Origin of the sequence: Halomonas sp. 3A7M (assembly GCF_014897875.1) — a bacterium.
Lineage (GTDB): Bacteria > Pseudomonadota > Gammaproteobacteria > Pseudomonadales > Halomonadaceae > Vreelandella.
This window is the reverse complement of record NZ_JABUZD010000078.1, coordinates 1-54,154: the sequence shown is the minus strand read 5'-3', so window position 1 is coordinate 54,154 and position 54,154 is coordinate 1. Positions and strand designations below refer to the sequence as shown.

Here is a 54,154-nt window from a genome sequence, read left to right as displayed (position 1 = left end):
GTGTATTACATTCTTGAGATGTCCATCGTTACTGGGCAAGATCAGAACGGCCAGCTTAAGCTTTGAGGACGTAACGCAGAGTTTCAAACATTTGATCGGTAGTATTGCATCAAACCCGCGCGCCTGCGTCGACTTCTAATATCTTAGCTGTGCAGGAGTAGAGCTTGGTCAGCGCTGCACCGTTTACTGCCACTCAAGCTTGAGGTCTTTATGTGACTGTGCACAGTCGCGTAGATAGAGATTAATTAAGCTCTGATACGGTAGATCTTTTTCTTCCGCCAGACTCTTGAAATACGCGATGGTATCTTCATCCAGGCGGATCGTGACCTGCTTTTTAAGCTTCTTGGCGTATGGGTTTTTGACTGACTCTGAAAAATCGTAATGGTCACGCATGTCTGTACCCTTCGTAAGTTTTTCGCTCTGATTTATCCGCCTTGCGCGCCGAGATAATTCGGATTGTTTCGCCATCTCTCACGCAGTGGCACACCACCAGTAAACGGGAATGAATGCTCGTTCCAAGGAGTATGAACCGATCCTCCTCTTCAGAATGATCGGGATCCGATATGAGTCGGCCGAACTCGTCCGTGAAGGCAGTTTTTGCCTCTTCGAACGAGACGCCATGCTTGTTGCGATTAGCGGCATCCTTACTCGGATCCCAATCAAAAGTAAGATGGTTCATGCATTACATTGTAGTTATGTTGTAGTTATTATCAACACGCTGGGATTGAAGATTTTCAAAGAGGGGGGATCATCGCGCGCTAAAGCGCCCTCCCACAACACCACTAAATACAGTGGCGGGGTTGTGGGAGGCGCTGTGTGCTTAGGCTTTCAGTACGTACTTCAGGGTTTCGACGACTTGATCGGTGGTGGTGCACCAAGCCTGGGCTTGGGCGTCGACTTCTTTCAACGGGTGAACGATGTCTTCGCCGTGCAGGGTGATGTAGGGCTTGGCGAGTGCGGCGCAGTAGCCTGCATCAAAGGCGGCGTTCCACTGTTTGTACTTGTCACCAAAGCGCACAACCACCAGGTCCGCTTGCTCGATCATGGTACGTGTACGGATGGCGTTGACCTTGGAGGACTGGTGGTCGCGCCAGAAGCCATTTTCCGGCTTGCCCAGGTGATCGCCAGCGGCGTCACTGGCGTCGTGGTCGGTGACGGGTGCAGTGAAGACGATATCCAGGCCCGCTGCATCAGCGCCGCGCTGAATCTCTTCGCGCCAATCAGTGTGGATTTCGCCAGAAAGGTAGACGTAAAAGCTCATAATCGCTCCTGATAACTTGGTTATTTAGTAGACAGGATTATTTTATGGAAAAATATTCCATATTGATACATGCGCTCACATTTCCGGCTTTTGAGCGAGCAGGTAAATATCCATAATCCAGCCGTGGGTGTCGCGTAGTTCCGCGCGGCGTTGGATGATTTGGTCGCTGACCTCGCTTAGCCAGCCTTTGATTAAGCACTGTTTATCCATGCCTAGGTAGGCGCCCCACCAGATGTAGGTGTCCTCAAACGGCAGCGTGGTAAACGCCCCGCCGCTATCCAGCATCACCGCTACTGTAGCGGCATCATTTGGCCAGCCGCGCTCGCGTAGGCGGCGGCCGGTGGTGATTTGTACTGGCTCGGCGAGCGCGTTGAGGGGAATTTTATGTTCCGCGGTGAGCACCTGCAGGCTGGTGATGCCTGGCACGACCTCTACATCAACCTGCTTACCCGCAGCGCTTAAGCGCTGGGTAATGCGCAGGCTGCTGTCGTAAAGCGAGGGGTCTCCCCATACCAGCATGCCGACCCGCCCGCCATTGGGAAGATGTTCATCGATCAACTGCGCCCATACGCTGGCAATGGCAGCGTGCCAGTCGTCTACCGCGCCAAGGTAATCATTATGTCCATCGCGGCTAGGAAGATCGAACTCGACGATCTTGGTGGTCACCGGTTCTTCTAACAGACGTTCGCAGAGTAAGCGGCGTAGGTCGATCAAATCCGACTTGGCCTCGCCTTTGCGGGGCAAAAGAATCAAGTCGGCGCTATTGAGGGCGCGCACGGCGGCCAGGGTGACGTGATCAAGGTTGCCGGTACCAATTCCAATGAGCGACAGCGTGATCATGAGTCGCTCTCTTGATCTTGGCTTGCCGTGGCAAAAGGCGAATCCGCCGATTGGGGGCGAAAGCGGCGATCGTAGCCCACTGCGTAGAGGCTGCTCTCCTGGAAGTCATCGCTTTCAAGCACTGGCCCCACCACTATCAATGCGGTGCGCTGCATGGAATCATCGATCAGCCCTTCTATAGTCGCCAACTGCCCACGCACCACCCGCTCATCGGGCCAGCTTGCTCGCCACACAATCGCCACCGGGCACTGCGCGCCGTAGTAAGGCGTCAGGCTTTCGACTACCTGGGAAAGGTTATGGATGGAGAGGTGAATGGCCAGCGTTGCCCCGCTGCGGGCGAAATTGGCAAGCGTCTCGTTACTGGGCATGGCGCTGGCACGCCCCGGCGTGCGAGTAAGCACCACTGACTGGGCCACGCCGGGAAGCGTTAACTCTTGACCTAGAGTTGCCGCCGCTGCAGCAAAGGATGGCACGCCAGGGGTAATGCTGTAGGGGATATTCAGCTCGCGCAGGCGACGCAGTTGCTCGCCCATGGCCGACCATACCGAGAGATCCCCCGAATGCAGGCGGGCCACATCCTGGCCTTCGGCGTGGGCGCGGCTGATCTCCTGCATAATCTCATCCAGCGAGAGCGGCGCGGTGTTGATCACCCTTGCCCCCGCCGGGCAGTGTTCCAGAATCTGCTCCGGCACTAAAGAGCCCGCATACAAGCACACCGGGCAGGCGGCGATTAAATCCCGCCCGCGTAGAGTAAGCAGATCCGGCGCGCCGGGGCCTGCGCCAATGAAGTGTACGGTCATTCGATGGCTCCTTCTGGTACTTCTAACAACGCCAGGGCGACAGTGGCCTGTCGATCTTCAGCAATTATCCTTGGCCCCACTAATCTCGCATTCGGGCCTGCGGCTAGCAGCGCTACGGCCTCAGCCACGCTGCCTGTGCCGCGCGCCTGCAAACTGTGTGTTGAATGGGTAAGCGTTGCCACTGTTGATAGCTCGGCATCCGCTACGGCAATGACTTCGATATTACGCAATCGGCCTAGCTCTTCTACCAACGGCAGCATGGAGTGGGCCGCCGCCAGCTTATCGATAGCACCGTACTGCTCGATCAGTTGATCCAGCGCTTGGCCGAGCGACTCAAGCGTGGCCTCACTGCGAAAACCAAACCCTGCGATTCTCAACGCCGATGGCTTCATCTAACGCCCCGCCACTGAACAATCGGGTAGCTGGCTTTCCAGCCTCGTCGTGTGCCGATGGGGGCGGCGTTGGCAAGCTCCAGGCGTAGCAGTTCGCCGCCTACCTGCTGGTGCCAGTGCGCCAGCAGCGCTTCGGATTCCAGGGTGACGGCATTGGCGACGATGCGCACTCCCTTGGGCAGGCGCTGCCATAAGTCGTCTAGCAGCGCTTGGGATAACCCACCGCCGATAAATACCGCATCGGGTAGCGGCGTATCGTTTAGTACGTCAGGCGCGCGGCCCTGTTTTATTTCTAGCCAGTCAACGCCCAGGTTGTTTGCATTGCTGCGTGCTCGCGCTGCCCGTTCAGCGTTTTGCTCGAAGCCCACCGCCTGATTATCCGTATGGGTGAGCAGCCACTCAATGGCAACGGAGCCTGAGCCGGTACCGATATCCCACAGCCGCTCGCCGGGCATGGGGGCCAGTGCCGCTAGGGTGATGGCGCGAATGGTCTGTTTGGTGATCTGGCCGTCGTGGTCAAAAAAATGATCCGGCAGGCCGGGCGTCAGCGGTAAGGCGGGGCCGTTACCAGCGACTTCCAGCCCTACCGCAACCGGGTGGGCAATGTCATCGGGCAAGCTGGCGTCGCTACGGCAATGGCGAATACGCTCGTTATCGCCGCCCAAAGATTCCAGCAGCGTTAGCTGGGTGTCTCCAAAGCCAAGCCTAGTTACCAGCGCCGCCAGCTCGGTCACCGCCGCGCCGTCTCTTACCAACACCAGCAACCGCCTACCAACATGCAGGTAAGGCCGAACGCGCGTTAGCGGTTTGGCGTGCAAACCCAGGCAAGCGCAACGCTCCAACGGCCAGCCCAAACGTGCAGCCGCCAGGCTAAAGGTGGAAGGGGCTGGCAGTGCCTGCCATTCGCTTGCGCTGATTTGCTGCGCTAATGTTGTACCCGCCCCGAACCAAAACGGGTCGTTTGAGACCAGCATCACCACCCGGCGGCCACGCTGATTGAGCAGCTCAGGAATGCCATCGGCAAAGGGCACTGGCCACTCAATTACCTCGGCGTTTAGCGGCGGTAAAAGGCGCAGGTGACGGCGCGCACCGAACACTACCTCGGCACTTTCCAATGCCTGTTGGCTTGCCGCTGTCAGCCCCTGTGTGCCACCCTCTCCCCAGCCTAAAAGGGTAAGCCAGGGAGCGTTGTTAACCTCAGCCATGATCAAAATCCTAATTCTCGGGGGAACCAGCGAGGCCAGCGCCCTGGCCAGCGCTGTTGCCAAGCGTGGCATTCCAGCCATTTTTAGCTATGCAGGGCGCGTTAACACGCCTAAACCCCAGCCACTGCCGACCCGCATTGGCGGCTTTGGCGGCGTTAATGGGCTGGTCACCTTTTTAGCCCAGGAGCGCATTACCCATATTGTTGATGCCACCCACCCCTTTGCCGCACAGATGAGCAGCAACGTGTTAGCCGCGGCGGCACAGTGCGGTGTAAAGGCCACCGCTTTTACCCGGCCTGCCTGGCAGCCTGTTACCGGCGACCAATGGCAAAGCGTGACAAGTATTGATGAGGCAGTTAACACCTTGGCTGGCCCGCCCCAACGGGTGCTGCTTGCGATTGGGCGAATGCACCTTAGCGCCTTTGCCGCTCAGCCTCAGCACCATTATGTGCTGCGTTTAGTTGATCCGCCGACCAGCCCATTGCCACTGCCGGATGTTAGCACTGTGATTGATAGAGGCCCGTTTACCCTAGAAGGCGATCTCGCCCTACTGGAAAATCAGCGCATCCAGCGCATTGTGTGTAAAAACGCTGGCGGCGAAGGTGCGTCGTCCAAACTTACCGCGGCAAGAAGGCTCGGCCTACCCGTAGTGATGATAGAACGGCCTCACCTGCCATCTCGTCTTGAAGCTCATACTGTTGATGAGGTTATCAACTGGCTAACTTAACCCTACATCAGCGGCACATCTTGGTAGCGAGGGCAGGCTGCTGCGAGGGCGCTGTAAACCCGTCCTTGGGCGCTACTTTTCCCATCTGACCGCCATGGATGGCGGAAATGCCGGAAATGTCGGGAACATTTTCCGGCCATGGGAAAAGACCCTCGCATCAACCTTCCCTCGCCCCTTTCATACTCACAGGGAGGAACGCGGCGTATAAACCAGCGGCACGCCACTGCGTTCAATCAAGCGGGTTTGCTGGGAACCAACGATGACCAGTGTGCGCATATCAGCCATGTCCGGCGTCGCTTGCTCTAGTGTGGTAACGCGAATTGCTTCTTCGGGGGTCGAAACCGCGCGAGCGAAGATTATCAATCGATCCGGCCCGCAGGCTTCTCGCAGTACCTCTAGCGTTCGTTCAAAACCCGCCGGCCGTGCCTTGGAGCGCGGGTTGTAAAACGCCATGGCGAAGTCGGCCTCGGCGGCCAAACGCAGGCGCTTCTCAATCAGCGCCCAGGGTTTGAGGTTGTCGGATAGATTAATGCAGCAGAAGTCGTGCCCCAGCGGTGCGCCGACGCTTGCGCTGGCGGCCAACATGGCAGAAATACCCGGTAGAACCTGAATATCCAGCGTGCGCCACTGGGCATCGCCCGCTTCCAAGGCTTCGAATACCGCGGCGGCCATGGCGAACACACCAGGGTCGCCAGAGGAGACAACCACTACCCGGTGGCCCTCAAGCGCTAGCTGTAGCGCCTGCTCCGCCCGGCGAATCTCTTCGCGATTATCAGAGCCATGGCGGACTAATCCAGCCCTGGGAGCCACGCGATTAACGTAGGGCACATAGCCCACCACATCGGTGGCTTCGAGCAGCGCAGCCGAAACCTCCGGGGTAATCATGGCATCGGCACCCGGCCCTAGGCCGACGATTTTCAGCCAACCGCTCATGGCCGCCTCCCGTTGCCATGAATCAGCACAATCGAGAAGTAAGGCACGCTTTCGCCAACCTCACTCAGTGGCAGCACACGCTGCTGGGTCATGGCGGCGTACTCGATCAGCCACGCCTCACCTTCACGACCAGCATGCGTCAGCGCTCGGCGAAGTTTGGCCAGATTGCGGCCAATTTTCATCACCACCAGTGCATCGGTTTGGGCGATGCGCTCGGCCAGCGTCTCTTCCGGTAGCGTGGCCATCAGCACCGTCATAATGTCATCGCCCCAGGTAATTGGCTGCGCGGTAGCCGTCCAGGCCGCCGACATGCCGGTAATACCCGGCACTACCGAGACCGGCACGCGATTCAGCAGCCGCGTGTAGAGGTGCATAAAGGAGCCGTAGAAAAACGGGTCGCCTTCACAGAGCACCACGACATCGCAGCCGGCTTCCGCCATCTCGATCAGTTGGGCCACGCTGCGTTCGTAAAAGGCCGACAGCAGTTCATTGTAGCGAGGGTCGTCAAAAGGAATTTCCGTGGTAACCGGATACTCCATGGGCAGCTCGGTTGCGCCGGGGGCGATCAATCCTTCCACAATGGTACGCGCATGCCCGCTGCGGCCCTGCTTGCGAAAATAGGCCACATGGCTGGCACCACGAATCAAGCGGTCGGCACGCACGCTCATTAGGTCTTGGCTGCCGGGCCCTAAGCCAACCCCGTAAATGGTTCCTTGGGTCATTCGATACGATCCGCCATGGCGTTGATGGCTGCTACCGTGACGGCGCTACCACCCAAACGGCCACGCACGATACAGCTGGGCAGCGCGGGGTTAGCCAACAGCGCTTCTTTGGATTCCGCCGCGCCGACAAAGCCGACCGGGCAGCCAATAATGGCCGCCGGGCGCGGGCAGTCTGGATCTTCGAGCATATTGAGCAGATGAAACAGCGCGGTGGGCGCGTTGCCAATGGCGACCACGGCACCTTCCAGGTGCGGCCGCCACAGTTCCAGCGCTGCCGCTGAACGGGTATTGGCCATTTCCTGGGCAAGGCCAGGGGTGCGCTCATCGTTAAGAGTACAGATAATCTGGTTATTAGCGGGCAGCCGTTTGCGGGTAATGCCTTCGGAGACCATCCGAGCATCGCAAAGAATCGGTGCGCCCTGCTCTAACGCTGAACGCGCTCGATTGACCACGTCATTCTGAAAATGGATATGCGCCGCCAGCTCCACCAGCCCAGCGGCGTGAATCATGCGTACTGCAACCGTTTCTTCTTCCGCTGAAAAGCGATCAAGCTCAGCTTCATTGCGAATAATCGCAAACGACTGCCGGTAAATCGCCGGTCCGTGTGTTTCATAAACGTGAGGCACCCAAACTCTCCAAATAAACTAATTCGCAGTTACTGGTCTGCAAGGCATCCGTGCTAGGGCAAGTTTCCGCGAGGGCGCTGTGAACCCATCCATGGGCGCTACTTTCGACATCCATGTCGAAAGACCCTCGCTACAACCTGCCCTGGCACTCAGCTATCCAGCATATAAGCTACTATTTTTTTAATCTCGATAAACCTAACGGCTTTCGCTGAGCTTTTTAATAACATCCAACGCCTCACTCTCAGTAAGGCCTGACTTAACCGGTGCGCTATCGGCGCGACCGTTAATAATCACGTCAAAGCGCCTATCGCGGCCGGTTAGGCACAGCGCTGCTGGCTGTTGACGGGCGCAGCCTTTGGCGCACCCAGATATATGTACGCTTGCTGCCACCCAGCCGCTTAGCCGTTCGGCAAGCGGCTGGGTGGCAACACTCGCCTGTTCGCAATAAGGTGCGCCGGGGCATGCGTCCATCGCTAACCGCGGGTCGCTATTATGACGGATTAAGCCATCAACCGCGGGTAGTGTATCGCAATCCTTCAACAATAAGCGCCGCCAGGGCGTGACCTGCACAGTGTGGACATTTGTCTGGGAGACAGCCTCACGCAGCGTATTAGCCGCCACCCGGCCAAAAGGCAGCCCCACCACCATGCCGATGCTATGTTTGCCCAGCGCCAGCTTCTCGCCTGGGGGTGCAGGGGCAGTATCAGCAGCCGCCCAATCGGGCAGCGGCGCTGTGTGCCGCCGCATGCGCCCAGAGTCCCAGCCGCCGCTGTCCACAAACCAATGGGTCAGGCGTATTAACTGCTCAACGGCGGCTTCGGGCTCGTTCACCGCCGTGCCACACTCATAGCCATCGGCGCGTACTATCAAACCGCCTTCGGTCGAGCGCTCAATACGAAAATCAGCGGCGCTATCGCACAGCACCGGGGCTTTTCCCACATCAATCGCAATGCCGATCTTACCGGGCATGGGCGCTAATTCGCTGCCCTGCGTTTGCAACAGGCGGGTAATGGTATGAGTGTCGTCGCCCACTTGCCAAGCGGGTGCCAACATCAGCTGCGGCTGGCGTTCTACCTGCGGGTCGTCGTTCACCAACTGATGCTCAACCAGAAACGCCATCAGCGGTGGCCAGCTGGCCTCGGTCACCCCCCGCAGTTGAACATTGGCTCGGCTGGTTAGCTCGATTAAACCGCTGCCGAAGGTCTCAGCGGCTTCGCACAGTGCCACTACCTGTTGCCGTGAAAGCTGGCCCAGCGGTGGGCGTACACGCACCAACAGGCCATCGCCGGTGGCCATAGGCCGCCACGCGCCGGGGCACCAGCCTTTAATGCGCGGGCTGGTGGTCATAATGCCCCGTCTCTTTGGCTTCATCCATTTCCAGCAGCAGGTCTTGTAGCGCTTGGCCGTGTTCGCCGGGGGCTTGCCACATGCCTCGCTGGGCGGCTTCGAGTAAGCGTTCCGCCATCTCTTCTAAGGCTGCGGGGTTGTGCTCACGCAGGAACTGCTGATTAGCGGCGTCGAGCACTAGGGCGTCACTCACCTGGGCGTACTGGTAGTCGGCGACTAGATCAGTGGTGGCATCGTAAGCAAACAGGTAGTCCACCGTGGCAGCCATTTCAAAGGCGCCTTTATAGCCATGTTCACGCATGGCATTGATCCACTTGGGATTCAACACGCGCGAGCGGATCACCCGCGCCAGTTCCTCTTTCAAGGTACGAATCTTGGGCACCGCGGGATTGGCGTGGTCGGCGTGATAAATGGTCGGTGCTTTTCCACTTAACGAGCGCGTGGCGTTGGCCATGCCACCCTGAAAAGCGTAATAGCTGTTGGAATCAAGAATATCGTGCTCGCGGTTATCCTGGTTCTGCATCACCGCATCCAGCCCTTGGAGTTGCTGCTCGAACGCCGCCCGCGCGGCGGTGCCGGAGGCCTTAAACTGACCGTAGGCGTAGGCACCTGTATCCAGGTAGGCTTCAGCTAAATCGTCGGCGCTGTCCCAAGAGCGGTTTTCAATTAGCCGGTTTAAGCCCGCACCATATTCGCCGGGCTTGCTGCCGAAGATACGGTAGCTTGCCTCTTGGGCGGCCATTTCCGGGCTTAGCCCTTGGTCTTCCAGTTCCTGCTGGCGGGCAAGCACCGCCTCGCGGATGGTGTTGCTGTTACCCGGCTCTTCATAACTGGCCACCGCTTGCACGGCGGCGTCAAACAGGCGGATCACATTGGGGAAAGCATCGCGGAAGAACCCGGAGACCCGCAGCGTGACATCAACCCGTGGGCGATTGAGCAGCATCGAGGGGATCACTTCAAAATCAGTCACCCGCTGGGAGCCCAGCGACCATTTAGGGCGCACGCCCATCAGCGCGAAGGCCTGAGCGATATCATCACCACCAGTACGCATGGTGGCGGTTCCCCAAATCGAAAGCCCCAATCGGCGCGGATAGTCGCCGTTATCCTGCAGGTAGCGCTCGACAAACGCCTGGGCGGATTTTTCACCCAACGTCCAGGCGGCGGGCGATGGAATTGAACGATTATCGACGCTGAAAAAGTTACGCCCAGTGGGCAGCGTATCCAGCCGCCCTCGGCTGGGCGCGCCGCTAGGCCCAGCGGGCACAAAAATGCCTTCTAGGCCGTCGAGCAACGACTGAATCTCCATTTTCACGCCGCGCTGCATAGCGACCCATAGCTGCTCGCGGGCGTAGCGCAGTTGCTCCGCCGTATTGGGGTAATCTTGGGCCAGTTCCTCCAGGCAACCAGGGGCTAATACGTAGTCGGCCACCCAGCGTTCGGCCAGCAGTTCCAGGCGCTCGCGGGTATCCGCGCCGGTGCGCCAAGGGATATCGAGTAGCCCCCTTAGAACAACGGGTTTAGGCTCCTGCCAGGGCTCGTTGCCAGCGGCTAACGGATCAAAATCCAATCCTAAATCACTCGCCAGGTTGTGCAGCAGTCCGCGGCTGGCCACCGCTTCACCACGGGGTAGTCGCAACAGCGCCACCAAGGTGCCCGCCCGCTTCTCTTCAGGCGGCAGCGTGCCGAGTATGTGCAAGCCATGACGAATCTGCGACTCTTTGATATCGCACAGAAAGGTATCCAGCTCGTTGAGAATGTCGGCATCATCAGCACTGTTTTCAAAACCGTCGACGGCGTGCGCTAACTCCTGGTCGATACCAGTATCGCGCAGGTGAGCGAGAATCTGGCTGCGAATCAGCGCTTCCCGGCGCGGGTCCATATCCAGCGCTTGATAATACTCATCACATAGCGCTTCAAGCTCGGCCATAGCGCCGTAGAGTTCGGCCCGCGCTAGCGGCGGCATCAGGTGGTCGATAATCACCGCCTGACTGCGGCGCTTGGCCTGGGCACCCTCGCCTGGGTCATTAACAATAAACGGATAAAAGTGAGGCAGCGGCCCCAGGGCAATATCCGGCCAGCATTCAGCGCTCAAGGCGATGCTTTTACCCGGCAGCCACTCTAAGTTGCCGTGCTTGCCCACGTGGATAACCGCGTCAACTTGATAGTGCTCACGCAGCCAGTAGTAAAACGCCAAATAGCTGTGGGGTGGCGCCAGCTCCATATCGTGATAGGACTGAGTGAGATCGTCGATAAAGTCGCGTTCCGGCTGGATCCCCACAAAGGTTTCACCTAAGCGGATACCGGCGATCATCAAACGCCCCTGGCGGCATTTGGGGTCTTCGTGAGGCGCCCCCCAGCGCGTCCATACGCTTTCTTGCAGCTCGCTGGGCAAGGTTTTAAACCAAGCAAGATAGTCGTCAACACTGATACTCTGCCAGCAGGCGCGCTGGTCAAGGCTGCCGTGATCGTTGGTCACCGCGCCCTGAAGTTGGCGGATCAACGCATCGCCATTTTCCGGTAGCTCGCTGAGCGGATAACCCGCCTCTTTCAGGGCGCTGAGAATCTGCAGCGTCGATGCTGGGGTATCCAGCCCGACCCCGTTACCGATCCGGCCATCGCGGTTGGGGTAGTTAGCCATGATCAGCGCGATACGCTTCTGCCCATTGGGGGTTAGCCGTAGCGAACAAATACGCCGCGCCAGCTCGGCGACAAAGGCAGCCCGTTGCGGGTGAATCACGTGGTGGGTCACTGCCAGCTGGCAGCGCGGGTTATAGTGGGCTTCAGCTTTAAAGCCCACCGCCCGAGTGATAACGCGCCCGTCCATCTCGGGGAGCACCACCTGCATCGCCACATCGCGGCTATGCAGCCCGGCAGCCATGTCCTGCCAGTCTTCACTGGTGCTGCTGGCAAGTATCGCCTGGAGCACCACGGGGCGGCCCACAAAAAGGTTGTCGGGTAATTCTTCCCCCAGGGCATCCAGCCCGTCGGCATTGCGGTTGACCGCAAAGCTGGTGGTATTGATCACCAGCATGGCGCCGGTTTGCTCAATCAGGTGATTGATAAAATCAATACACGGCCCTTCTTTCAAAGAGGCCACGGCCACCGCTAGCGGCTCTAGGCCTTTTTCTCTCAGCGCTGCCAGCAAGCCGTCGGGTACAGCGGTATTCGCCCCCTGTAAGTGGCTGCGATAAAACAGCAGCAGGCACACCGGCCGCCCTGGTATCTGACGATCGCGCCACTCGCTAAGGCTTGACGCCTGCTGCTCCTGCGAGGCATAAATCACCGCGGGCGGAATGACCTTGGGCTCCTGCCAATCGCCCAGTTGGCTATCTATACACTCGCTGTCCATATACTCATTGGCGACAAAGCGCAGCAGGTGCTCGGCGTTATCCACACCGCCCTCTCTTAAATAGCGCCACACCCGGTATGCGCCATCAAAGGCGATGGTGGAATCTTCTAACAGGGCATCATCCGGTGCGTCGCAACCCGGCACCAAAATCAGCTGGCGCTCGGGTCTAGCCGCCGCCCAGGCAAGCAGGCGTTCATGGCCGTACTGCCAGTAGGCTTTACCGCCCAGCAGTGAAACGATGACCAGTTGGGCGTTTTCCAGCACCCGATCTTCGTAGAGATCATAGGCCGCCGGCTTTACCAGGTTCATCCAGTTGGCTAGCCGTACCGAGGGGTACGCTTCACCCAGGCGGTCAACCGCCTGGGCCAGCGCCGACAGGTTGCTATCGGCGGCGGAGAGTATCACGACCTCGGCGGGGCTTTGTTGCAGGTCGATAATGCCTTCATCATCGACAAAGCCCCCGGGCTTGGCGGCAAATAAGTGCATTAGCTGGCCGTCTGAACCTCTACCTCAGTTAGCGCTTCACGTAGCGCGGCGCTATCCAGCGATTTGCCAATAATGACCAGCTGGGTCTGGCGCGTCTCGTCTTGGCTCCAAAGCCGGTCGTAGTAACCTTCCAGGCGCTCGCCCACCGCTTGGATAACGCGGCGCATGGGCTTGCCGGGAATCGCCGCAAAGCCTTTGGTGCGGTAAATCTCGTGGCTTTTCAGCAGTTGCTGCAGCTTGCTGGCCAAAGCGTCGCCATCCACTTCACCTAGGGTAATCACGCAGGAATCAAAGTTATCGTGGGCGTGGTCGTGGTGCGCGCCCTCAGCGTGGTGCTTATCGTGGTGATTGGTGATGCTATCAATATGCGCTTCGCTGGCCGCGCCAATGCCCATTAACGCTTCCAACTGGGCGGTGTTTGCGGTCAGGGTCTGATCGATAAACAGCGTTTTTACCGAATCGCTCACCCGCGACTGAATCACCGTTTCAACCTGCGTGCGCTCTTCTGGGCTGAGCAGGTCCGCCTTGCTGACCAGCACCAAATCTGCCGCGCTGAGCTGGTCATCAAGTAGCTCGCGCAGGCTGGGGTCGTGATCCAGGCTTTCATCTGCGCGACGCTGGGCTTCGACCTTATCCACATCGCTGGCATAACGGCCGGCGGCTACCGCGGGGCCATCAATCACGGTAATAATCGCATCGACGGTGCAGTGCTGGCGCACGTCGGGCCAGTTAAACGCCTGTACCAGCGGCTTAGGCAGTGCCAGGCCGCTGGTTTCGATCAGAATGTGGTCGATATCATCACGGCGGGCGACCAGGTTTTTCATCACCGGCAGGAATTCTTCTTCCACGGTGCAGCAGATACAGCCGTTGGCCAGCTCATAGATGCTGCCGTCTTCCCCGTCTAGCGGCCCGCCTTCGCTACCCTCTTCACAGCCCAGCGCACAGCTGCGCAAGAGGCTGGAATCAATATCCTGCTCGCCGAACTCATTAACAATCACGGCGATCCGCTTGCCGGTGACTTGGCGCAGAATATTGGCCAACAGCGTGGTTTTGCCGCTGCCGAGAAAACCGGTCACAACCGTGGCGGGAATCTTATTCAATTGCATGGGTAAATGCCTCGCTGTGCTGCAGTTCGCAGTGCGCTGGGCTGGCAGAAAAGAGCCTCGCCACAGCGTCAGGATTGTTGGGGAAAAACAGATGTAGATAGGTCGCCGTTAAGCGCTTTTGACGGTAAATCGCTTCCCCCGGTGCGGGGTGGCGCTGACGGCGGCCATGAGCAATCGGCTCGGGGGTACCCTCTGCCATAGAGCGGTGGTGCGCATGGCCGCGAACCGGGCCTTCTGGCAGTTCGGCGGTTTGCATCCCCTGACAGCCGCGCCGACCGCGCATCGCCCCCTGCCCGGGCAGCAGGCCCAGCATGGTATGGGGTATATCGTCGTAGCCGGTCAGGGTTTCCAGGCAGTACAACAGCCCGCCACACTCGGCCAGAATGGGCTTGTCGGCACGGTAGAACGCCTCAATGGCCGAGTGCATGGCGCCGTTATCCGCCAGCGTTTGAGCGTGAAGCTCCGGGTAGCCCCCCGGCAGCCACAGCGCATCGCATTCGGGCAGACAGCTATCCGTCAGCGGCGAGAAGAAGCGCAGCGTTGCGCCCATCTGCTCCAGCAGGTCGAGATTGGCCTGATAGATAAAGCTGAAGGCGGCGTCACGAGCTACGCCAATGGTGCGGCCTTTAAGTACCGGCTTAACGGCCGTAAGCTGCTCTTGCGGAGCGGCAAAGGTCACCGGTGGCAGTGCTGCAAGCGCTTCCAGCAGCCCAGCCGCTTCCAGCGCTCTGGCACCCGCTTCAAAGCGTGCCTCTAAATCCTCGCGAATCTCCGCAGCTTGCACCAGCCCAAGATGGCGTTCGGGGAGCGCTAAATCAGGGTCTCGTGGCACAGCGGCCAGCAGGGGAATCGTCGCTGGCAGCGCTGATTCGATCAGCTCGCGGTGGCGCTGCGAGCCGCAGGCATTGGCGACTAATCCAGCGATATGAATATCATCACGAAAGCTGGCCAAACCTGATACCAGCGCGGCAGCGGTCTGCGCCATACCTTTTACATCCATGACAATTGCCATGGGAATAGCAAACAAGGCCGCCAGATCGGCGCTGGAGGGTTCGCCGTCAAACAGCCCCATGGCACCTTCGACCAGAATCAAATCCGCTTCACAGGCGGCATCATAAAAACGCTGGCGGCAGTAGGCTTCGCCTGCCATCCATAAATCTAACTGATCCACCGGTTGACCTGACGCCTGAGCCAGTATCTGCGGGTCCAGATAATCAGGCCCGGTTTTAAACACCCGCACCACCTTGCCCTGATTACGCAGCAGCCGCGCCAAGCCCGCCGTGACGGTGGTTTTACCCTGGCCAGAAGCCGGGGCAGCGATAAACAGCGCGGGGCAGCGAGCGGTTGGCGTGCTCATTAGTATTCGATCCCCGCCTGGGCTTTGACGCCGCCGCGAAAAGCGTGGCGCTCATCTTGAACAACGCTGATGGTATCGGCGATTTCCTGCAGCGGCGTGGCCATGGTGCGCCCGGTAATGATCACGTTCTGGTGCGCCGGGCGGCGTTGCAAGGCTTCTACCACCGGTTCGGGGTCGAGATAGCCGTACTTGAACATGTAGCTCATCTCATCCAGCACGATCAGATGATAAGCAGGGTTCTCCAGCAGTCCTTTAGCGACGGCCCAGGCGGCTTGGGCGGCTTCGATATCCCGCTCGCGGTTCTGGGTTTCCCAGGTAAAGCCATGGCCCATGATGTGCCAATCAAGCTTGGGATGATTGCGAAAAAATAGATATTCGCCGGTTTCGCGGCGGCCTTTAATAAACTGAATGACCGCGCACTGCTGACCGTGCCCTAATGAACGCGCCATGGTGCCAAAGGCCGAGCTGCTTTTGCCCTTGCCGTTGCCTTTAAGCAGAATCAGCACGCCACGCTCTTCAGTGGCGCGGCTAATGCGCTCATCGACCACGTCTTTTTTGCGCTGCATGCGGTTTAAATGGCTAGCGTCACTCATGGGCTTTCCCCAGGTTGATGTGCAAAAACAGAATGTGCGAAAACAGGATGCGCCAAAGATGGTTTACCAAACGAGGCTGGCCAATAACGGGCGCCTAATTGCTGAGCGATGCGTGCGCCCTGCCCGCGTTTAACTCTCGATTGCTCGGTATCGATCAGCAGGCAGTCACCTAGCGGGGCGAGGTCGTCAACAGATTCCCGTGTGCGGCCATCGGTAATCAAATAAGTACGTACCTGTAAGCCAGGCTCGCGGCGCTGCCACTGTTGAATTAGCCGTTTGGCTTCAACAATCGCTTCCCGCAGCGGGGTGCCACCGCCGCCCTTGGCACTGTCAAGCGTGCCCCGCGCGTTTTTGGGAGCACGGCGACGTGAGAGTAGCGACACCACGCCACCATTACCAAACCCCAGCACCGCGACCTGCTCCCGCGCAGCGTAAGCTTGGGTGACCAGTGACTCAACCAGCCCCTTTGCCTGGCCCAGCAGGCGCTGACCCAGGGTGGAACCCGACGTATCCAGAAGTACCAGGTGTGCCGTCGCCTGCCCAGCGCGGGTCTTGCGCATCTTTAGCTGCTGCCAGGGCCACTGGCCGCGATTGGCGATTAGCGTCGCGAACCCGTCTAGCCGCGAGGTTTCCGCCTGAGAACGCCCTCGACCGGAAACACTTCCCTTGCCTGTGCTAGCCGCTGTATCGGCGCGTTGCGCACGCGGGGAAAAGGTATTGCTCTCGGGCAGGTTAACCGCTGGCTGGTTAATGGACTCCTGTGCTACAGGCGGCATAGCGCCCCACTGGCCCTGCTCACCATTTTGGTGGGATGATTCGCCGGTGGGCGCGTTATTAGCTGACGACGATCCGCCCTCCCCATTTGAAGGCGTTTGATTAGGCGGGGAGGACGGCGGATGTTGCTCTGGCGGCTGGGTTCGACGATGTGCCAGCACCCAGGGCGCTACCGTATCGATATCTTCTTGGCTGACGCTTTCCGCCCCCCGCCAGGCTGCATGAGCCTGAGCTGCTCGATGCCAGGTAACGTCTGCCCGCAGGCCTTCAACGCCTGCGGCTTCGCAGCGTGCAGCAACGGTCTCGTACACCCAGCCTTCGCAAGTCACTGACGCTAGTGCCTGTTGGGCATGGTGAATCTTCTGAGTCAGCGCTGCCTGCTCTAACGCAAACTGTTGTATGTAAGCCTCAGGGTCGCGGTCAAAGGCTTCGCGCTGCTGAACAATAGCAATGCGCTGTTTAACGCTGACGCGGTCAGCCTGTTCAATACAGAGCCCAAAACGGTCGAGCAGTTGCGGACGCAGCTCGCCCTCATCAGGGTTCATGGTGCCAATCAAACTAAAACGCGCCGAGTGTGAGTGGCTGATGCCATCACGCTCAACGATATTGACCCCGCTAGCGGCCACGTCTAGCAGCAGGTCAACCAGTATATCCGGCAGCAGATTAACTTCATCGACATACATCACCCCGCCATGGGCTTTGGCGAGGAGCCCTTCATGAAAAGTGGCTTGCTGCTCGGCTAGCACCTTTTGCAAATCAAGACTTCCCACGAGCCGGTCTTCGCTGGCACCGAGGGGTAAGGTGACAAAGGGTGGCTTTTTGCCATTGGTGTCGTTAGGCAAAACCGCCGCCAGTGCCCGCGCCAGGGTGGATTTCGCACTGCCCCGAGGGCCGCTGATCAGCACACCGCCAATGCGCGGATTAATCGCATTCAGCAGCAAGGCGGTTTTCAGCGCTTCCTGGCCGACAACACCTACAAAGGGAAAGTCACTCAACCGAACCTCCCATGCAGAGCATCCCCGAAGCTTGAACTTGATTCATGATGACTTGGTAAGTAATGATAAAACCATTCATAAGGAAGCGATGAAATAAAACGTTGCAGTATAGAGGAAGGCGCGGCTTTGAAGCCAGCTTAGTGCCAAGCATTCCCTAGAAGACAGTCCCTATTAGTACACGGTAAGACAGGCCTAATTTCGACACTAGGCCAAATTGATATGACATTTAAGAATACCAAGCCACAGAAGATTTGGTTTGTCTTATCGTAATGAAAAAAATGGATTTAATGTCAAATTTAGCCGAAAGATCGGGCTTTTTGTTGTTCTACCTTTACCCGCCACCTAGAATAGCTGCCGTCGGTGTTCCTCACGGAACTTAATAGAGAATCCGCTGCGGCTTAGCCGCGAAACGGAACTGCCCCCGCAACTGTAGGCGGTTAGCGATGCTCAATGAGCCACTGGACGTATTGTCTGGGAAGGCGAGCTAGCCATGACCCGTCAGTCAGGAGACCTGCCGACCATGTTAATTAATCGAGCGAGACAGTTCGGCCAGATATTTTTTCTGGCTGTACGCATCGCTCATCATGCACGGGAGTGTACATGATGTTGAGATTGACCACGGCGGTGGCTGCCAGTGTTGTAAGCCTTGGGCAGACGGCTCACGCCGCTACCGATTACCCCCTCACGCTCACCAGTTGCGGACACGAGATTACTCTAGAACAAACGCCAGAAAGCGTAGTGAGTATTGGCCAAGCCCCCACAGAAATGCTCTACCTACTGGGTCTTGCCGATAACGTCGCTGGCACCGCCCTATGGATAAGCCCGGTACTGGAAGAGTTTAGCGAGATAGATGCCGACGTTAAGCGGCTTTCAGACAACGCCCCCAGCTATGAAAGTGTTATCGCCCAACAGCCTGATTTAGTGGTCTCAGCCTATGAATGGATGATCGGCCCCGCGGGCATGGTAGGCACTACCGACATGTTTGATGACGCGGGTGTCCCTGTCTGGACCCTACCCACCGACTGCGTAGGTAAACAAAATAGCCAAAGCATCGATGGCACCCGCACCGCCCTTTTCGATACCGAAACGCTCTACGAGAGCATTGCCACGCTAGCGTATATCTTTGACGTCACCGAACGCGGTGAAGAGGTCATCGCTGACCTTCGTACACGTGAAGCAGCTTCCGTGGCGAAGGCCGAACAACTCGATTTACCCGATGACCTTAGCGGTGTCTTCTGGTACTCCTCTGCCGATCTCAGCATTGACCCTTATGTAGCAGGCATCAACAGCGTACCGGGCTGGATGATGTCTACGCTGGGTATTCGCAATGTAGTGACCTCTGAGGAAGAATGGCCCACCGTTGGCTGGGAAACCATCGTCCGCAGCAACCCTACCTTTATTGTTGCGGCCAAAATGGAGCGACGCCGGTTTCCAGCCGACGATATTGCGCTTAAACGCGAATTCCTCTTCACCGACCCCGTCACCAGTATCACTGAAGCCGTGGAGAATGATCGCATCATTGAAATTGATGCCCACGCAATGGATCCATCAGTTCGCTCAATCTTTGCGCTGGAAACCCTTGCCGACAAGCTAGCTGACTTCAACCTGTCAGAATGATACGTGCTGCTGCGCACCAGTCACCTCGACGCTCGGATTGTTCCTGGCTCCTTGGGTGATGCGCCGCTAATTACGCCTCAACGGGTCTAATTATAATGAAGTTACTACTAAGAACTGGCTTACTACTTCGCTTTTTAACACTCAGCCTTTTAACGACTGGCTTTTTACCGCTAGCCGCGTTGGCCGAGACACACTCTCCTCAAATCCATACTGTCGAGATGCTTCACCGCAACGATAGTGGCCCACTGCCTTTTTCACCTAGCTATCTGGTTATCCAACCGGGGGATAGCGTGAAGTTTCTGGCCACTAACGCAGGGCATAATGCGGCCACAATTGCAGGAATGGTGCCGGAAGGTGGAGAAGCCTTCGTCGGCAATATTAACGAGGAAATAGAGGTAACGCTGAACGAAGAAGGCATCTGGGGCATCAAGTGTTCACCGCACTACACCATGGGCATGGTGATGCTGATCCAGGTGGGAGGTACCGCCGCCACCGAAAGCGACCTACCCGACAACCTCCCGCCAGCCGCACGACAACGCTTTTTAGATATTTTGTCTAAAAACGGCTGATACAGGAAAGTGCTCTTCGTTTAGATTAATAAAATGATATAACATTGCAAATTATTAAAATTTATCTTTTGTAGGATTCCGAAATGAAGCATGTATGTTACTCACTGATAGCCGCATCGCTGCTGCCCGCCTCATTCGCACTGGCCAGTGACACTACTTACCCAGTGAACTTGACCAACTGCGGCGTAGAGATAAGTGTGGCGTCGCCACCCGAGCAAACGGTAACGGTGGGTCAATCGGCCACAGAGATCCTTTACTCACTAGGGCTCGCTGATAGCGTGGTTGGTACCTCAGTCTGGTTTAATCCGGTCTTGCCGCAATTTACTGAGGTCAATGAACAGATCGAGCGGATCGCCAACGATGACCCCAGCTTCGAAGCCGTGGTCAACAAGCGCCCGGACTTAGTTGCGGTGCAATACGAGTGGCACGTGGGGCCTACCGGGAGCGTGGCCAGCCGAGATCAGTTCCATGAACTAGGTATCGCCACCTACATCATGCCCGCCGATTGCGACACCAAGGATAACTCTACCGGTGGCGATGGTACCCGCACCGCCGCTTTCTCGACGGAATCGATCTATAAAGGAATCACCGAGCTAGCCGAAATCTACGATGTTCAAGACGCTGGTGAAGCCCTGGTGGCAGACCTGAACGCCCGTGAAGAACACGCTATCAACCTAGCAAGCAGCCTTGATTTGCCGGAAGACCTGTCGGCAGTATTTTGGTTTTCATCAACGGATCTGGGGGTTAGCCCTTTCGTTGCCGGCCAACTGGGCGCACCGGGCTATATGATGGACAAACTGGGCATTCGCAATGTCATTGAGTCTGATGAAGAGTGGCCCACCGTTGGCTGGGAAAGCATCGCCAAGGCTGACCCCGATGTGATTGTTATCGCCGCCATGGATCGTCGCCGTTTTCCTGCTGACGACATCGAAGCAAAGCGTGAGTTTCTGCACAATGACCCGGTTACCAGCGAAATGACGGCGGTTAGAAATAACCGCATCGTAGAGATGGACGCCCATGCCATGAGTGCCACTATGCGCAGCATTTACGGCCTTGAGTCACTAGCCGAGGCGCTATCGACGATGTCTTTCAACTGATATGGCTTTTTACGAATGAGCATAGCGCTATCACGGCCCATAACTAAGCGCTTCGGGTTGCGCTGGCTTTGGGTGACGCCTCTTGTGCTGGTGGCCGCACTCATCGCGGGCACCGCCATCGGCGAGACATCTATTCCCGTTGATACGATACTCAAAGTGCTCGCCAATCAACTACTTGGCGCGGACTATCCAGTTGACCGAATCGACGAGGGTATTATCTGGAACTACCGCCTCAGTCGCGCCGTCGTTGCCGCTTGCTGTGGCACCAGCTTGGCGTTGGCGGGAGTGGTATTGCAGGCCCTGCTGCGTAATCCACTAGCCGACCCCTATTTAATGGGCATTTCTGCTGGAGCATCTACGGGTGCCGTTGCGGTGGCGGTTGCTGGGTTAGGCGCTGGCATGCTGTCGTTATCGTTGGGTGCTTTCGCTGGTGCCCTCCTCGCCTTTGGCATCGTAGTAATGCTCGCCCATGCGGCCAACAGCGGTGTTGGCGGTGGGCGTGGTGTTCAGGCAGCAGGAGCAATTATTCTGGCGGGGATTGCTGGCTCACAGCTGTTTAATGCCCTAACCGCATTTATCATTACCAAGTCAGCAAGTGCTGAACAGGCGCGGGGCATTATGTTTTGGCTGATGGGCAATCTCTCTGGGGTGCGCTGGGCTGATGCTACCCTAGCGGTGCCTGCTGCGCTGTTCGGGCTAGTGGTTTGCCTATGGCACCGGCGTTCCCTGGATGCGTTTACCTTCGGGGCCGATAGCGCCGCGTCGATGGGCATTGCTGTGCGCCCGGTGCGCGGCATGCTGATTATCGCGATGGCGCTGGTCACTGCGGTAATGGTTTCCATCGTAGGAGCGATTGGCTTTGTTGGCTTAGTGATTCCCCATGCGATGCGCTTTATTGTCGGCAGCCAACACACGCGTTTGATACCCGCCACCGCGCTTGCTGGCGCGGTATTTTTAATCGGTTCAGATATTCTTTCGCGCACTCTAGTGTCTGGTCAGGTGCTTCCAATCGGGGTGATTACATCACTGATCGGCGCGCCCGCTTTTGCGCTTATTCTTGTCCGTGGCAAGAGGCATTAATGCAATTATCCGCAGAACAACTCACCTGGGCGATACATGGCACGCCACTGGTCATTGACGTCAACCTCACAGTCGAGCCCGGTCAGACCTTTGGTCTGGTGGGGCCCAACGGCTCGGGAAAAACGTCCCTGCTGCGTCTGCTGGCCGGTTTGAACAAACCAAAGACAGGCCAGGTGCGGATTGATAACCAGCCTTTGCACGCCCTCAAACAACGGACTATCGCTCAATCTATTGCCTTGGTTGAGCAACAGGCTGACACCACTGATAGAATTACCGTGCGCCAAGTGGTCGCGCTAGGTCGCACGCCTTTTCTTTCCGCCTTACGCGCCTGGTCAATTGAAGATGATGCCATCGTGGCTAAAGCGCTGATAGATGTTGATATGGCGCATATGGCAGACCGGCTTTGGCATACACTTTCTGGCGGTGAGCGCCAGCGCGTGCATATTGCTCGGGCATTGGCCCAACAGCCTAAGATCCTGCTGCTGGATGAACCCACCAACCATCTGGATATTCGCCACCAGCTGTCGATTCTTGAACTGGTCAGGCAACTGCCGATTACGGTGATTATTTCCCTGCACGACCTTAACCAAGCCATGGAGTGCGACCGCATTGGCGTTATGGATAGCGGCCGCCTGATCGATAGTGGCCCACCCCACGACGTGCTCACCGCCAGTAGGCTACAACAGACCTTTGGTGTGCATGCCCATGTGATCGATGACCCTGTCGATGGCAAGCAGGTCATGCGTTTTCGCAATGCTGTTTAGGCTCTATCTGTATCGCCTAGTCAGCCTGAAGTAAGTATATCCATGCTGGCATCACCCTTTTATCGGCACAAACACCGGTGCGCCTTCGACCTCGACCACTGCCAGCCGTTGATGATTAAGACGTTCTAATGCGCTAGGCTCCGGCATGGTGGGCCGCATCACGACAGGCCGGGCGCAGGTACCTGAGCTGCTGCTTGCCACAGAAGACATCACGGCCGCGGACCAACCTGCCGAGCGAAGGGCATCGGATTTAGCCTTACCGGCTGCTAGGGCTTCCCATTCCCTCCTAGATCAGTACCACCTCAAAGTGGTTCCCCAGCGCGTCTTGACTATCAACCGGGATGGTGTGCACCTGCTCCTGGATCGGTGTGCTGCTGTCATCGGTGTCTCCCCCCACCTTGGTCATCATGCTAGACATTAGTCTAAACACCATTGAGTTGCTCTAGGTGAGAGGCTACGCTCAGCTAAATGTTGACGTCAACATTAACAACAGAGCAACATCACTGATGTCACTTCACACTTAGCTCAAGAACATGCTTCGAGCCGAAGTGATCACTAATGGGTAATTAAAAGGAGAAAGTGTGATGAAAAATAATTTGTCTGGCAAGGTAGCTGCCGTCACCGGCGCGGCGTCGGGGATCGGACTTGCCACAGTAAAGGCGATGATTGCATCAGGTGCCCGCGTGGTACTGGTCGACCGCGATGAAGCCGCTCTGATGGCGATCTGCGATGAGCTCGGCGATGCGGCGATTCCTCTGGTCATCGACCTACTGGACCCCAAGGACTGCGCAACGCTTCTGTCGCAAATCCTGGAAAAGGCTGGTCAGCTCGATATTTTCCACGCCAATGCCGGCAGTTATATCGGGGGTGACTTGATTGATGCCGACCCGGACGCCATCGACCGAATGGTCAGTCTTAACGTCAGTGTCGTGATGAAAAACGTCCATAATGTCCTGCCACATATGATTGAACGCGGAACCGGCGACATCATGGTAACAAGCTCGGTTGCCGGGCATTTTCCTGTTCATTGGGAGCCGGTCTACGCTTCCTCCAAGTGGGCCATGACCAACTTCGTCCAAACAGTACGCCGCCAGGTTCTGAAACATGGTATCCGTGTTGCTTCAGTCTCTCCCGGCCCTGTTAACAGCGCCTTACTGGCCGACTGGCCGGAAGAAAATCTGCGTAAGGCGAAGGAGTCAGGCAGCATTATTGAACCTACGGATGTGTCGGATGCAATTATGTATATTCTGACTCGCCCACGCAATGTGACGATTCGTGACATGGTGGTTCTGCCCAGCAACTTTGATATGTAATTAGCAAAAAATGCCACAAATAAAAGAAGGGTCAGTAGACATTGGTATGAAGTCTATTGATTTATAGCCCAGATCCTTCTAGCTTCTAAAATGTTGACGTTAACATTAAGAGGGACGTCAACGCTTTGCCAAGTAATGCTTACACGACAACAAAATCTGGAATTAACCATGAAAATTAGTGATATCACAGCACCGTTTCGCAAAACCGCTATTGCCGCCGCCAGCGCTACTATCCTCGCAGCAGGCACTGCTTCAGCCGATGAGCATAACCTGACCATTGGCATGTCCTTTCAGGAACTCAACAACGAGTACTTCGTGACCATGCAAAGGGCGCTCGAAAGTGCCGCTAAAAGCATCGGTGCTGAGGTGATTACCACCGACGCCCGCCATGATGTCGCCAAGCAGGTCAGCGATGTTGAGGATATGATTCAACGCGGCATCGACATTCTGCTGTTGAATCCCGCCGACTCTGTAGGTGTTGAAACCGCGGTACTCGCCGCCAAAGAAGCAGGCGTCACGACGGTCGCAATCGATGCGCAGGCCAACGGACCGGTAGACGGGTTCGTCGGTTCAAAAAACTATGATGCCGGCTATAAGGCATGCGACTACCTGGCCGAACAGCTCGGTGGCGAAGGGCAGGTCGCTTTACTGGATGGCATTCCAGTCGTACCGATTCTTCAGCGCATCGAAGGTTGCACCGCTTCGCTGGACGAGCATGACGGCATCGAGATTGTCACCAAGCAGAATGGCCGCCAGGAACGTACCCATGCGATGACTGTGACCGAGAACATTATTCAGGCAAACCCGGACCTGGATGGAATCTTTAGTGTAAACGACATTGGTTCCCTCGGCGCCCTTATCGCCATCGAGGCAAGCGGCAAGGATATCAAGCTGGTCAGTGTTGATGGACACCCCGAGGCCATTGCCGAGATTCAGAAAGACAACTCACCTTTTATCGCCACTTCAGCTCAGTATCCTGCCGACATGGTACGTGTAGGGCTCGGCCTGGCATTAGCCAAGCAATGGGGAGCTAGCACTGCACCCGCTGAAATCCCCATCGACATTGAACTGATCGATCGCGACAAAGCTGCCGACTTCAGCTGGTAACCCCCTACCACAGACGCTGACAACGTGTGCCACCTCAGGTGGCACACGAGGGTAACCTCATGACTCCATTACTATCCCTAAGGCACATTTCGAAGTCTTTCCCCGGGGTTAAGGCTTTGCAGGATGTGTCGCTTGATGTCCACGCTGGCGAGGTGCACGCCCTGCTCGGCGAGAACGGGGCTGGCAAGTCAACGTTAATGAAGATTCTCTGTGGCATATACCGACAAGATGAAGGAGATATCATCATTGATGGAAAGACATGTGATTTTCACGGCTATCAAGATGCTCTCGATGCTGGGATCGGTATCATTTTCCAAGAATTCAGTCTGATTCCCGACCTTGATGCCGTAGACAATATCTTCCTCGGTCGAGAAAAGCGCAATCGATTAGGCCTGCGCGATCGACGTAGAATGATAGTCGAAGCGCAGCATCTGTTCGACCGTCTCAAGGTCACGATTCCACTGGACTGCCCTATCGCTGAACTGAGCGTCGCTGACCAGCAGTTCATCGAGATCGCCAAGGCCTTGTCACTGGATGCACGCATTCTGGTACTCGATGAGCCCACCGCGACGCTGACGCCCAGTGAGGCTGATCACCTGTTTACCATCATGCGCGAGCTACGCAAACAAAAGGTCGGCATGGTGTTCATCTCCCATCATATGGAAGAAATCTTCACCATCTGCGATCACGTCACCGTAATGCGCGATGGAGAGAAGGTTGACGACTGCGATACCGCTTCCACGACCCCCGACGAACTGATCGAAAAGATGGTCGGTCGTCGAGTCGAAAATCTCTTCCCTGAACGCCGCTGCGATGCAGACTACGCCGATGTGGTTCTGGATATTGAGGCCTTGCGTATCGACGCGGATGGCCCTGAGTATTCACTGAAGCTCTACCGTGGAGAGATACTAGGCTTTGCCGGGTTGGTCGGTTCCGGTCGTACTGAGCTGGCCATGGGGCTGATCGGTGCGACACGCCCTATGCATGCAACCGTCCGTTTGGAGGGGCAACCGGTAAAGCTTCGTCATCCCGCCACCGCCCTCAAACAGGGTATCGGACTGCTACCCGAAAGCCGCAAAACCCAGGGGCTGATTCTACCCTTCTCGTGCCGCGACAACATATCCCTGAATAACCTGACGCAGTTTCAAGGCACTTTACCGCTGATTAAACGCCGCAAGGAATCCAGTGCAGCTGCTGACCTTATGGCATCGGTGCGTGTCAAGGCCCCCAGTCCCGAAACGCCAGTCGGTAACCTTAGCGGCGGCAATCAGCAAAAAGTAGTGATCGCCCGCTGGCTAGGACATCAATGTAAAGTACTGATTTTTGATGAACCGACCCGCGGTATCGATGTTGGCGCCAAGTCGGAAATCTACGCGTTGATGAAAGAGCTCACCGCGCAGGGCGTATCGATCATCATGATTTCTTCAGAGCTACCGGAAATTCTCGGCTTGTGTGACCGCGTCGAGGTCTTTTATCAGGGTGAAATCGCTGCTGAACTCGAAGGCGACGCTCTCACCTCACAATCTATCATGCATCATGCTACGGGGGGACTCAGCGCATGAGCCAGCTCGCCTCTACTAACAACAACACCCAACGTCAGTCACTCAAGGTACGGCTGGCCCGTTGGCGCCGTACTCCAGTCTTTTATCCTCTGATTGGTTTCATTGTCGTATTCATCGCGATGTCGTTGATCAATGACAACTTCCTGACAGGAAGTAACATGGCCAACCTGGTTCGTCAGTCATCCATCATCGCCATCATTGCGGTAGGTATGAGCCTAGCCATTCTCACCGGCGGCATTGATCTCTCGGTAGGCCCAGTGATGGCTCTATCGGGAACTGTCATGGCAGGCTTAATGGTCGCAGGTGTTCCTCCCTCACTGGCTATCATACTTGGGCTGCTTGTAGGTGCTGCCTTCGGGGCTTTCAATGGCGTCTTCGTAGCCTTCGCCGGGATGCCTCCGATTATCGTCACTCTGGCAACCATGGGTATCGCTCGCGGGCTTGGCCTGATCTATACCGGTGGCTACCCGATTTCCGGTTTGCCAGATAGTTTTGCGTTTTTCGGTCGTGGCAGTCTGGCCGGCATTGAGATGCCCATATTAATCATGATCGCAGTCTATGCCCTGGGCTATGTTCTGCTAAGCCACACGGCAACCGGCCGCTACCTTTATGCCATCGGCGGCAACGAAGAGGCTACCCGTCTGTCCGGCATTCGCGTATCGCGCTACAAGCTTCTGGTCTACACCCTGAGCGGTACCACCGCCGCGATCGCGGGCTTGATTCTTACCTCTCGCCTGATGAGCGGCCAACCCAACGCCGGTGTCGGTTTCGAGCTTGATGCTATCGCTGCTGTCGTACTGGGGGGCGCTGCCATCACCGGAGGACGAGGCATGATTCTCGGCACTATGGTTGGTGCCATGTTGCTCGGCGTACTCAACAACGGGCTGAACCTGATGGGCGTATCACCCTATCTTCAGACCGTTATCAAAGGCTTGATCATTCTGCTGGCGATATACATCAGCCGCAAACGCACTCCCTGAGCGCTGACACACTCTTCAGCGTAAGCCAGCAACGCGCTGAAAGAAGGAGAACCGTATGCAAACCGTCATCGGGATCGATATCGGCACCCAGAGCACTAAGGCCATGGTGCTTGATCAGGAAGGCCAGATTCTGGCCGAGCATAGCCAAGGTTACCGAGTCAACACGCCTCGCCCACTCTGGGCTGAGCAGTGGCCAGAGATATGGTGGGACGCTGTCCTCAATTGCCTGAACGCCTGCCTTAATGCCCCTGGCATTAACTCTCGGGACGTCAAGGGGCTTTGTGTCAGTAGCCTTTACGGTGGCTCAGGCATCCCCGTCGACAACGATATCAGGCCACTACACCCCTGCCTGATATGGATGGACCGCCGCGCAGATGCTCAGGTTCAATGGGTGAAGGAGCACATCGACCTCACTCAGCTTGGCACCATTACCGGCAACGGAGTAGACAGCTACTACGGTTTCACCAAAATGATGTGGCTTAAAGCGGAACGTCCTGATATCTGGAAGCAGACCCGTTATCTGCTTCCGCCCAATAGCTACATTAACTATCTTCTGAGTGGTGAGATAGCCATTGACCACAGTTCGGCTGGCAATATCGGCGGCATTTATGACCTAGAGAAACGGGACTGGTCAACAGAAATGCTTGAGGCCTTGGATATTGAACGCAACAAACTGCCGGACAGGCTGGTGGATTCGGCGACCCCAGTTGGCGGGCTTCTGCCGTCAATCGCCGATTTAACAGGTCTATGTGAAGGAATTCCGGTGATTGCCGGTGGTGTCGATGCAGCAATGGCCACGTTGGCAGCCGGGGCGACCCGTCCAGGCAATCATGTCGCCATGATCGGCACCAGCATGTGCTGGGGAGTGATCAATCGACACGTCGACGCCAGCCATGGGCTGATCAGCATGCCTCACGTGCTGAACAGTGATAGAGATCTGTACATTTTCGGCGGTGCTCTCACCGCTGGAGCCTCAGTTAGCTGGTATGTTGACACCTTCTGCGGCGAGGACAGGGCCGAAGCCGGTGAGAGCAGCAGCGCCTTCGAACGTCTTGAACCTGCCGCACATGAGCTTTCTCCGGGGGCCAATGGACTACTCTTCCTGCCCTACTTGATGGGCGAGCGAAGCCCTGTATGGGATGCCCAGGCCAGCGCTGGTTTCATCGGGCTCAGCCTTTATCACCAACGTCATCACCTGTATCGCGCAGTGCTGGAAGGCGTCACCTTCGCTTTGCGGCACAACATGGAGGCGGTCACCCGCCAGGGTGTGGCCCTTGATGACCACTTGATCGTGGTGGGCGGCGCTACGCATTCGAATCTGTGGATGCAGATTATCGCGGATGTGATCGGCATGCCGGTTTACACCTACCAGGAGAACGTAGAAGCGGCTCTTGGCGCCGCCCTTCTGGCAGGACAGGCCACGGGATTACTCGATCTCACTCGCCCTCTGGAGCATGGCACTTTAATCAAGCGGGCAGAGCCTTGCGAGACAGCGGCAAAGAGTTATAACGAGCTTTTCTCACTTTACTGCCAACTTTATCCCACTCTAAAGCCAATCATGCACCGCCTTAGTGCCCTTCCTACATCGTCGAGCGAGTGACTTAAAAAATGAACTTTGAACTCCACAACCAATGCATTCTTGTCACAGGAGCGACGAGTGGCATCGGTTTAGATATCGCCCGTACGCTTGCCGAGCTGGGGGCTAATCTGGTGCTGATGGGACGCAATCAGGACAAACTCACCGAACTTGAACAGTCGCTAGGAGCACGTGTCCTGGCTATCGACATTACCGATGAGGAGGCAGTCAACACGGCCTTCACTGATATGCCTGTTCTCGATGGTCTGGTTAACTGCGCCGGGGTCTCGATTCTTGACGAGGTCCTGGACGTAAAAGCGGCGGATCTTGAACGGATCATGGCCACTAATGTCACCGCCAGTGCCGTACTGGCGCGGGAAGCGGCACGCCATATGATTGCGCATGGCCGCCAGGGCAGCATCGTCAATGTCTCAAGCCAGGCAGCTATGGCGGCCCTGCCTGGCCATCTTGGCTACTGCGCATCCAAGGCGGCGATGGATGCCATGACTCGTGTGCTCTGCCTTGAGCTTGGCCCCAAAGGCATCCGCGTTAATAGTGTCAATCCTACGGTGACATTGACTCCTATGGCCGAACGTGCCTGGGCTGACCCCGCCAAACGGGACCCGATGCTGGCAGCGATTCCTCTGGGACGATTTGCTACTCCGCGTGAAGTTGCCTTGCCGGTAGCCTTCCTCCTGAGCCCAGCGGCATCGATGATTAGCGGTGCCTGCCTGCCGATTGATGGCGGTTTCACATCTCATTAGTGCTGGTGTTTAGTACTGGTGTTTTATTGATAAGGAGCCTGATATGTACATTGGTGTGGATTGTGGCACTCAAAGTACCAAGGTAGTCGTGGTCGATGTTGACGCCGGAAGCATTCTTGGCGAGGCAAGCCGACCACACACACTGCACGAGGAGGCTAATGGCCGCCGTGAGCAGGACCCGGCCGACTGGCAGGAAGCCTTCCGAGGTGCCTTCACTGATGCCGTGGCCTCTGCAGGCATCAGTGCCCGCACAATCCGTGCCATTGGTATCTCTGGCCAGCAACACGGTTTAGTCGCTCTGGACGCAGCGGGGGAACCGGTGTATCCCGCGAAACTTTGGTGCGATACCGAGACCGCAGCCCACAACACTGCCCTGGTTGAGCGCCTGGGGGGCGAACAAGGTTGCCTTGAAAAACTGGGGCTGGTGCTGCAGACCGGCTATACCGCCTCCAAACTGGCCTGGTTACGTGACACTCAGCCCGAGGCCTATCGGCGCATCGATTGTCTGCTTCTGCCACACGACTACCTTAATTTCTGGTTAACCGGTGAGCGAGTTTCCGAGGTTGGCGACGCGTCAGGGACAGGCTACTTCGATACCCGTTCCCGTCGCTGGCGTTTGGACGTTCTGGCTGAGATTGCGCCAGAGCTTGATCCAGCGCGAGTGCTACCACGACTAGTCGAATCTCACCAACCAGCCGGAACCGTCCGTCTCGAGCTTGCCCACGAGTTGGGGCTGGCCGAGGACGTTGTGGTCTCCAGCGGCGGCGGTGACAACATGCTCGGCGCCATCGGCACCGGCAATATTGCGCCAGGTCTCGTGACCTTGAGCCTTGGCACCTCAGGGACGGTGTGCGCCTATTCTGACGTCCCGGTGATCGCCGACAACGCCATGGTTGCCAATTTCTGCGCCAGCAGCGGCGGTTGGCTGCCATTGATCTGCACCATGAACGTGACCTCGGCCACCACCCTGGTACGGGAACTGTTCGGCCTCGACCTGGAAACCTTTAACGAGCGCCTGGCCACCGTACCTATCGGTGCCGAGGGTGTGACCGTTTTGCCCTTCTTCAACGGCGAGAGGGTTCCGTCGCTCCCTCAGGCCAATGGCAGCTTTTTAGGCCTGACAAGCATCAACACCACACAGGCAAATCTGTGCCGAGCCGTCGTCGAAGGTGCCACTTTTGGCTTGCGATATGGTCTTGAGCTATTTGGCAAACTCGCCGAGAGCACCAACCAGATTCGCCTGATTGGTGGCGGAGCCAAAAGCCCGGCATGGCGTCAAATGATCGCAGATATTACAGGCACCCCAGTGATATGCCCGATGATTACCGATGCCGCCGCGCTCGGCGCAGCACTGCAAGCGGCATGGTGCGCTAATTACCCCGACACCTCACTTGAGGATCTTTGCGCCCGGTTAGTACTTCTTGACGAAGACTCACGCGCCGACCCTATACCGGAGCATGTTGCCGCCTATGAACACGCTTATGCCCGCTACCGTCAGGCCCTGGCCAGTCATTATGAATAAACTTCGCCAATGTCTGTGCCTGATCCAACCAATGACTCAATTGAGAGAGATTCCATGACATATCAGCTCGACGCCCTTCGTCAGAACTCCATGGTAGTCGCCGACACCGGTGACCTTGAGGCCATTAAGCGCTATCAACCTCACGATGCCACCACGAATCCCTCACTTCTTCTCAAGGCTTTTGAGCTACCAGGCTATCAAGTGCTAATCGATCAGGAACTTGCTGCCGTCAAGGCCGAAGCCAGCGACCGGCAGAAAGAACTTGCAGTGGATCGTCTCGCCGTTGCCATGGGCAGTGAAATTGCCGGGCTGGTACCTGGTCGCGTCTCGACTGAGGTGGCCGCCAAGCTGTCCTTCGATAGCCAGGCCAGCATCCGCAAGGCTCACGAGCTAATCGACATGTATCAACGTCGCGGTGTACCTAAGGACAGAGTGTTAATCAAACTGGCATCTACCTGGGAAGGTATTCGTGCTGCCGAGGTACTGGAGAAGGAAGGCATTAACTGCAATCTGACACTGCTCTTCAGCGATGCCCAGGCTCAGGCCTGCTTCGATGCTGGTGTCTTTCTGGTCTCGCCCTTTGTGGGTCGCGTAACCGACTGGTACAAAAAAGAGACCGGTCAGACGTTCACTCCCGATAGCGACCCCGGCGTACAGTTCGTTCGCGGCGTCTGTGAACGGGTTAATCAAGGCGGCTACGATACCGTGGTAATGGGAGCAAGCTTCCGCACCACCGATCAGGTGCTAGCTCTTGCTGGCTGCCCTCGGTTGACCATTTCGCCGGCATTGCTTGAGGAACTAGCCAACACGCCGGGAGACGTGAAGCCCAAGGTACTGATGACACGTAACGGTGGTCCACGGCCAAGATCCCTCAGCGAGCCTGCCTTCCGTTGGGGCCACAATCAGAATGCCATGGCGAATGATAAGCTGGCCGAAGGCATTCAGCGTTTCGCAAGTGATCAGGTAAGTCTTGAAGAGAAAATCGTCGACCGCTTAGCAACACTCTGACCGCCCCTCTGGTCTAGCGTTGATTGAATAGCAAACCTAAACATTATCAGGAAATCTCATGCCGTCACGCTTTGAACTGGCGAATGCTATTCGCGCCCTGTCCATGGATGCCGTCCAGAAGGCTAACTCCGGCCACCCTGGAGCTCCCTTAGGCATGGCCGACATCGCTGAGGTACTGTGGAACGACTACCTCAAACATAATCCGGTTAACCCACACTGGTTCGACCGGGACCGTTTCGTGCTCTCCAACGGGCACGGATCCATGCTGCTGTATTCTTTACTCCACCTGACCGGCTATGCGCTTGACGTAGAGGATTTGCAAAACTTTCGCCAGCTGCATTCACGCACCCCGGGACATCCAGAACTTGGCTATACGCCAGGAGTCGAAACGACCACTGGCCCACTGGGTCAGGGGCTTGCCAATGCCGTGGGCATGGCACTGGCAGAGCGCACCCTGGGTGCCCAATTCAATCGGCCTGGTCATACCATTGTTGACCACCACACATACTGCTTCGTTGGCGACGGTTGCCTGATGGAGGGTATCTCTCACGAAGTCAGCTCTCTTGCCGGTACTCAAAAGCTAGGCAAGCTGATCGTGTTCTACGATGACAATGGTATTTCTATCGATGGCCAGGTCAAAGGCTGGTTCACCGACGATACAGCAAAACGTTTCGAATCTTACGGCTGGCACGTCGTGCATGAGGTCGACGGCCACGATCCCGTAGCAGTCAAAGCTGCCATTGAGCTTGCGCACCACGATGACCGGCCCAGCATGATCATTTGCCGTACCATCATCGGCTTCGGTGCGCCTAACAAGCAGGGAAAAGAGGAATCTCACGGGGCCGCGCTGGGGGAAGATGAGGTCGCCGCAACCAGGCAGCAACTCGGCTGGCCTCATCCTCCTTTCCATATCCCAGATACTATTTACCAAAGCTGGGATGCCCGCGACCGCGGCGCACAGCTGGAGAGCAGCTGGGAAAACCGTTTTGCTGAATATGCAAAGGCCTACCCAGCACTAGCCCATGAGTTTCAGCGCCGTCAGAAGGCCCACCTGCCAGCGTCTCTGACCAGCGAGGCTATGATCGAGGAAGCTCAGGCCAAAGGTGAGAACGTCGCGAGCCGCAAGGCATCACTCTCCCACCTTAACGCCTTGGGCCCGCAGCTACCCGAGCTGCTTGGCGGCAGCGCAGATCTGGCACCCTCCAACCTGACGTTCTGGGAAGGGGCTCAAGCGATCAGCCCCGAGACACCAGACGGCAATTATCTGCACTACGGAGTTCGCGAGTTCGGTATGGGTGCCATTATGAATGGTATTGCGGTTCATGGCGGTTTCATCGCTTACGGCGCCACCTTCCTGATCTTCATGGAATACATGCGCAACAGCGTGCGTATGGCAGCGTTGATGAATAAACAGGCCATTTATATTTTCACCCACGACTCCATCGGCCTGGGTGAGGATGGTCCCACTCACCAACCGGTGGAACAGCTGACGACACTTCGCTCCACACCGAACTTATCCACTTGGCGGCCCTGTGACTCAGTCGAAACCGCCGCGGCCTGGAATGCTGCACTCAAACGCCACTCCGGCCCGACCGCGCTTGTACTATCCCGTCAGAGCCTGCCCCACCAGATGCGTAACCAGCAGCAGCTCACCAATATTCAGCGTGGTGGATACATACTAAAAGACTGTGAAGGCACGCCCGAAGCAATTCTGATAGGCACTGGCGCTGAATTAGACCTGGTCATGGGCGCCGCTGCCGAACTTGAACGCCAGAATCATGAAGTCCGTGTGGTATCCATGCCCTCCTGTGACACCTTCGACGCTCAGGACGCTATCTACCGGCAACGAGTGCTACCCGTAGAGGTTAGTGTCCGAGTCGCCGTAGAAGCCGGCCATAGAGATGTCTGGTACAAATATGTGGGGCTTGAAGGCCGTGTTGTCGGCATGTCCACCTTTGGTGAGTCAGGCAAGGCGGAAGACCTCTTCCCCCATTTCGGCTTCACGGTAAAACACATCGTAGATGAGGCCGTGGAAGCAATCCATACTGCACGCTGACAATCATCAACGTCATTTAGGGTATGAGGGTGGCGGAGATGACGACCTCACGGCCAGCAGCCGTGGGGTTCTTAGTCTGTTCGAAAAGCAGTCGAAAGGCCTCATGCCCCAACTGGTAGGTATCATGCGCAGCACAAGAGATCGACACATCGAAGATATCAGCGTAGGGAAGCCTATCGATGCCTACCACGAGAACATCGTCCTGAGATACGGATGCGTCATGTAGTGCTCGCATCGCTCCCAGTGTAATCAGTTGGTTGAAGCCAAATACGGCTTCGGGGAGTTTACTTATACGCAGGTATTCGGCCATATCACGATAGGCCGGCTGCATGGTGTAGTCTCCAGGGCGTTGCTCCAGAGTCAGGGGGATACCCGCTACCTCATAAGCTTCCTTTAGACCCGCGAGTCGATGTTGTGTGATGCGAGACTGACTTGGCCCCGTCAACGCCAGCACTCGCTGAATGCCTTTTTTCACCAGTAACTCGCCAAGCAACCTTCCCGAAAGATGGTTATCCAGCACCACACGACTGAAATCAGCCACATTCAGCGTTCGGTCCAGCATCACCACCGGCAAGTTGGCTTTACGCAAGCGTTCGAGATAAGCAGGGATATAACAGGCATCATCCGAGACAGGTGACAGAATGATACCGGCTACCTGATAACTGAGAAGAGTATCGATTGCGACTTCTTCAAGCTCCGGTGAGCCATCGGTATCAATCAGCATGATGGTGTAATCGTGCTCCTTGGCCGCACGGGAAATGGCCTTGATCACCTCACTGTAAAAAGGATTATCCACGCTGGCCGTGACCAGACCGATCAACTGATTCTTGTTACTTCGCAAATGGCTCGCGAAGGCATTCGGTACATAGCCCAGCTCCCTCGCAGCAGCCAGTATTTTCTCACGCGTCTCTGGCTTGACCTTGTCGGGTTTTTTCAAGGCGCGCGACACCGTCATGTTGGTCAGGCCTACGTGCCTAGCGATATCGGTTATGGTTACTTGGCTGCGCTTAGTCATGTACTACCCATCTATCGAGACTCTAAATTTATAGAATAACTGAAAAGCTCTAGGGAAACGCTGCACAAATACTGCCGTAGCTGCCTAAGCGTCACCGGTGGGATAAAATGTAGCTTTCCACCGTCGGGCTGGAGCGAATGTTACGGATTTACTTCTGGTGGGATGAGCTGGAGCAGTAAAGCTAACCTGAGAAATCAGTGGTTATACTAGGTTCGGTGGACGCTTCATCGTGGCTCGCGCGGAAACATCAACAGACTCTATATGAAAACTAATTGAAGTTGGTACGATCGCAGAGGCATTACCATCTATTTCTTTTCAAATGTAAGCCCCGAATGAATGAACACTGACCACTCACCAAATGCGCATCTTGCTAAATGGGAAAATGCTAGAAACCCTGTGGTGTCGATGTTTAAAGAGTACCCTGCGGGCCATCACATCCCTCCCCATCAACACCAGCGTGGACAGTTAATCTATGCCAGTACAGGTACGATGAGACTGTGTACCCGCGATGAATACTGGTTATTACCTCCGTTTCGTGGCGTATGGATGCCTCCTTATGTAGAACATGAAATGCGCGCCAGCACAGCGGTTTGTTTGCGGACGTTATATGTCAATGTCGAATCGTTCACCTTAAACCTGCCTAATCATCCAGTAGGAATAGGCGTCACTGCCCTTTTACGCGAGCTGCTGATCAGGGCCTCCTCTTTTTCAATCACCTATCATCCTGACAGTTTTGAAGAGCGCTTGTTACGGCTAGCATTAGAAGAGATGAAGCAGGCCTTCGAATGTGGATTAAAACTGCCCATGGGCAGAGATAAGCGTTTGAAAAAGATCTGCGATACGTTGCTGGAAAATCCGGGTGATGTGCGCTCACTGGCAAATTGGGCGAATGAGGTCGGAGCAACGACGCGGACACTATCCCGACTATTTCGCACTGAGACAGGTATTTCTTTTATTCAATGGCGAGAGCAGGTACGCATTGTAAGTGCCATGTCGGGGTTAAGCACCGGGCAACGCGTTAGCCAAGTTGCAGAGCATCTAGGATATGCTTCACAAGGGGCGTTTACCGTTATGTTCAAACGTGTCACGGGTAAATCTCCCCGAGAGTATTTAAACGATCTGTACTGTTCTCAAACAAAGTTGTCTCGCATGGAAGAATAGAATCCGCGTGAGATTGATATTGTTTCTCTACTTCTTGAAATAATCGGTAGAGGAATATGAAACGTTCACTAACGTCACTCACTGACCACTATTACGTTCTGATAATCGCATCTACATTCCTGCAAGGGTCTTCTTTTGTCAGCACGAAGCTCGTCATGGAACAGATGTCGCCGTTATGGGCAGCGTCTGCTCGCTTCCTGGTCGCAGCAGTATCTTTGTCGCCTTTTGTTTTTATCCAAATGCGCAGGCATAAAATAGCTATTAAAGACCTTCCTTGGGTAAAACTGTTAATAATTGGTAGTTTTCAAACAGCCGGCGTCATGTCGCTACTCAACATCGGGCTAACGGCGACTAGCTCATCAATAGCTGCCATTCTTATGGCCAGTAATCCTCTACTGGTGGTTGTCTTAGCATGGCTTATTTTAGGCGAGCGCTCCTCGACGCTTGCCTTATTCGGCTTAGCCTCTGCATTTATTGGAGTGGTTATTTGTATTGGGATCGACGTTGAAGGCTCCCACGGAGTCGGGCGTGGAGAAGTATTTGTGATGCTGGCATCTACCTGCTGGGCCTGTTCTACCGTGTTAAGTAAGAAATTTGCCATGACGCCCTCACCTTGGATAGTCACTTTCTGGCAGATGTTGATTGGCTCCCTGCTGCTTATGGTGATAGCTGCATTCAGCAAACAACCTTTTTCCCTGCCGACGGATACTTACCACTGGGGAATGTTTATGTGGCTAGCAATTCCCGCATCGACTGGGGCTATCGGGCTTTGGTTTGCGGCGTTAAAGATTGGCGGCTCCGTACATACAAGCGGCTTCTTGTTTCTGTGCCCACTGTTTGCCGCCCTGGTTGCATTTATATTGATCGGACAACACCCGGCATGGCACGAAGTGATTGGCGGGGTTTTGGTGGGCGCAGGCCTGTTTCTGATGTCCCGCCAGCGTCAACCAAACCAGCGACAGCAAAAACCAGAACCCCTGTTAGATGCCCGCTAACGTAGCAGCGAGCGCTAACTATTGAGCTAGCTAAGCTTGTCATCACTCCTTTATGGGCACAAATACCGGTGCGCCTTCGACCTCGACCACTGCCAGCCGCTGCTGATAAAGACGTTCTAATCCACTGGGCACCAGCATGCTGTCTCGCGTGCCCCAGCAGGCATCGCCGTTTGGGTAGAGTAGCAAAAGGTGGTCACACCAGCGGGCGGCTAGATTTAAATCGTGCAGGCACATCATCACCGCACTGCCCTGGGCTGCCTGCTGGGCCATCAGTGCCATCACTGCGCTTTGGTGGTGTAGGTCAAGGTGATTGGTGGGTTCGTCAGCCAGCCAGATGCTGGGGGCCTGAGTCAGTACCGTGGCCATCGCCACTCGCTGGCGCTCGCCGCCAGAAAGTGTACTCACCAAACGGTCGCGCAGGTGCGCAACGTCTAACCGTTCAAGCGCTGCCTCGGCCTGGGCATAGTCATCTGCTCCCTCCATTTGCCATGGCGATAGGTAGGGGTGGCGGCCAATCAGCGCGGTTTCCAGCACGGTCGCGGGAAAGCCATCCAAGCGTTCTTGGAATACAACTCCCAACATTTGCGCAACTTGCCGCCTGCTCAGTGTCTCAAGCGGCTGCCCTCCCAATATCACTTGCCCGGAACGCGGCACATTCAGCCCTGCCAAGGTGTGCAGCAGCGTCGTTTTACCTGCACCGTTAGGGCCAAGCACGCCCCATATCTGCCCAGGTTCGATGGCTATATTCAGCGCCGTGCCATCGCTTCTTTCCGGCACGTTGATGATCAGGTCTTGGGTAACCAAACGGCTCATCAGCGGCTCCGGTAAAGCAGAAAGAGAAACGTCGGCACACCTAATAGCGCGGTAATCACTCCTACCGGCAGCTGTTCCGGCGCGATCATTGTGCGCGCCAGTGTATCGGCCAGCATGAGTAGAGTCCCCCCAGCCAGTGCACAGGCCGGTAAGATTAACCGCTGATCATTACCCAGCAATAGGCGCAGCATATGCGGCACTACTAAGCCGACAAAGCCAATGCTACCCGCCGTAGTAACAGCCGTGGCGGTTAGCAAACTGGCGACTATATAAATGCACCACTCAAGTGGCCGGACGGCAACGCCCAGCGCAGCAGCCTGCTGAGGGCCACGGGCCAGCACATTTAAGCTGCGTCCAAGGGGCATCACTACCACGCAGGTAGCCAGTAACAGCAGCAGCGGCGACCAAGGTGCGCGCGCGTAAGAAAGATCACCCATTAGCCAATACAGCATGCCCGGCAACCGCTCCGCAGGGCTCAGTGCCAGCATCAAAGTGATCACCGCGCCCCAGCCTGCCGCAACCACTACGCCGGTAAGCAGTAGCCGCGAAGGGGTCCAACTACCGCTGCCGTGGGCCAAGCCGAAGACTAATAACGTCGAAACTAGCGCACCGCCAAACGCCGAGCCTGAAATCGCCAATCCGCCCAGCCCCCCCAGCATGGCAGCAAGCGCACCAATCGAGGCTCCGCCGGAAAGCCCGAGTACATAAGGGTCTGCAAGAGGATTACGCAGCAGCACTTGCATCAGAGCACCCGCTACTGCCAGCAATCCACCGACAGCAAAAGCCGAAAGTGCTCTTGGCAAGCGCAGCTCCAGCACCATAGTGCGCGCAAGCGCATTGCCCTCGTCCTGGCTGATATAACCAAGATGGCCGAGAACCACTTGCCAAATTTGCCCAGGGGAAAGCTGCGCACTACCAATGCCAAGGGCGATAACTAGCGAAGCCAGTGCCGCCAGCAGCAACAGGCCTAGCGGGAAGCCCAATCGTACTAACATTTAATCGCGCTCGCGTCTTTGTCGGGCAATATCAAGCTTCTCGCAGAGAATTTGGCTGCCTTCCATCAAGCGTGGAGTAGGCCGCTGAATTAAAGAAGGCGGTACAAAAAAGAGATTATCATCGGCAACCGCCGTTAAGTTTGAGTACTGCTCCCAGTGGGTCAACCAATGGCGATTCTCTTCACCCATCCCTCCGGCAACAATAGCTTCAGGGTTTGCCGCCAGGACAGACTCATCATCGATACGTGGCACTAGGCGAGCTTGCTCACCAAATACATTTACACCGCCACAGATCTCGATCACCTGGCCGATAAGATGTGCGTCATTGACACTCATTAACGGCTCATCCCACACTTGATAGAAGGTACGCACCGGCTCCCGATCACGATATCGAGCGGCCAGCTCTGCCATCCTCAACCGGAAATTATCAGCGACCGCTTGACCGTCGCTTTCAGTGCCAGCCAGCCTCGCCAGGCGCTCAATTGCGCTGGCCACTCCCTCAAAATTCCTAGGCTCAATATAGAACACCGGCATACCCAGCGCTTCAAGGGTTTCCAACTGTTCAGCGGGGTTCCCGGTTACCCAGCCGATCACTAAATCAGGCGCCAGCCCTACCAGGGCTTCTAAATCAATGCGCGTGTGACTACCAACAGACGCAACGTCTTTGGCCTCTGGTGGATAATCACTGTAGCTAACCACAGCAACCACCTGATCCCCGGCACCCGCAGCGTAGGTCAGCTCCGTCGCCCCTGGCGAGAGCGTTGCAATGCGTCGGGCGGAAGTGTGCAGACACACTTCACGGCCACGATCATCCACCGCGCAGCGGCTGTGGTCATCTGCCAATACGGCGTTTGAAACCACACCAGTGAGCATTGATAAGCTTAGTATCAATCGACTTAATAACAGTGCGGGGCCAGTGGCCCCACGATGTTTAAAAAATCTCTGATTCGCTTTTTTATTGGCCAAAGTGAACACTTAAAAACCCTGCGCGGCCTGCGTTAATGTAGTCGGCACCATCAAACGAGCGCGTTGTAATGTAATCTTGATCCAACGCGTTTTCCAACGTTACTCGCGCACTCCACAGTGGGGCAAACTGCCAACCTGCACGCAGGTTAACCAGCCCGTAACCGCTTAAGCGGTCTTGATTCTGCGCATCACGATAACGGTGGTTTTGAGCAATCCAGGAGCCGCCCACCGACCAGTCGCCAAGTTCACGGTCTACGTCTAAGCGAAGACTTTGTGAGGCGCGGTTTTGCAGGCGTTTACCGGTTAGACGGTTTTCAGGATCGGTGTAGGTCAGCGCGGCGGCTAGCGTCCAATCGTCGAGCTCAACGCCAGCGGCCAGCTCAGCCCCACGAATACGGGTTTCGGGCACGTTAAACAGCAACCCCTGACCAGCAATCAAGTTGTCGATATCGGTTTGATAGAGTGCCGCATCCCAGAACCAATGGGCGTACTGACCGCGCACGCCCACCTCAATGCTTTCCGAAGTTTCAGACTCTAAGTCGGGATTACCAAAGCCTGGGAAGTAGAGCTGGTTGTAAGTGGGTGCGTTAAAGGCTGTACCGTAGTTGGCACGCAAGGTGTGGTGGCCGTCTAGGTCATAGCCCACGCCTACGCTGCCGGTGACTTCTTCACCGTAAGCTTCATTGTCATCAAAGCGCAAGCTGGCTTGCAGAGTAAACGGCGCAAAATCGAGCAAGGCTTGGGTAAATACCGCCGCGTTGCTACGGCTAGTTTCATCGTAGGCCGTGGTGCTATTAACGCGATCTTCGCTGTATTCAGCGCCTGCAATCAGCTCGTGGGCACCCGCTGTGAAGGTGTTTTCCCAGCGCGCGGTACTCACCTTGGTGTTAAACACTGAGTCACCAAAGCTATTGATGTTATCGCTTTCATCACGAGATTCGCTGAGTGTTAAGCGGCTGCGCCAGTTATCGGTTATCAGCAGCTCGCCATAGATACCCGCCACCTGCTGAACGAAGTCGTTTTCACCGCCATCGTATTCGTTATGACCACGGGCACGGAGCGCCAATACACCCGCTTCTTCACCACTTTCAAAAGTGTGAGAGACCCGCGCTAACGCCGTAGTGTTGTCATAGCCCTTATCGTCGCCATCGCGTCGAATCGGTTGACCATCCGTGGTGAAGTGGCTAGCGGAAAAGCTATAGCGGGTGCCGCCCTCTTTGCCGCTAATACCGGCACTCAGGCGCTGGGTATTAAACGAACCACCACCGACAGAAATGCGCGGTTGCGGACCCTCTTCTTCGCCTTGGGGGGTAAACAACTGAATAACGCCGCCAATCGCGTCGGCACCGTATAGGCTGCCACGCGGACCACGCACAATTTCAGCACGATCAAACATGCGCGGTTCCAGATGCTGCCAGGCAGCCCCACCGCTGGTGGCAGAACGAAGACGAATCCCGTCAATCAACAGGACATTTTGGCCGCTACCGCTGCCGCGAATAAAAACGCTGCTGTTTTTACCAAAGCTGCCATTTGTAGAAACATCCACCCCAGGCTGGCCGCGCAACAGGTCGGTAATACTTACCGGATCTTGACGGCGTAGCGTTGCTTCGTCCAGCACGGTAACCGAGGACAGGCTTTCATTGGCAGTACGTGGAGCAAGTGCGGCGGTAACAACAACGGGGTTTAATGTATTCGCAGCAGGCTGTGCGTTAGATTGGGCTTGAACGGCCATGGGTAATGCGGCCATCGCAAACGCCGCCAGCGTGGCGGTGGAATGAAAACGGTAAGACATGAGGAGATCCCTTGCTCACTGTGCTCACCCGCACAGCGTATTTTTTTGACCGGGCAGAGGGATGATGGGGGGATCGGCAGCCTAAGCTAGCGATATCACCCTGAGCACGCCCTCCGCGTCTCGGCATGTTGTGGTCCTGTAGAACCATGCCTCTTAGGCCGGTCTCCGGGCTGACGAGCGAAAAGCGGATAACAGCATCATGCCTTTCCGAACGACCACCTTCCCATGCGTTAGCACAGTGGCATCTTTAGCCGTTCTTATCTCGATCACCGTTGCGGGGGCAGCGTTGGATTCACAAAAGTGTTCACCAACTTCCCGTTTAACTGATGGCGACAATGGCCATCAGCACCTGAGAGTGCGCGTAAACTAGCAACTTGTTAGGGGCTGGTCAATTTAACCGACTAGGCTTTAAGCGCCTGCACGAGCCCATGTCGTACATGCCAGACCTGCTCGGATTGGGCGGCAGCGTCTTGGCTAAACCAGCCGCTTAAATCACGCAGGCGACGCTGGTCTCGGGCCATGGGGACGATTCCCCGCCCTAACTCATTCATAATGACCACCAGCGTTGCACCGTGGGTTTGTGCGGCAGTGGCCAAGCTTTGCAGATCTCCCCGCCACTGAGCGCGCGACGCATCGCTGCTCACATCCGAGTGCAATACTGCCGCTAACCACTCAAACACACCGTGCAGAACGAGCGGTACATTGGGTTGCATGATGTGGGTCGCTTCGTCTAAACGCTGCCCTGGAGAAAGCCGCCACCAAACAGCGCTGGGAAAGCGTGCTTTTACAACATCGCGCTTACCTGCGCAGGCACCGCCGATGAACAGCTGCATTGCCACTCTCCTTTGCCATCTTCACGTTTTAGATACGTCAGTTGCCAACGTCGTCCTTGTGCTTGATGAACGATGCCTTCCCAAAAACCAATGGTTTCGAAACGACGCCGCAACTCGCGTATTACCCCGCCGTGGGTAACAACCAGCACTTTCTGATAATGATGTTCGCGGGCGTGCGCCGCCACCTCTTCAAGCCAAGCATTTAAACGCTCTCGTAGCTGGCCGGAAGATTCGCCGCCGGGAATTTGCAGCTCACCCACGCTGTCAATCCAAGCGCGATAATGGGGTAAGTCTTTTAGTTCATCGTAAACTTTGCCTTCATAGTCACCAAAATCCAGCTCCCGTAATCGTGGTTCTAGATACAGCGGCATACCCGGCTTTGCCGCCTGCGACCACTCTAGGGTTTGCTGACAGCGGTTTAAATCGCTTGAATAAACAGCGTCAAAGCGCTCTTCCGCCAGTGCATCACGCAATGCCAGCAGCCCCGCTTCTGCATCAGGAAATAGCAGCGGAATATCGCGCTGCCCTTGGTAGCGGCGCTCTAAATTCCAGGCGGTGATACCGTGGCGAACTGCCACCAACTCCACATTAAGACCAGTAGCCAAAGCTCTCCTCCTTCAATGGTGGCACCTACCATATCGCCATTGATGCCGTTAAATAGCCGCAGCAGTGCCTTTCTGGCGATTGCCACCCACACGATCATAATCAATCCCCAGGCAAACCATGCAGGGGACACCGCGCCAAGCAGCACCAACGGCAGCAAGGCATAGCCAACATCACGGGCACTTAGCGACTGCTGCCAGCTCCATGCGAGCCCCTTGCCGTGAGCGCAGGGAGTAAAAATCAGCAGTGCGACACCAGCCAATCGACCCAATGCAGGCACGGCCACCAGCCACCACAGCGGTGCCTGATAAGCCAACAGTGCCCAAAGCAATACGCCCTTCCAGGCCAGCAAAAACAGTAATGCCAGGATGCCGAAACTGCCTATCTGGGCGTCTTTCATGATTTCCCAACGCCGCTCAAGGGGTTGGTTACTGCCTAACGCATCGGCAAGGTCCATTACGCCATCAAGATGCAAACCACCCGAAAGCGCTACCCATAGGCTTAGCAGTAGCAACGCAGTGATTGGCGCAGGTGACGCTATGAAACTTAATAGCAGCGCGCTTAACGCCAGCACGCTGCCAATTAATAACCCTACCAACGGATAAGCGCGAATTGCCCAGCGACGGGTGGCAGGTGTCCATGGACAGGCAACAGGAAGCGGAATTCGGGTTAGAAACTGCAGCGCGAGTATTAGGCCGAACAGCGCATTTTTCATCGTTTCCACTCCATGGCACAGCCCGCGATGACTTCAAGCACTGAGTCAGCTTCCTCCGCTAACCAGCGGTGTAAGCACTGGATAAACTCAACGTAGCGCCAGGTAGCCGGCTGATCAGGAATCAGCTCTTCGTTGAGATCGTTCGATACAATCACCAGTGTTAGCCCCCGCGCTTGTGCATCACGCAGGCAGCGAGCCAGCAGCGCTAGACCTTGCTCATCACTGAATTCTTCATTTGGCTCAGCGCCAAACAGCACTTGCCCTGCCCAGAGAGTTAAACAATCGAGTAGCACCGCGTGGTGATCGGGCACTTGGGCAATCGCTTGGTCAATCGCCAGGGGCGCCTCTAGCGTCACCCATTGGCCTTCCCGGCGTGCCTGGTGGCGCGATACCCGGTCGGCCATTTCGGCGTCGTAAACATTGGCGGTGGCAATGTAATAGCAGCTGGCGCCACCCGCCGCGCTGAGCACACGCTGCTCCGCTACTTGGCTTTTTCCAGAGCGAGCGCCCCCACTAACAAAGACAATCATGCAGCACCTTTAGCAAGCGGTTATTTGCCGACTCATCACGCAGTGCCAAGCGTAACCAACTGCCCTCAAGCCCTTTAAAGCTGTGGGTATGCCTCGCCAATAGCCCTTTATAAAGCATGCGTTCAAACAGGTCTGCGCTGGTCACGCCGCGCTCACGCTGTAAAACACCAGGCCGCACGAGGAAAAAGCAGCTGTGACTGGGCACCACCTCAAGCCCTAGCGCCTGCAACGCCTTGCCCAGACGTGGCTGCTCACTGGCCAGCCACTGCTGGGTGAGCCGTGCAAACTCGCTATCCGCTAACAGCGGTGCCACCAGCTCAGCGGCAAAATGGTTCACACTCCAGGGCGGTTGATGGCGGCTCATGGTGGCTACTATGTTTTCCGCAGCCAGCACGTAGCCTAGGCGCAATCCAGGCAAGGTATAAAACTTGGTCATTGAGCGTAGCAGCACTAAATGACAGTAACGCTTAAGCAGCGGCGTCAACGACTCAACGTCTATCGATAGGTCGATAAACGCTTCATCAACTACCACCTGGGTACCGGTTGTCTGCGTATGCGCTAGTAGCGTCTCTACTGCGTCAATGGGTATCAGCGTGCCAGTCGGGTTATTCGGCCGGCACAGAAACACCACGTCGGCATTTGCTGCCTTCTCTAGCAGGTCGGCCATCTGACAAGCAAAATGCGGCTCGCGCAATACATGCTCGGTCATTTCAATACGGTGGGCAGAACAGGCTCTAGCGTATTCACCAAAGCTGGGAGCCAATAATAAAGCTCGGCCACCGGCATGCAGCGCAGCAGCAAGGAAAATGGCCTCTGCCCCACCATTGGTCAGCAGCACTTGTGCTGGTTGAACACCGTTGTGTGCCGCAATGGCCTGCCGGGCTGAGGCGTAATCCGGCGAGGGATAGCGGCTAAGCCCACCAAGTCGGGTTCCTAACCAGCCTGCCAGCCATTCGGGCGGCCCAAGCGGGTTAAGGTTGGCGCTCACATCGTCAACCACATGATCGGCAGGTAGCCCAAAACGCTTCAGCAGCGCTGCGGCCTGGCCACCATGGCTTGGCCAATCAGCCGCCTCGTGAACAGTGGTTTGACAACTCATAGCCATGAAATCCCCGCGCCTGCCGAGCCCATTAATACGCCCGTTAATACACTCATCAACACGGCCATTAACAAGAAAAACAGCAGCCAAGCACCGTGCATTAATTTAATGGTGGCGTTGATATGCGAACACGTCAGCGTTTCCAGTGGCGAGCCAAGAGTTGCTCGATGAGAAACCGCGCCCTGATAAACATTGGTGCCGCCCAACTGCACACCTAACAAGTTCGCGACCATGGCTTCTGGCCAACCCGCATTAGGGCTTGGGTGACGGGGCGCTTGGCGGCAGGTGGCCAACATGGCCCGGCGCCAATAGAGCGTCGATGATTGCCAGCTGATTAGCCCCCCGGCAACCCACAAACAGAGCGCGGTCAGCCTGGCGGGCAGCCAATTAGCTATATCATCGAGCTTCGCCGAGGCATAGCCGAAGTCGCTATAGCGTTCGTTTTGATAGCCCACCATGGAATCCAGCGTGTTAATTGCTTTATAAGCCAGCGCCAGCGGCGCACCGCCGATAAACGCGAAGAATAGCGGCGAGGTGATGCCATCCACGGTATTTTCTGCAATGGTTTCCACCGCACCACGGGTAATCTCCGCCTCATCCAGCTGCTCGGTATCACGCCCCACCACCATGGAAAGCGCCTTTCGCGCCGATGCTAAATCACCGTTAGCCAGCGGCACGGCAATAGCGCGCCCCGCTTCCGCCAAGCCTTTTATGGCCAGCGTTGTCGCCAGCAACCAAAGCTCAGCAGCTAGCCCAAGCCAAGGGTGCACCCAAGTCAGTAGTTCCAAACTCAGCCAAGCGAAACTAAACGTGCCCAGCACAATGGTGGCGGTGAGTAAAAAGCCTAAGAGCCGACGGCGCTTGTCACTGCCCTGATTCCAGCGCTGCTCAAGTACGCTGATGGCACGCCCAATTATGACTACTGGGTGCGGCAACGAACGCGGGTCACCCACGACTAAGTCGATGACAATCGCCAGTGCAACAATAACGATCCCGCCATACATGAAGTTTCCAGTCATGGCGCACTATTATCGTGAATACCCGCATCGGCAAAAGTGGCCATCTCACTGAGCATCGCGGCGGCGGCCTGCAATAACGGAAACGCCAATGCCGCGCCACTGCCTTCTCCCAGGCGCATTCCCAAGGCTAACAGCGGCGATGCATCAAGTGCCTCAAGAGCCGTGGCATGGCCGGGCTCTTCAGAGCGATGCCCAAAAATCAAATAACCACGCACCGCCGGACATAAACGGCAGGCCGTCAGGGCGGCTACCGTAGCAATAAAGCCATCCACAATGGCAGGCAGTCGGTTGGCCGCCGTGGCCAAATAAGCCCCTGTCATGGCAGCGATCTCTAACCCGCCGAGCTTGATTAGCACCTCCATAGGGTCTTCGGCATTGGCTTGGCGTGCCTTTAGCGCCCGCTCGATCACCGCTACTTTATGGGCCTGCTGGGCACTGTTAATACCGGTGCCAGCGCCCACCAGCTGGGCCACTGGCTTACCGGTTAGCGCCGCCAGCATGGCGCTGCTTGCCGTGGTATTAGCAATACCCATTTCACCAGCAATAATGCATTTCGCTCCGGCCTGAACGGCGCGTTCAACGGCTTCGCAGCCTACCTGTAATGCAGCCAGCGCTTCGTCACGGCTCATGGCATCTTCAAGCACCATATTGGCGGTGCCCGCGCGCACTTTGGCATCAATCACGCCAGGCATTGCCAGCGGTGCCGTAACGCCAACATCCACAACCTCAATCTGGGCACCAATTTGTCTGGCAAAGACATTGATCGCCGCCCCGCCATGGGCAAAGTTAGCCACCATTTGCGCCGTCACTTCTTGTGAAAAGGCCGACACGCCCTCTTCAGCAACCCCGTGATCAGCAGCAAAGACAATGATCGCCGGTGGCGTGATGCTTGGCTGACATTCACCAGTGATCTCACTAAGCGTAACGGCCAATGCCTCTAACTGGCCGAGGCTGCCCGGCGGCTTAGTGAGCGTATCAATATAGCGAAGCGTTAATGCGCCAGTGTGGCTATCAAGTGGCGTGACTTGGTTAACGATGGGATGCATAGCAGCTCCAGGGCAGCAATCGAATTCATTTTGCGCCAGATGGTAGCAAAAGCGCGGCTGCTATACTTGCGCTTTAAGCTGCTTCAACACGCAACAGCTCCTTCCGGGGATGGATTGCCCTGTTAGCGGTAATGTTCATAAAAGCATCATCATTTACGACGATAGTTGCTATTAATCAGGGGTAATAAAACTACAAATATGGTTTTTATTGCCGTAAAGTCTCTTATATCGACACAAAAAGATGTAAAATAACTACAAACTTGACTCACCGTCTCTACCATGCAGAGGTCTCTATGCCGAGCTCAACACCCGCTACTTTAAATCCTACCGTTGCTGAGGTTACCCAACGCATTCGTGAGCGCTCTGCTGAGCGGCGTGCTCTCTATGAGCAACGCATGGCGGACCAGCATAAGCGTGGTGTGCACCGTGCAGAGCTATCCTGCGGTAACCTGGCCCACGGCTTTGCCGCGTGTAGCCCCCAAGAGAAAGACTCCCTGAAGCTAATGAACAGCGCCAACTTGGGGATCATTTCTTCTTACAACGATATGCTGTCGGCCCACCAGCCGTTTGAAACCTTTCCGGAAACCATCAAAGCCGCTGCTAGCGCCATGGGCTCAACCGCCCAGTTTGCCGGTGGTGTTCCTGCCATGTGTGATGGAGTTACCCAAGGGCAACCGGGCATGGAACTGTCGCTGTTTTCCCGCGACGTGATTGCGATGGCTGCTGCGGTTGGGCTTTCACACAACATGTTTGATGCTGCCCTTTATCTGGGCGTGTGCGACAAGATTATCCCTGGTCTGTTTATCGCAGCGGCACGCTTTGGTCACCTGCCTGCTATGTTCGTACCCGCTGGCCCAATGCCCAGCGGCCTACCGAACAAAGAGAAAGCGCGCATCCGTCAGCTATACGCAGAAGGCAAAGTGGGCCGCGAAGAGCTGCTGCAAGCGGAGTCTGACTCCTATCACAGCCCTGGCACCTGCACCTTCTACGGCACAGCCAACTCAAACCAGCTGATGATGGAAGTGATGGGGCTTCACCTGCCAGGCACCTCGTTTGTGAATCCAGGCACGGAAATGCGCGAAGCCTTGACCCGCTACGCGACCGAACAGGCTATTCGCAATACCGAACCTGGCGGCGACTACCGCCCTTTCTATAAGCAGATCGACGAACGCGCCATCGTCAATGCGGTGGTAGGTTTGTTGGCATCTGGCGGTTCAACCAACCATACGATGCATTTGATTGCCATGGCCGCTGCGTCGGGCATTACGCTGAACTGGGACGACTTCACAGATCTCTCCGCCGTAACGCCCAGCCTGATGCAGGTATACCCTAACGGCCAAGCAGACATTAACCACTTCCAGGCGGCAGGCGGCATGAGTTACCTGTTCCGCGAACTGCTGGGCGCTGGCTTGTTGCACGGCGATATCCCGACGGTGTTCGGCACCGACCTGACTGCCTACACACAAGAGCCCTTCCTGGAAAATGGCAAAGTGGTTTGGCGCGAAGGTCCAGAAAGCAGCTTAGATGAAAACGTTTTACGCCCAGTCGCTACCCCCTTCGCAGCGACTGGCGGCCTAACGGTAATGAAAGGCAACCTGGGACGCGGCGTAATCAAAGTATCCGCCGTTGCCGACGAACATCGTGTAGTAGAAGCACCGGTGAAAATCTTCGCCGACCAGAACGAAATGAAGGCTGCGTTTGAGTCCGGCGACTTAGATCGCGATGTCATCGTTGTAGTGCGCTTCCAGGGGCCAAAAGCCAATGGCATGCCGGAACTTCACAAACTGACGCCGTTCCTGGGCGTACTGCAGGACCGTGGTTTCAAAGTGGCACTGGTGACCGATGGCCGTATGTCTGGCGCGTCGGGTAAAGTGCCCGCAGCGATTCATATCAGCCCAGAAGCACTGGACGGTGGCCCGCTATCGAAACTGCGCGACGGCGACATTGTGCGTCTGGACGCCAACGCAGGTACGCTGGAAGCCAAAGTAGAGGCGGCTACCTGGGCCGATCGTGAGCGCGTAGTGGCGAATTTGGACCACTACCACGTTGGCCTAGGCCGCGAACTGTTTAGCGGCTTCCGCCACCTAGCCATGCGTGGTGAAGAAGGCGCAGGCTCGCTGGGCGGCTTTGAAGCCGATGATCTCGCTCGCCAACAGGGCCAGATTCTTCAAGAGGATGCCTAATGCGACCGGCCTTAATTGGTGATATTGGCGGTACCAATGCCCGCCTGGCGCTCGTCACGCCAGGTGAGGTGACGCCCCACGATATTATTAATCTTCCCTGCGCGGACTACCCTGGGGTTATCGACGCGATTCAGGACTACCTGGAGCGCGTGGGCGCCACGGGTGAAAATGCACCGGTGGAAGCCTGCTTGGCGTTTGCCTGCCCGGTTCACGCCGAGCGGGTCAAGATGACCAATAATCACTGGGATTTTATGAAAAGCGATGTTCAGCAGACGCTGAACCTATCGCTGTTTAAAGTGATTAATGACTTTACCGCACAGGCACTGGGCGTACCCCATGTGGACACCGACAACCTGGTGGAAGTGCAAGCAGGTGTGGCTCAGTCTCACTCTACCCGCTTGGTGATTGGCCCCGGCACAGGCCTGGGCGTTGCTGGCGTTTTTCCCGGCCAACACGCCTGGATACCGCTTCCCACCGAGGGCGGCCACGTCACGTTCGCCCCCACTGACAGCACCGAGCGGGCGCTGCTGGATGTTTTTCTACAGCGCTACCAACGGGTCAGCGTAGAACGTATTTTATGCGGCCAGGGCTTACTGGAGCTGTATCAGGCCCATTGTGCTCTGAACGAGCAAACGCCTAGCTGCACGACGCCAGCCGAAGTTACCCAAGCCGCCAATCAGGGTGACTCTATCGCCACCGCCAGCCTGCTGCGCTTTTTAAAAATCCTCGGCGATGTATGCGGCGACGCGACCCTAACAATGGGCGCAAGAGGCGGCGTTTATCTATGCGGCGGGATTTTACCGCGCCTACTGGAGTGGCTACCCAAATCCGAACTGCGTGATAGCTTTGCGAACAAAGGCCGGATGGGCGCGTATAACGCCGATATTCCCGTGTGGATTGTGACTCACCCGTGGACAGGGTTGCTCGGCGCCGCCGAAGCGCTGCATAACGAAGAAGTCTTTTAACTTATTAGGAATGTCCATGCCTGCTCACACCTTCGATGTGCCTTTTGTTCTCGGCATGATGCGCCTGCATGAAGCACCAGAGATGCGCCAGGCGAGCTATCTCGCAGATTGGATCGAAGCCCGTATCGAGCAGGGGTTGCACTGGTTCGACCATGCCGACATTTACGGGAACGGTGCGTGCGAGACGCTGTTTGGTCACGCGCTAAACACGCGCCCCGGACTGTCAAAACGGCTTAAGGTGGTGACAAAAGCGAGCATCGCCAACGATAACCCAACCCACGGCTCTGGCAAGGTGAAACACTACAACGCCAGCCCGGATTATCTAAGCCGCGCCATTGACAATGCACTTAACCGCCTTGGCGTCGAGCGGCTAGATCACTTTTTAATTCATCGCCCTGACTTATTAATGAACGCAGAAGCAACTGGCCGTGCCCTTGATGACGCTATCGATGCAGGCAAAATTGGCGCTGCGGGCATTTCTAACCATTTGCCAAGTCAGTGGCGTAGGCTGCAAAACGCCATGCACCACCCTTTACGTGCCAACCAAATCGAACTTTCCATTAGCCATAACGCCCCCCTGTTTGATGGTAGCTTTGATGATCTATGCGCCGACGGCCATTGGCCGATGGCTTGGTCACCGCTAGCGGGCGGCACACTAATGCAAGGCGACGTCGGTAACGTTCTTAACCGCGTAGCTCGAGAGCAAAACGGCACCCCTAACGCGTTAGCGCTGGCTTGGCTGCGATCACTGCCTAGTCGGCCGATTCCCGTTGTGGGCAGTGTGAAGCCTGAGCGTATTGCTGACATGCTCGACGGGCCTGAGACGTTCTCAAGAGAGACATGGTACGAGCTATTAGAGGCCGCGCGAGGCCACTGCGTCGCGTAACCCCTTCATCAATTAATAATATAATGACAAGGAATGACTTATGACGCCGGTGATTGCTTTCGGTGAAGCCTTGGTTGATATGTTGTCCAGCCGCTTAGGCAATGACACTGGCCAAGAAACCTTCACGCCATACGCGGGCGGCGCGCCTGCTAACGTCGCGGTTGCCTGTGCCCGACTTAACGTACCCAGCCAGTTTTTAGGCATGGTGGGTGACGATACGTTTGGCCACTTCCTGATTCGTGAGCTGAAAAGCCATGGCGTAGATACTCAGGGTGTGGTGTTGACCAAAGAGGCACGCACCGCGCTGGCGTTTGTTTCCCGGGACAGCAGCGGCGAGCGCACGTTTGATTTTTATCGCCCACCGGCGGCCGACCTGCTTTATCGCCTAGAGCACCTGCCCCACGGCGTGTTTGAACAACCAGCGATTGTTCACTTATGCAGCAACAGCTTGACTGACCCTGAGATTGCCGATACCACTTTAGCGATTGCCGCTATGGCAAAGCGCGCGGGCTGTTTAGTCAGCGTGGATGCCAACCTCCGCCACAATCTGTGGACCGAAGGGTCAGCCGACCTCTGGCTGGTAACCGAGCTATTGGATAGCGCCGATCTCGTTAAAGTCTCACTGGAGGAGCTTGATTATCTTCGTGGCGGGCATTCTCAGGAAGCGTGGCTATCTCAGCGACTAGCCGCCGGGGTAAAAGTAATTTTAATCACCGACGGCCCTAACAAGGTGGTGCTGAAAGGTGTTGGCCTTGACCACACCATCACGCCACCTAAAGTGACCGCTGTTGACACCACGGCTGGCGGTGATGCGTTTATTGGCGGTCTGCTGGCTGAGCTTTCACGGCACGGCATTGATGAGAACTGGTACCAGGACAGTGCCTTTCTAATCCGCGCGGTGGATATTGCCTGCCGCTGTGGTGCTCACGCAGTAACACGCCCAGGCGCCTACGCCGCACTGCCGACCCATAGTGATATTGAAGCGCTAAGAAATACGTAACGTCTGTAGCAAAAAAGGGCGTGCAACAGCACGCCCTTAACTATGGAAGGTCTGAATAACTGCCGATATTCATCAACGCTTACTTGAGCCGACAAAAAATCGAAAATTCAGACACTCTTCTCCCTTTCTTTGTGTATTTTTGCTCCTTTCCCGCTCATTGAGCGGGAAAGGAGCGCAATCGCCTTATTCCCATAGGTATTTCTCACTGATCAGCAGGTTGCTGAACGCCGCCAGCAAGTGCAGGCGCTGAGTGTTTTTGGCCAGTCCACGATAGCGAGCCTTGCCATAACCAAAAACTTGTTTGATGTACCGAAAGGGGTGCTCCACCTTGGCACGGATACTGGCTTTGATGTTTTCGACTTTCTGTCGCCTGGCATCTAGCTTCTTGCGGGTGCCAGGCCGTTTGGCAATATACCAAGAGATATCGTTGCGGTGCTTGTGCTCGTCGCGTTTTTGAATACCCAGGTAACCGGCATCACCGAAGACGCGTTGCTCTTCACCGTGAAGGAGCTTATCGGCAGGCACAATGTCATGGACATTGGCAGCCGTGGTCTCGATGCTGTGAATCAACCCAAGCTTATCGTCGACACCTATATGCATTTTCATGCCAAAGTGCCAAGAGCTACCTTTTTTAGTCTGGTGCATTTCCGGATCGCGCTCGCCTTTTTTGTTTTTGGTGGAACTAGGCGCAGAGATGATAGTGGCATCGACAATGCTCCCTTCGCGCAGCATCAGGCCATTTTTCTCTAGGTGGTTGTTCACTTCCTGGAACAGCACCTTGCCAAGGCCGTGGTGTTCCAGAAAATGGCGAAACTTGAGAATCGTGGTTTCGTCCGGCAATCGGTCTAGTTTCAAACCGGCGAATTGGCGCATGGACTCGATCTCGTAGAGGGCGTCTTCCATGGCCGGATCGCTCAGGTTGTAAAACAACTGCATGCAATGGACGCGGAGCATGGCAGACAACGGATACGGAGGCCGCCCGCTCTCGCCCTTGGGGTAATAACGGGCTA

At 56.2% G+C, this 54,154-nt stretch carries 52 protein-coding genes and 2 riboswitches; of the genes, 21 read left to right on the top strand and 31 right to left on the bottom strand.

From position 1 onward, the window contains the following. Positions 1–183: 183 nt before the first annotated feature. The 7 genes from INT19_RS07295 to cbiE form a co-directional block, all read right to left on the bottom strand. Entirely contained in the window at positions 184–393 is a 210-nt protein-coding gene (locus tag INT19_RS07295; RefSeq protein WP_193060287.1) for a BrnA antitoxin family protein, read from the bottom strand. Further along, positions 386–679, bottom strand: coding sequence for a BrnT family toxin (locus INT19_RS07290; RefSeq protein ID WP_193060286.1), 294 nt, complete (start codon positions 677–679; stop codon positions 386–388). The genes INT19_RS07295 and INT19_RS07290 overlap by 8 nt, the downstream gene beginning before the upstream one ends. Positions 680–820: 141 nt before the next feature. Next, positions 821–1,261, bottom strand: a complete 441-nt coding sequence (locus INT19_RS07285) for a YtoQ family protein (protein WP_193060285.1) — start codon at positions 1,259–1,261, stop codon at positions 821–823. 75 nt (positions 1,262–1,336) lie between these two features. Then, positions 1,337–2,101, bottom strand: a complete 765-nt coding sequence (gene cobF / locus INT19_RS07280) for a precorrin-6A synthase (deacetylating) (RefSeq protein WP_193060284.1) — start codon at positions 2,099–2,101, stop codon at positions 1,337–1,339. Further along, positions 2,098–2,901 (bottom strand): precorrin-4 C(11)-methyltransferase, encoded by an 804-nt coding sequence (gene cobM, locus INT19_RS07275; protein ID WP_193060283.1) that lies wholly within the window; start codon positions 2,899–2,901, stop codon positions 2,098–2,100. The genes cobF and cobM overlap by 4 nt, the downstream gene beginning before the upstream one ends. Continuing rightward, complete coding sequence (locus INT19_RS07270) at positions 2,898–3,293, bottom strand: cobalamin biosynthesis protein (protein ID WP_193060282.1); 396 nt, start codon at positions 3,291–3,293, stop codon at positions 2,898–2,900. Before INT19_RS07270 ends, cobM begins: the two co-directional genes overlap by 4 nt. After that, positions 3,290–4,498, bottom strand: coding sequence for a precorrin-6y C5,15-methyltransferase (decarboxylating) subunit CbiE (cbiE, locus tag INT19_RS07265; protein ID WP_193060281.1), 1,209 nt, complete (start codon positions 4,496–4,498; stop codon positions 3,290–3,292). Before cbiE ends, INT19_RS07270 begins: the two co-directional genes overlap by 4 nt. Here cbiE and INT19_RS07260 point away from each other — a divergent pair. After that, positions 4,497–5,225: a cobalt-precorrin-6A reductase gene (locus INT19_RS07260; protein WP_193060280.1), complete on the top strand. Its 729-nt coding sequence runs from the start codon at positions 4,497–4,499 to the stop codon at positions 5,223–5,225. The two genes, cbiE and INT19_RS07260, sit on opposite strands and share 2 nt — an antisense overlap. 183 nt (positions 5,226–5,408) lie before the next feature. On the opposite strand, the gene cobJ is transcribed toward INT19_RS07260, so the two are convergent. From cobJ to INT19_RS07215, 9 genes are all read right to left on the bottom strand, one after another. Beyond that, the gene (gene cobJ, locus INT19_RS07255; RefSeq protein ID WP_193060279.1) at positions 5,409–6,158 is read right to left on the bottom strand and encodes a precorrin-3B C(17)-methyltransferase; all 750 of its coding nucleotides are present in this window, start codon (positions 6,156–6,158) and stop codon (positions 5,409–5,411) included. Continuing rightward, entirely contained in the window at positions 6,155–6,880 is a 726-nt protein-coding gene (gene cobI / locus INT19_RS07250; RefSeq protein WP_095604250.1) for a precorrin-2 C(20)-methyltransferase, read from the bottom strand. Before cobI ends, cobJ begins: the two co-directional genes overlap by 4 nt. Continuing rightward, on the bottom strand, positions 6,877–7,506 hold the full coding sequence (locus INT19_RS07245) for a precorrin-8X methylmutase (protein WP_089037996.1): 630 nt from the start codon (positions 7,504–7,506) through the stop codon (positions 6,877–6,879). Before INT19_RS07245 ends, cobI begins: the two co-directional genes overlap by 4 nt. A 195-nt stretch (positions 7,507–7,701) precedes the next feature. Beyond that, positions 7,702–8,853, bottom strand: a complete 1,152-nt coding sequence (locus tag INT19_RS07240; RefSeq protein ID WP_193060278.1) for a cobalamin biosynthesis protein CobG — start codon at positions 8,851–8,853, stop codon at positions 7,702–7,704. Beyond that, positions 8,831–12,688 carry a cobaltochelatase subunit CobN gene (gene cobN / locus INT19_RS07235; RefSeq protein ID WP_193060277.1) on the bottom strand — a complete coding sequence of 1,286 codons (3,858 nt, stop codon included), beginning with the start codon at positions 12,686–12,688 and terminating at the stop codon, positions 8,831–8,833. The genes INT19_RS07240 and cobN overlap by 23 nt, the downstream gene beginning before the upstream one ends. Continuing rightward, positions 12,688–13,794: a cobalamin biosynthesis protein CobW gene (cobW, locus tag INT19_RS07230; protein ID WP_193060276.1), complete on the bottom strand. Its 1,107-nt coding sequence runs from the start codon at positions 13,792–13,794 to the stop codon at positions 12,688–12,690. The genes cobN and cobW overlap by 1 nt, the downstream gene beginning before the upstream one ends. Next, the gene (locus INT19_RS07225) at positions 13,781–15,151 is read right to left on the bottom strand and encodes a cobyrinate a,c-diamide synthase (protein WP_193060275.1); all 1,371 of its coding nucleotides are present in this window, start codon (positions 15,149–15,151) and stop codon (positions 13,781–13,783) included. The genes cobW and INT19_RS07225 overlap by 14 nt, the downstream gene beginning before the upstream one ends. Further along, positions 15,151–15,744 carry a cob(I)yrinic acid a,c-diamide adenosyltransferase gene (gene cobO / locus INT19_RS07220; RefSeq protein ID WP_193060274.1) on the bottom strand — a complete coding sequence of 198 codons (594 nt, stop codon included), beginning with the start codon at positions 15,742–15,744 and terminating at the stop codon, positions 15,151–15,153. Before cobO ends, INT19_RS07225 begins: the two co-directional genes overlap by 1 nt. After that, positions 15,741–17,513: an AAA family ATPase gene (locus tag INT19_RS07215; protein ID WP_193060273.1), complete on the bottom strand. Its 1,773-nt coding sequence runs from the start codon at positions 17,511–17,513 to the stop codon at positions 15,741–15,743. Before INT19_RS07215 ends, cobO begins: the two co-directional genes overlap by 4 nt. A gap of 341 nt (positions 17,514–17,854) precedes the next feature. After that, a riboswitch (cobalamin riboswitch) is annotated at positions 17,855–18,046 on the top strand. Positions 18,047–18,113: 67 nt separating this feature from the next. Here INT19_RS07215 and INT19_RS07210 point away from each other — a divergent pair. The 5 genes from INT19_RS07210 (at position 18,114) to INT19_RS07190 (ending at position 22,640) form a co-directional block, all read left to right on the top strand. Next, a complete protein-coding gene (locus tag INT19_RS07210; protein ID WP_226912414.1) occupies positions 18,114–19,130 on the top strand; it encodes an ABC transporter substrate-binding protein in 1,017 nt (338 codons plus the stop codon). 95 nt (positions 19,131–19,225) lie between these two features. Then, positions 19,226–19,699, top strand: coding sequence for a pseudoazurin (locus INT19_RS07205; protein WP_193060272.1), 474 nt, complete (start codon positions 19,226–19,228; stop codon positions 19,697–19,699). Between the two features lie 83 nt (positions 19,700–19,782). Further along, positions 19,783–20,796, top strand: a complete 1,014-nt coding sequence (locus INT19_RS07200; RefSeq protein WP_193060271.1) for an ABC transporter substrate-binding protein — start codon at positions 19,783–19,785, stop codon at positions 20,794–20,796. Between the two features lie 15 nt (positions 20,797–20,811). After that, positions 20,812–21,876, top strand: coding sequence for a FecCD family ABC transporter permease (locus INT19_RS07195; protein ID WP_193060270.1), 1,065 nt, complete (start codon positions 20,812–20,814; stop codon positions 21,874–21,876). Beyond that, positions 21,876–22,640 carry an ABC transporter ATP-binding protein gene (locus tag INT19_RS07190; protein WP_193060269.1) on the top strand — a complete coding sequence of 255 codons (765 nt, stop codon included), beginning with the start codon at positions 21,876–21,878 and terminating at the stop codon, positions 22,638–22,640. Before INT19_RS07195 ends, INT19_RS07190 begins: the two co-directional genes overlap by 1 nt. A 51-nt stretch (positions 22,641–22,691) precedes the next feature. Here the strand turns inward: INT19_RS07190 and INT19_RS07185 are convergent, their stop codons facing one another. After that, entirely contained in the window at positions 22,692–22,850 is a 159-nt protein-coding gene (locus tag INT19_RS07185; protein ID WP_226924521.1) for a hypothetical protein, read from the bottom strand. A 76-nt stretch (positions 22,851–22,926) separates the two neighbouring features. Beyond that, positions 22,927–23,058, bottom strand: coding sequence for a hypothetical protein (locus tag INT19_RS19610; RefSeq protein ID WP_264299260.1), 132 nt, complete (start codon positions 23,056–23,058; stop codon positions 22,927–22,929). Between the two features lie 166 nt (positions 23,059–23,224). On the opposite strand from INT19_RS19610, the gene INT19_RS07180 reads away from it, so the two are divergent. From INT19_RS07180 to tkt, 9 genes are all read left to right on the top strand, one after another. After that, positions 23,225–23,953 (top strand): SDR family oxidoreductase, encoded by a 729-nt coding sequence (locus INT19_RS07180; RefSeq protein WP_193060268.1) that lies wholly within the window; start codon positions 23,225–23,227, stop codon positions 23,951–23,953. Positions 23,954–24,121: 168 nt separating this feature from the next. Beyond that, positions 24,122–25,060, top strand: a complete 939-nt coding sequence (locus INT19_RS07175; protein WP_193060267.1) for an ABC transporter substrate-binding protein — start codon at positions 24,122–24,124, stop codon at positions 25,058–25,060. A 59-nt stretch (positions 25,061–25,119) separates the two neighbouring features. After that, a complete protein-coding gene (locus INT19_RS07170) occupies positions 25,120–26,622 on the top strand; it encodes a sugar ABC transporter ATP-binding protein (RefSeq protein WP_193060266.1) in 1,503 nt (500 codons plus the stop codon). Beyond that, positions 26,619–27,602 carry an ABC transporter permease gene (locus INT19_RS07165; RefSeq protein ID WP_193060265.1) on the top strand — a complete coding sequence of 328 codons (984 nt, stop codon included), beginning with the start codon at positions 26,619–26,621 and terminating at the stop codon, positions 27,600–27,602. Before INT19_RS07170 ends, INT19_RS07165 begins: the two co-directional genes overlap by 4 nt. A 55-nt stretch (positions 27,603–27,657) precedes the next feature. Beyond that, on the top strand, positions 27,658–29,202 hold the full coding sequence (locus INT19_RS07160; RefSeq protein WP_193060264.1) for an FGGY-family carbohydrate kinase: 1,545 nt from the start codon (positions 27,658–27,660) through the stop codon (positions 29,200–29,202). A gap of 8 nt (positions 29,203–29,210) precedes the next feature. Then, positions 29,211–29,942 carry an SDR family oxidoreductase gene (locus INT19_RS07155; RefSeq protein WP_193060263.1) on the top strand — a complete coding sequence of 244 codons (732 nt, stop codon included), beginning with the start codon at positions 29,211–29,213 and terminating at the stop codon, positions 29,940–29,942. Positions 29,943–29,985: 43 nt separating this feature from the next. Further along, a complete protein-coding gene (xylB, locus tag INT19_RS07150) occupies positions 29,986–31,464 on the top strand; it encodes a xylulokinase (RefSeq protein WP_193060262.1) in 1,479 nt (492 codons plus the stop codon). A gap of 54 nt (positions 31,465–31,518) precedes the next feature. Continuing rightward, positions 31,519–32,472, top strand: coding sequence for a transaldolase (gene tal, locus INT19_RS07145; protein WP_193060261.1), 954 nt, complete (start codon positions 31,519–31,521; stop codon positions 32,470–32,472). Between the two features lie 58 nt (positions 32,473–32,530). Beyond that, on the top strand, positions 32,531–34,528 hold the full coding sequence (tkt, locus tag INT19_RS07140; protein ID WP_193060260.1) for a transketolase: 1,998 nt from the start codon (positions 32,531–32,533) through the stop codon (positions 34,526–34,528). Positions 34,529–34,544: 16 nt separating this feature from the next. Here the strand turns inward: tkt and INT19_RS07135 are convergent, their stop codons facing one another. Further along, entirely contained in the window at positions 34,545–35,543 is a 999-nt protein-coding gene (locus INT19_RS07135; protein ID WP_193060259.1) for a LacI family DNA-binding transcriptional regulator, read from the bottom strand. Between the two features lie 336 nt (positions 35,544–35,879). On the opposite strand from INT19_RS07135, the gene INT19_RS07130 reads away from it, so the two are divergent. Both INT19_RS07130 and INT19_RS07125 read left to right on the top strand, forming a co-directional pair. Then, positions 35,880–36,704, top strand: a complete 825-nt coding sequence (locus INT19_RS07130; protein ID WP_193060258.1) for an AraC family transcriptional regulator — start codon at positions 35,880–35,882, stop codon at positions 36,702–36,704. A gap of 56 nt (positions 36,705–36,760) precedes the next feature. Further along, positions 36,761–37,699 carry a DMT family transporter gene (locus INT19_RS07125; RefSeq protein WP_193060257.1) on the top strand — a complete coding sequence of 313 codons (939 nt, stop codon included), beginning with the start codon at positions 36,761–36,763 and terminating at the stop codon, positions 37,697–37,699. A gap of 42 nt (positions 37,700–37,741) precedes the next feature. Here the strand turns inward: INT19_RS07125 and INT19_RS07120 are convergent, their stop codons facing one another. The 11 genes from INT19_RS07120 to cobT all read right to left on the bottom strand — a co-directional run bounded on the left by INT19_RS07120 (position 37,742) and on the right by cobT (position 48,110). Further along, a complete protein-coding gene (locus tag INT19_RS07120; RefSeq protein ID WP_193060256.1) occupies positions 37,742–38,512 on the bottom strand; it encodes an ABC transporter ATP-binding protein in 771 nt (256 codons plus the stop codon). Next, complete coding sequence (locus INT19_RS07115; protein WP_193060255.1) at positions 38,512–39,507, bottom strand: FecCD family ABC transporter permease; 996 nt, start codon at positions 39,505–39,507, stop codon at positions 38,512–38,514. Before INT19_RS07115 ends, INT19_RS07120 begins: the two co-directional genes overlap by 1 nt. Continuing rightward, positions 39,508–40,380, bottom strand: coding sequence for a cobalamin-binding protein (locus INT19_RS07110; RefSeq protein ID WP_193060254.1), 873 nt, complete (start codon positions 40,378–40,380; stop codon positions 39,508–39,510). Between the two features lie 82 nt (positions 40,381–40,462). Beyond that, positions 40,463–42,265: a TonB-dependent receptor domain-containing protein gene (locus INT19_RS07105; RefSeq protein ID WP_193060253.1), complete on the bottom strand. Its 1,803-nt coding sequence runs from the start codon at positions 42,263–42,265 to the stop codon at positions 40,463–40,465. Between the two features lie 139 nt (positions 42,266–42,404). Further along, positions 42,405–42,633: riboswitch (cobalamin riboswitch) on the bottom strand. 33 nt (positions 42,634–42,666) lie between these two features. Then, positions 42,667–43,098: a bifunctional adenosylcobinamide kinase/adenosylcobinamide-phosphate guanylyltransferase gene (locus tag INT19_RS07100; protein ID WP_193060252.1), complete on the bottom strand. Its 432-nt coding sequence runs from the start codon at positions 43,096–43,098 to the stop codon at positions 42,667–42,669. Beyond that, positions 43,050–43,703, bottom strand: coding sequence for a histidine phosphatase family protein (locus INT19_RS07095; protein WP_193060251.1), 654 nt, complete (start codon positions 43,701–43,703; stop codon positions 43,050–43,052). The genes INT19_RS07100 and INT19_RS07095 overlap by 49 nt, the downstream gene beginning before the upstream one ends. Next, entirely contained in the window at positions 43,640–44,416 is a 777-nt protein-coding gene (cobS, locus tag INT19_RS07090; protein WP_193060250.1) for an adenosylcobinamide-GDP ribazoletransferase, read from the bottom strand. Before cobS ends, INT19_RS07095 begins: the two co-directional genes overlap by 64 nt. Continuing rightward, a complete protein-coding gene (locus tag INT19_RS07085; RefSeq protein ID WP_193060249.1) occupies positions 44,413–44,946 on the bottom strand; it encodes a bifunctional adenosylcobinamide kinase/adenosylcobinamide-phosphate guanylyltransferase in 534 nt (177 codons plus the stop codon). Before INT19_RS07085 ends, cobS begins: the two co-directional genes overlap by 4 nt. Beyond that, positions 44,930–46,045 (bottom strand): threonine-phosphate decarboxylase CobD, encoded by a 1,116-nt coding sequence (cobD, locus tag INT19_RS07080; protein ID WP_193060248.1) that lies wholly within the window; start codon positions 46,043–46,045, stop codon positions 44,930–44,932. The genes INT19_RS07085 and cobD overlap by 17 nt, the downstream gene beginning before the upstream one ends. Further along, positions 46,042–47,064, bottom strand: a complete 1,023-nt coding sequence (gene cbiB / locus INT19_RS07075) for an adenosylcobinamide-phosphate synthase CbiB (RefSeq protein WP_193060247.1) — start codon at positions 47,062–47,064, stop codon at positions 46,042–46,044. Before cbiB ends, cobD begins: the two co-directional genes overlap by 4 nt. Next, complete coding sequence (cobT, locus tag INT19_RS07070; RefSeq protein ID WP_193060246.1) at positions 47,061–48,110, bottom strand: nicotinate-nucleotide--dimethylbenzimidazole phosphoribosyltransferase; 1,050 nt, start codon at positions 48,108–48,110, stop codon at positions 47,061–47,063. Before cobT ends, cbiB begins: the two co-directional genes overlap by 4 nt. A gap of 293 nt (positions 48,111–48,403) precedes the next feature. Here cobT and edd point away from each other — a divergent pair, with 293 nt between their 5' ends. Genes edd through INT19_RS07050 form a run of 4 tightly spaced genes read left to right on the top strand, consistent with a single transcriptional unit; the run spans position 48,404 to position 53,144 of the window. Next, entirely contained in the window at positions 48,404–50,293 is a 1,890-nt protein-coding gene (gene edd, locus INT19_RS07065; RefSeq protein WP_089037972.1) for a phosphogluconate dehydratase, read from the top strand. Beyond that, the gene (gene glk / locus INT19_RS07060; RefSeq protein WP_193060245.1) at positions 50,293–51,258 is read left to right on the top strand and encodes a glucokinase; all 966 of its coding nucleotides are present in this window, start codon (positions 50,293–50,295) and stop codon (positions 51,256–51,258) included. Before edd ends, glk begins: the two co-directional genes overlap by 1 nt. 16 nt (positions 51,259–51,274) lie before the next feature. Next, positions 51,275–52,144 (top strand): aldo/keto reductase, encoded by an 870-nt coding sequence (locus INT19_RS07055; RefSeq protein WP_193060244.1) that lies wholly within the window; start codon positions 51,275–51,277, stop codon positions 52,142–52,144. Positions 52,145–52,184: 40 nt separating this feature from the next. Further along, complete coding sequence (locus INT19_RS07050) at positions 52,185–53,144, top strand: carbohydrate kinase family protein (protein WP_193060243.1); 960 nt, start codon at positions 52,185–52,187, stop codon at positions 53,142–53,144. A gap of 183 nt (positions 53,145–53,327) precedes the next feature. Here the strand turns inward: INT19_RS07050 and INT19_RS07045 are convergent. Then, positions 53,328–54,154 (bottom strand): IS5 family transposase (locus tag INT19_RS07045; RefSeq protein ID WP_193060242.1); only part of this gene is annotated, 827 nt, incomplete at its 5' end.

Bases quoted from the DNA above. Each gene is read 5' to 3' on its own strand.
- INT19_RS07295 (WP_193060287.1), bottom strand. From the start codon at position 393: ATGCGTGACCATTACGATTTTTCAGAGTCAGTCAAAAACCCATACGCC.
- INT19_RS07290 (WP_193060286.1), bottom strand. From the start codon at position 679: ATGAACCATCTTACTTTTGATTGGGATCCGAGTAAGGATGCCGCTAAT.
- INT19_RS07285 (WP_193060285.1), bottom strand. From the start codon at position 1,261: ATGAGCTTTTACGTCTACCTTTCTGGCGAAATCCACACTGATTGGCGC.
- cobF (WP_193060284.1), bottom strand. From the start codon at position 2,101: ATGATCACGCTGTCGCTCATTGGAATTGGTACCGGCAACCTTGATCAC.
- cobM (WP_193060283.1), bottom strand. From the start codon at position 2,901: ATGACCGTACACTTCATTGGCGCAGGCCCCGGCGCGCCGGATCTGCTT.
- INT19_RS07270 (WP_193060282.1), bottom strand. From the start codon at position 3,293: ATGAAGCCATCGGCGTTGAGAATCGCAGGGTTTGGTTTTCGCAGTGAG.
- INT19_RS07260 (WP_193060280.1), top strand. From the start codon at position 4,497: ATGATCAAAATCCTAATTCTCGGGGGAACCAGCGAGGCCAGCGCCCTG.
- cbiE (WP_193060281.1), bottom strand. From the start codon at position 4,498: ATGGCTGAGGTTAACAACGCTCCCTGGCTTACCCTTTTAGGCTGGGGA.
- cobJ (WP_193060279.1), bottom strand. From the start codon at position 6,158: ATGAGCGGTTGGCTGAAAATCGTCGGCCTAGGGCCGGGTGCCGATGCC.
- cobI (WP_095604250.1), bottom strand. From the start codon at position 6,880: ATGACCCAAGGAACCATTTACGGGGTTGGCTTAGGGCCCGGCAGCCAA.
- INT19_RS07240 (WP_193060278.1), bottom strand. From the start codon at position 8,853: ATGACCACCAGCCCGCGCATTAAAGGCTGGTGCCCCGGCGCGTGGCGG.
- cobN (WP_193060277.1), bottom strand. From the start codon at position 12,688: ATGCACTTATTTGCCGCCAAGCCCGGGGGCTTTGTCGATGATGAAGGC.
- cobW (WP_193060276.1), bottom strand. From the start codon at position 13,794: ATGCAATTGAATAAGATTCCCGCCACGGTTGTGACCGGTTTTCTCGGC.
- INT19_RS07225 (WP_193060275.1), bottom strand. From the start codon at position 15,151: ATGAGCACGCCAACCGCTCGCTGCCCCGCGCTGTTTATCGCTGCCCCG.
- cobO (WP_193060274.1), bottom strand. From the start codon at position 15,744: ATGAGTGACGCTAGCCATTTAAACCGCATGCAGCGCAAAAAAGACGTG.
- INT19_RS07210 (WP_226912414.1), top strand. From the start codon at position 18,114: ATGATGTTGAGATTGACCACGGCGGTGGCTGCCAGTGTTGTAAGCCTT.
- INT19_RS07205 (WP_193060272.1), top strand. From the start codon at position 19,226: ATGAAGTTACTACTAAGAACTGGCTTACTACTTCGCTTTTTAACACTC.
- INT19_RS07200 (WP_193060271.1), top strand. From the start codon at position 19,783: ATGAAGCATGTATGTTACTCACTGATAGCCGCATCGCTGCTGCCCGCC.
- INT19_RS07195 (WP_193060270.1), top strand. From the start codon at position 20,812: ATGAGCATAGCGCTATCACGGCCCATAACTAAGCGCTTCGGGTTGCGC.
- INT19_RS07190 (WP_193060269.1), top strand. From the start codon at position 21,876: ATGCAATTATCCGCAGAACAACTCACCTGGGCGATACATGGCACGCCA.
- INT19_RS07185 (WP_226924521.1), bottom strand. From the start codon at position 22,850: ATGTCTTCTGTGGCAAGCAGCAGCTCAGGTACCTGCGCCCGGCCTGTC.
- INT19_RS19610 (WP_264299260.1), bottom strand. From the start codon at position 23,058: ATGTCTAGCATGATGACCAAGGTGGGGGGAGACACCGATGACAGCAGC.
- INT19_RS07180 (WP_193060268.1), top strand. From the start codon at position 23,225: ATGAAAAATAATTTGTCTGGCAAGGTAGCTGCCGTCACCGGCGCGGCG.
- INT19_RS07175 (WP_193060267.1), top strand. From the start codon at position 24,122: ATGAAAATTAGTGATATCACAGCACCGTTTCGCAAAACCGCTATTGCC.
- INT19_RS07170 (WP_193060266.1), top strand. From the start codon at position 25,120: ATGACTCCATTACTATCCCTAAGGCACATTTCGAAGTCTTTCCCCGGG.
- INT19_RS07165 (WP_193060265.1), top strand. From the start codon at position 26,619: ATGAGCCAGCTCGCCTCTACTAACAACAACACCCAACGTCAGTCACTC.
- INT19_RS07160 (WP_193060264.1), top strand. From the start codon at position 27,658: ATGCAAACCGTCATCGGGATCGATATCGGCACCCAGAGCACTAAGGCC.
- INT19_RS07155 (WP_193060263.1), top strand. From the start codon at position 29,211: ATGAACTTTGAACTCCACAACCAATGCATTCTTGTCACAGGAGCGACG.
- xylB (WP_193060262.1), top strand. From the start codon at position 29,986: ATGTACATTGGTGTGGATTGTGGCACTCAAAGTACCAAGGTAGTCGTG.
- tal (WP_193060261.1), top strand. From the start codon at position 31,519: ATGACATATCAGCTCGACGCCCTTCGTCAGAACTCCATGGTAGTCGCC.
- tkt (WP_193060260.1), top strand. From the start codon at position 32,531: ATGCCGTCACGCTTTGAACTGGCGAATGCTATTCGCGCCCTGTCCATG.
- INT19_RS07135 (WP_193060259.1), bottom strand. From the start codon at position 35,543: ATGACTAAGCGCAGCCAAGTAACCATAACCGATATCGCTAGGCACGTA.
- INT19_RS07130 (WP_193060258.1), top strand. From the start codon at position 35,880: ATGAACACTGACCACTCACCAAATGCGCATCTTGCTAAATGGGAAAAT.
- INT19_RS07125 (WP_193060257.1), top strand. From the start codon at position 36,761: ATGAAACGTTCACTAACGTCACTCACTGACCACTATTACGTTCTGATA.
- INT19_RS07120 (WP_193060256.1), bottom strand. From the start codon at position 38,512: ATGAGCCGTTTGGTTACCCAAGACCTGATCATCAACGTGCCGGAAAGA.
- INT19_RS07115 (WP_193060255.1), bottom strand. From the start codon at position 39,507: ATGTTAGTACGATTGGGCTTCCCGCTAGGCCTGTTGCTGCTGGCGGCA.
- INT19_RS07110 (WP_193060254.1), bottom strand. From the start codon at position 40,380: ATGCTCACTGGTGTGGTTTCAAACGCCGTATTGGCAGATGACCACAGC.
- INT19_RS07105 (WP_193060253.1), bottom strand. From the start codon at position 42,265: ATGTCTTACCGTTTTCATTCCACCGCCACGCTGGCGGCGTTTGCGATG.
- INT19_RS07100 (WP_193060252.1), bottom strand. From the start codon at position 43,098: ATGCAGCTGTTCATCGGCGGTGCCTGCGCAGGTAAGCGCGATGTTGTA.
- cobS (WP_193060250.1), bottom strand. From the start codon at position 44,416: ATGAAAAATGCGCTGTTCGGCCTAATACTCGCGCTGCAGTTTCTAACC.
- INT19_RS07085 (WP_193060249.1), bottom strand. From the start codon at position 44,946: ATGATTGTCTTTGTTAGTGGGGGCGCTCGCTCTGGAAAAAGCCAAGTA.
- cobD (WP_193060248.1), bottom strand. From the start codon at position 46,045: ATGAGTTGTCAAACCACTGTTCACGAGGCGGCTGATTGGCCAAGCCAT.
- cbiB (WP_193060247.1), bottom strand. From the start codon at position 47,064: ATGACTGGAAACTTCATGTATGGCGGGATCGTTATTGTTGCACTGGCG.
- cobT (WP_193060246.1), bottom strand. From the start codon at position 48,110: ATGCATCCCATCGTTAACCAAGTCACGCCACTTGATAGCCACACTGGC.
- edd (WP_089037972.1), top strand. From the start codon at position 48,404: ATGCCGAGCTCAACACCCGCTACTTTAAATCCTACCGTTGCTGAGGTT.
- glk (WP_193060245.1), top strand. From the start codon at position 50,293: ATGCGACCGGCCTTAATTGGTGATATTGGCGGTACCAATGCCCGCCTG.
- INT19_RS07055 (WP_193060244.1), top strand. From the start codon at position 51,275: ATGCCTGCTCACACCTTCGATGTGCCTTTTGTTCTCGGCATGATGCGC.
- INT19_RS07050 (WP_193060243.1), top strand. From the start codon at position 52,185: ATGACGCCGGTGATTGCTTTCGGTGAAGCCTTGGTTGATATGTTGTCC.